We start from the raw sequence: 57320 nt of genomic DNA on the forward strand, positions 1-57320 counted from the left end.
GGCGATGCAATCCCATCAAGACGCGCTCATCGCAGAGTGGAAACGCGACCACGAAGACGAGGATGAGGATCAGGTCTGCGAGCAGGCGCCGCCGTTCCCGGATGCCGTCGATGCGTTCATGAGTGTGGTCGAGTCCGGCTGGGACACCGACGTGGCACGCCGCCCGCACGGGCAGCGCACCACCGTGGTGGTGCACGTTGATCTCGACCGAGACGGGGAGAAGCCGGTCGCCGCGCTGCATTTGGGCCCGGCACTGTCTGAGGACGAGCGGCGTTACCTGAGTTGTGATGCCACGTGTGAGGTGTGGTTCGAACGCCACGGCCAGCCGATCGGAGTGGGCCGCACCGCTCGTACGGTGAACCGGCGGTTACGCCGGGTGTTGGAGTATCGGGATCGGTGCTGCGCCGTACCGGGCTGTGGCGCGACCCGGGGGTTGCATGCCCACCACATCACCCACTGGGAGGACGGCGGCGCGACCGACCTCGACAATCTGGTGATGCTCTGCCCGTACCACCACCGGTTGCACCACAAGGGCGGGATCACCATCACCGGCCCCGCCCACCACCTCAGCGTCACCGACCCCACCGGCAATCAGCTACATCCCGGATCGCTGGCCCGACCACCCACCACGCCGCGACCCGATGTTCCGCCTTACCGAGGGCCGACCGGCGAACGCGCCGATTGGTGGTGGTACACACCCTTCCAACCGGAACCACCACCGTCGACGAATTAGCCTCGGTACACGGTCTTTCCGCCGACGACGGTCTCGACTGCTTGCAGCGTCCCGATGTCCTCGGCGGTGAAGATGTCGCGGTCGAGGATCACCAGGTCGGCCAGCATACCCGCGGCGATGCGGCCGGTCCGATCCTGACCGTTGGCGTAGGCAGACCCCGCGGTGTAAGCGTCGATCGCCGACCGCAGCGCGATCCCTTCCTGCGCTTGCAGCGGGGTGTCGAACACACCATCGCCGATGGCATGCGGATCGGCATGCGTGCCGGTGCGGTGTACCGCGGTATGGATGGCCCACAACGGATTCGGATCCGTCACCGGCCAGTCGCTCCCCATGGCCAGGGTGGCGCCGTGGCGCTGGATGGACGCGAAGGGGAAGTGCCAGGGTTCGCGCTCCGGGCCGAGCAGCGGTAGCTTGCGCTCGACGATCTCCTTGTCGCGGCGGGCCCACAAGGCCTGAATATTGGCGATGACGCCGAGCCGGCCAAACCGTGGAATATCTTGTGGATCGACCACATCGAGGTGGGCGATCTGATGCCGGGCATCGAACTGCGGGTGGCTGACGATGGCGTGCTCGAGGGCATCGAGGCATTCCCGCACTGCGCGGTCGCCGACGGCGTGCATGTGGATGCCCAACCGTTCGCCTGCCAGCAACGCTGTCACCTTCCGCAGGTCCTCGGGAGCGATGAACGACTGGCCACTGGGAATGTCGTGACCGGCCACGGCCCGGTACGGGGCCAGCATCGCGGCCGTGCAATTCTCGCAGATGCCGTCCTGCATGACCTTGACCATGCTCGCGGTGAAACGGGAATGGCCGGTGAGACTGCGCCGCGCGCACAGGCCGTCGATTTGTTCGGCACCCTGCTCGGCTTCCCACCACAAGGCGCCAACTACCCGCGCGGTCAACTCACCGGCCTCGTCGGCCTCGACATACGTCGCGAAATTGTCCTTCAGGCCAAAGAATTCGGCCCCAACGGCAGCGTCCTGCCAGCCCGTCACTCCCACGGAATGCAAGCGACGTTGCGCTTCGAGCAGTGCCTGGCGCATGAACTCCGGCGTCACTTCGGGGATCAGGGCGTTGACGGCGTCACCACCTCGATCCAGCAGCACCCCGGTCGGTGAGCCGTTGTGGTCCCGGACGATCCGTCCGCCTGCGGGTTCGGCTGTGGCTGAGGTGATTCCGGCCAGCTCCAGCGCCCGGGTGTTGACCCAGGCGCCGTGATAGTCGTGGCTCGTCAGAATGACGGGCCGATCGGAAACCACGGTATCGAGGTCGTGTCGGGTCGGGAACCCGTCGGGAAAAGCGTCGCCGTACCACCCGGCCCCGGCGATCACGGTCTCCGCGGGATGGCGTGCGGCGTATTCGGCGATGGCGGCCAGGTAGGTCTGGCGGTCGTGAGCCAGTCCGGAAAGGTCACACCGCAGCGCAGCCATGCCCGCGGCGACCGGATGTGCATGCGCGTCAACGAATCCCGGCAGCAGGCTCGCGCCCCCGAGATCGGTGACCTCCGTGTGCTTTCCGATCAGGTTGCGGTCGACGCCGCGGCCCACGCTGACAATGGTGTCGCCCTGGATCGCGACAGTGTCGGCCGGCTCCGCGCCGGCCGGCTGGAATACGGCGGCGTTGGTGAAGATGCGATCGGCGAACATGTCACGCCCGCTCTGCGGTAACAGGCTGCCGGTCGGCCAGCACCATGGCGCTGGCGTGCTCGGCCACCGCCATGATGGTGCCCACCGGGTTGACCGACGGGATCGTCGGGAACACCGACGCATCGACCACGCGCAGGCCGTCCACGCCGCGCACCCGCAGCCGGGAATCGCACACCGCCATGGGATCGTCGTCGGCGCCCATCCGGCAGGTCCCGGAGACGTGGTACACCGTCTGATGCGTGGCCCGCAGCGCTTCGGACAGTTCTTCGTCGGATTGGAGATCCGGCCCCGGGAACACCTCGCGGACAAGCCAATCTGACATCGGTGCCGTGGAAGCGATGCGACGCGCCAGCCGGATCCCGGCGACCAGGACAGCCTCATCGTGACCGTCGGGATCGGTGAAGTACCGGTAGTCGATCGAGGGACGGTCGGCCGGATCAGGCGACGTGATCCAGACCCGCCCCCGGCTGTTCGGCTTCGCGACGTTGGGTGCGATCGAGACGATGCGCTCGGGCATCTCGACGCCGTAGGCGACCGCATGGTCGGCGACCGCCTCTACGGGGAAGTGCATCAGCACCTCGGGCCGCGCCGGGCTGTCCTCCGACAACCGCACCGCCGCCCCGGCATCCCAGCCGGTGGCGCAGGTGTCGGGGACATCGGCTGCGGCCTCCCAGACGATGAGACCCTCGGCGTGGTCCATCAGATTCTCGCCGACACCCGGGGACTCGACGACAGTGGTGACACCGGCAGCGGTGAGCACCTCCGTGGGACCGATTCCCGACAGCTGCAGCAGCTTTGGCGAATCGATGGCGCCACAGCACACGATGACCTCGCGCTCGGCCCGGAATTCGCGGCGGTTGCCGCCGGCGTCACGCGTGACCACTCCGACGGCCCTACCGTCTTCGACGAGGATCCGTTCGGCACGCTGACCGTGCTCGACCACGAGGTTGTCGCGGGCGGCGATGGCGGCGTGCAGGTAGTGCACCGAGGTGGAGGACCGCAGGTGACTGGCCGGGGTGTAACCGATCTCGAAGAATCCGGCTCCGACGCCGGTGGCGGCGAAATCGGCATCGGAGTTCCAGGCTCGGCGGGCGGGCAGGTCCAGCGCCCGCCGAGCGGAGTCCACCACATCGCTGACGTACGGGTTGCGGTCCTCCTCGGCGACCGGTTGCACCGGTGCCAGGATCCGGTCGAACGCGTCGTGCACCGCCGCCGCGTCCCAGCCCGTGACCCCCATCGCGGCCCATTCGTCGAGGTCGGCGGCCAGCGGCCGCCAGGTGATCATCGTGTTCGCTGTCGAGCAGCCCCCGAGGATCTGCATCCTGGCCTGCCGGATGCCCGAGTTTCCGCGCTCCTGCGCAACACTGCGGTAGTCGAGGTCGTATTCGCTTTCCAGCATCTGCGCCCACCGCCGGATGTCTCGGGCGCGCGGCTCGTCCTCGTCCGAGGGGCCGGCTTCGAGCACTGTCACGGTGACGGCGGGATCTCCCGAGAGTCGCGATGCCACAATGCATCCGGCGGTGCCGCCGCCGACGATCAGATAGTCGCTCATACTTACGCCGCCGCCGGTTGAGTGGCCAGTGCGGACACCTTCGGCCGCATCAGCACGTAGTACAGCGGGCAGATGACGGCCAGCCCGACGATCCACGAGATGTCCACGCTACCGAGAGCTTTGGCCGCGAACCCGGTGAACAACGTCGTCGACAGGAACGGGATCTGCACGGCGATGCCGATGAAGTAGCACGCGATCGCGATCCAGTTGAACTTGCCGTAGCGGCCGCCGTCGCGTTCGAAAAGCGAGTCGATGTCGTAGACGCCATGGCGCAGCAGGTAGTAGTCGACGAGATTGACGGCGGTCCACGGGATCAGCACGCACAGCAGCAACGCCAGGAAGTTCGCGTAGTTGGCCAGGAAGTCGTCAGCGCTGACCAGAGCGGGGATGATCGCGATGACAAACAGCGCGATCGCGGTCACTGCGCGGCTGCCGGCACCGGGGCGCCACCGCGGGAACAGGTTCTGCCCCACGGTGATGGTCGACAGTGCGCCGCAGTAGAGGTTCATGGCGTTGGTTGCGGTGATTCCGATCGCGAAGATCGCGAACACGCCGGTGCTCACTCCGCGGGTCAGCGTCGAGAGCCCTTCGAGGGTTTCGTCGGTGGGCAACGCGGCACCGACGAGCACGCCGAGGAGCATGGGCAGGACCGAGCCCAGCACGCAACCGGTGTAGGTGCCCCAGAACGCGGCACGCTGGCCGGTGTCCTTGGGCATGTACCGGGTGTAATCGGAAACATATGGCGCATACGCGATTTGCCACAGCGCGGCCACCGACAAGGTGGCCATGAAGCCCGCCCAGCTGTAGCCGCTGGTATGCCACGTGTCGCCGGGCACGCCGTTGACTCCGACCATCCAGATGAACGCCACGAGCAGCGCCCCGCCGGCGACCACCGACAGGAAGGCCGTGACGCGGTGGATGAGCCGGTAGCCGACGATGGTGGCCACCACGCTGATGAGCCCGATGATGGTGATGGACCAGTTGGTGGGCAGACCGGTGACCTTGGCCAGGGCCTGGCCGCCGAGCACGGCGTTGGACGCGAAGAAGCCCAGGTACATGAAGACCACCAGGACCACTACGAGAAGGCTTCCGTACGAACCGAACTGGGCTCGGGTCTGCAGCATCTGGGGCACGCCCATCTGCGGTCCCTGGGCGGCGTGTAGCGCCATCACCACCCCGCCGATGACGTTGCCGAGGATGATCGCGCACGCGCCGGCCCACAGCGGCAGGCCGAAGACCGTGGTGGCCAGAGCACCGGTGATGATGGTCAGCAACATGATGTTGGAGCCGAACCAGACGGTGAACAGGTCACGGGCGCGGCCGTGGCGTTCGTCGACCGGGACGTGTTCGATGGTCCGCTGTTCCACGGGTGCGGACACCGGCGCTTTGTCGTTCATGGGACTCCCTATCTACAGCGCGATCCAGGTGGTTTTCAGGCCGGTGTACTTGTCGAGCGCGTGCAGGGACAGATCGCGACCGAAACCGGACTGCTTGAATCCCCCAAAGGGGGTCTGGGGGCTCAGCGCGTCGACCGTGTTCACCGAGACGGTGCCTGCGCGCAGGGCCGCGGCGACGCGGTGAGCGCGGGACAGGTCACGGGTCCACACCGAGGCTGCCAAGCCGTAGATGGTGTCGTTGGCCATCGCGATCGCCTGCGCCTCGTCGGAGAAGGTCTGGACGGCCAGCACCGGGCCGAACACCTCCTCGGTGACCAGCTCGGCCGTCGGCGCGAGATTCGCGACGATCGTCGGCACGACGAAACAACCACGGCCGTCGACGGTTTCGCGGGTCCCGCCGGCGACGATCTCGCCGTCTGCGCGGGCCCGGTCGATGAATCCCATGACGCGCTGGGTGTGCTGCTCGTCGACGAGGGCACCGAGGGTGGACGCCGGATCCAGCGGATTGCCCGGCCGCACCTCGGCCGTGCGTTTCACGAGTTCGGCGAGGAACTCGTCGGCGATCGATTCGTGCAGCAGCAGACGGGAGTTCGACGAGCACACCGCGCCCTGGTTGTAGAACGCGCCGAATATCGCCTTGTCCACGGCGGCATCCAGGTCGGCATCGGCGAAGACCACGTTGGGGCTCTTGCCGCCGCATTCCAGCCAGACCTGCTTGGCATTGGAATCCGCGGCGTAGCGCAGGAACCGCTTGCCGGTTTCGGTCGACCCGGTGAACGCGATGACATCGATGTCGGGGTGCCGGCCCAGGGCTTCCCCTGCGGTGGGGCCGAGGCCAGGGACGACGTTGAACACGCCTTCGGGCACACCGGCTTCCACAGCGAGCTCGGCGAGCCGCACCGACGAGAGCGGGGCCTGCTCGGCGGGCTTGAGCACCACCGAGTTTCCGGCCGCCAGAGCGGGGGCCACCTTCCACACCGCGAGGTCCAACGGGAAGTTCCACGGCGTGACGGCGCCGATGACGCCGAGCGGCTCGCGGGTGACCAACGCGAGGTTGCCCGGTTCGGTGGGCGCGATCTCGCCTGCCTGCTTGTCGAGCGCCTCACCGTAGAACGCGAAAAGCTCTGCAGCCGAGGGCACGTCGACGGTATGAGCTTCGGCGACCAGCTTGCCCATGTCCATCGAATCCAGCAGCGCCAGCTCGTCGCTGTGTGCTGCGATCAACTCGGAGAGCTGCCGCAGCACGCGCTTGCGGTGCGACGCCGACGTCCGTGACCAGACACCCGAGTCGAACGCGGCGCGCCCCGACGCGACGGCCGCGTCGACGTCTTCGGTGTCGCCCGACGCCACGGCCGCGATCAGCTCTCCGGTCGCGGGGTTGATCGAATCGAACGTCTCCCCGGATAGTGCGGGCCGGTACTTACCGTCGATGAAAACCTCGGTGCGCGGCGCGATCTCACCAGCGAGGCGGGTCCAGTCGTCGAGCGTGGTCATGTGGATACCTCTCAGGGGACGTAGATGGCGAACTGCTTGACCAGCGGCTCGGTGACGCGGTACTCGCCGCGCCAGCCCTTGGTCAGGGTGAAGGAGTCGCCAGGGCCGAAGGTATGGGCGACACCGTCGTCGCCGGTCAAGGTGATCGAGCCTTCCAGCACCCGGGTGTACTCGTCGCCCGGGTAGCTCTCGATGAACTCGGCGTAGGGCTCGGCGCGCCACGACCCGATGGTGAATTTCTCATCGGAGCTGGCGAGATGCACGGCCTCGGTTTCGGCCGGATTGCCCTCGCGCAGGGTTTCTTCCGTGACGTAGCTGCTGGGGGTCATGGCCGCGACGGCGTCGGGGCCGGCGGGAATCAGGGTGGGCATGGTGCTCCTTTAGGCGTTGGCCGGGACGACCGGCGTGATGGGTAGATAGATGACAGGTTCGACAGCGAGTTCAGCGGTTTCGCGGAGATACGGCACGGGGCCCAGCGACTGCGGTTCGTCGAGTTCTTCGGCGTATCGATGGCCCGACCAGACCGCAGCGGCGATGGTGGCGGGCGCCCACACGTCGCCGATGGCGCGCACACTGCGCAGATCGGCGTCGGCCCAGTCGCTTTCGCGGCTCAGCAGCTCCTGGTAGAGGCCATCGTGGGGGAGTCGGGCCGTCACCATGACCACCGAGTCAGCGCTCACGCTGCCCTCGTCGCCCGTGTAGACGCATGCCGTCTGCACACCGTCGGTTGTGACCGCGGTGACCGCGGTGTTGGTACGCACGTCGATACCGGCCCGGATCACGCGCTTGCGGATCCGCGCGACCTCCAAAGTGTTGGTGGTCCACTGCGATACGTGCGCGGCGGGGGTGATCAGGATGACGTCGAGGCCCTCTTTGGCGAGCAGCTCGGCGATCACGCCACCCATGTAGTAATGGTCGTCATCGAACACCACCACGCGGCGACCACGCGGGCGGGTACCCGCCATGATGTCGTCGGGGCTCAAAACATCTGCACCCTCGGCGATATCGAGCGGCTTGGTGTGCCAGCGGCCGACCCCGTCGCTGCGCCAGCCCGCGCCGGTGGCCACGACGACGTGGTTGAAGTCGTTGTCGATGATGTCACCAGCGGTCATCTCGCTCTGCATGAAGACATCGACGTTGTCGAGCTTGGCGATCTGGTTCTCGCGGTAGTCGACGACGCGGATCCAGGCGGACAGGCTCGGCAGCTTGGATTCTCGGGCCACGCGTCCGCCCAGGGTGCGGGTGGCTTCGGCGAGGCTCACGGTATAGCCGCGGTTGCCCAGCGAGCGGGCGGCTTCCAGCCCGGCAGGCCCTGCGCCGACCACGAGAACCGTGGCGTCGCTGGCCTTGGCCCGGATCTTCTCGGGGTGCCAGCCACGGCGGAATTCCTCACCCATGGTGGGGTTCTGGGTGCAACGGATCGGGGACATGGTGAAGTCGCCCGACACGCAGATGTTGCAGCCGATGCACTCGCGGATGTCCTCGATGTTGCCGGACTCGATCTTGCTGGGCAGGAACGGGTCGGCGATGGACGGCCGCGCCGCGCCGATCAGGTCGAGCACGCCACTGCGAACCTGGTGCACCATCATGTCCGGTGAGGTGAAACGGCCAACGCCCACAACAGGTTTGGTGGTCAGTGCCTTGAGCCCGCGGACGTAGGGCTCCTGTTCGGCCTCGGGGCCGAAGCGCGAGGTCACGGAGTCGTCCTCCCAGCTGCCCAGCACGAAGTCCCACAGATCGGGGTGCTCGCCGAGCATGCCGATGACGTCTTCGATCTCGGCGCGCGTGATGCCGTCGTCGCCGAGCAGCTCGTCGACCGAGATGCGGCACGCCACCGCGGCTTTGCCGTCGCACATCTCGCGGGTGTCCTCGAGGATCTCGCGCAGCAGGCGGGCCCGGTTCTCGATGCTGCCGCCGTATTCGTCGGAGCGGTTGTTGTAGCGCCGCGACAGGAAGTGGTGCAGGCCGCCGATGGCGTGGCCTGCGTAGACGTAGATGATGTCGTATTCGGCCTGCAGGGACCGGCGCACCGCCTCGCGATGCCAGTAGCGCATGTCGGCGATGTCAGACTTGGTCATCTCGCGGGCCTGCACCGGGTCGTAGTTCCACGACACCACGGGCAGGTTCTGCGGGCCCAGCGGGGCTTCCCGGCTGATGAGGTTCGGCGAGTTCAGACCGTTGTGAGCCAGCTCGATACCGGCCAGGGCGCCGCCCTCGTGGATCTTCTCCGCGATGCGGGCCACTGCGGGCAGATCCTGGTCGTCCCACAACCGCAGTTCGATGAACGGGCCGATGTCAGAGGTCGGGTGGATCTCGACCTGCTCGGTGCACACCACGGCCCAACCACCCTCGGCCTTGATCCGCCGCATGTACGCCTCACCCGACGGGTCGCGGTAGCCCATGCCGTTGCAGTGAGGTACCTGGTAGAAGCGGTTTTTTGCGGTGACCGGGCCGATCTGAACGGGTTCGAACAGGATGTCGTACCGGGGGTCTCGCATGGAGCTACTCCTAGAGTTCGTGTAGGCGGCGCGATGCGACGGGAGCTGAGCCGTGAGCTGGGTCACGCCGGTATTAGCCATCGTTGTGCCGCGCATAACCGAGGTCAACTAGTGGTTTCAGCGGTTTTGCATCTGTTTTTGTGATGAAGCGCGCCGCGTGCTCGGCTTCGCCGAGCTGGGTGACCACCTGGCAATGACCGCGACCCGTGGACGTAACGCAGCGGGCGGGATATCCGGCCGAACATCACCGCGGCGTTACGTGCGCGGACGTCGGACACACGTCCGCGGGCGCGGGTGTGCCATTGCCCACACCGCATCGGAATTTCCGATCCGGATTCACTGAAAACGATGTTTTACAGCTGTGACGACAAGGGGTCAGTGTGTGGACCATCACATCGACAGAAGGATGATCGTGGAAACGGAACCAAGACTTGCAGGGGGCGATCGGGAGACCGCCCAGGCTGATCGTGAGGTCAAGCACCTCAAGAAGACGCTGGGCCGGCTCGACATCGTGTTCCTGATCGTCGCCGCGGTGGTGTCGATCGAAACGCTGGGCCAGGTATCCGGATTCGGCGCGGAAACCTTCACCTGGGCGCTCGTGCTGGCGGTGTTCTTCCTGGTGCCCTACGGGCTGGTGTTCGCCGAAACCGGCGGCGCGTTCACCGGAGAGGGTGGTGTCTACATCTGGTGCCGCAAGGCCTTCGGGCGCCCGGTGGCGGCCATCGCGTCGCTGCTGACGTGGGTCACCCAGCCCGTATGGGTCGGTGGCTCGATGGCTTTCATCGCCTCGGAGACCTGGAGCACGTACGTCACGCCGTTCGACCACGGCACGTTCACCGACTATGCGTTCAAGCTGGTGTTCATCTGGCTCACCGTGCTGGCCGCGATCATCAGCCTCAAGCACGGCAAGTGGATTCCGAACATCGGCGCGATCCTCAAGATCGCCTTCCTGATCATCTTCCTGGCGACCACCGCGATCTACGCCGCGCAGCACGGCGTCGCGGGCCTGTCGGTCAGTGACTTCAGCCCGACAGTGGCAGGCATGCTCGGCGTGACGCCGCTGCTGCTGTTCTCCTACCTGGGTTTCGAGTCGGGCAACAGCGCGGCAGGGGAGATGAAGAATCCCGCCCGGGACGTACCGATCTCGATTGCCCGGTCCGCGGGCATCGCCGCGGCCGCCTACCTGCTGCCGATCTTCGCCATCCTGGTGGTGCTGCCGAAAGACGACATCACCGGCATCGGTGGGTTGATGGAGGCGGTCGCGAAGGTGTTCAGCGTGTACGGTTCGGCCGCGCCGGCGATGCTCACGGTTACCGGTGTCATCTTCGCGATGATCCTCATGACCCAGGGGTCAGCCTGGATGATCATCAGCGACCGCATGCAGGCCATGGCCGCGGCCGACGGCGCGTTCTTCGGCGGGTTCTTCGGCCGGTTCCATCCTCAGTTGGGTACGCCGGTGCGGGTGAACCTGCTCTCCGGCGTGGTGGCCACGGTGTTCTGCCTGGTCGCGATGCAGGTGACCGGATCGTCGGCGTCGATTTTCGGTGTGGTGCTGAGCATTTCGATTTCCACCTTCCTGCTCAGCTATGTCATCTCCATTCCGGCTGCCGTGCGGTTGCGCACGCGGTTCCCCGATGTGCCGCGACCGTTCCGGGTGCCGACCGGGGATACGGGGTTCCGCGTGCTGGGCGGGCTGTGCTTCGTGTGGGTTGCCCTCGGATCGTGGGTGGCCGTGTTCCCGGGCACGTTGGAGAGCCTGTTCGGGATCGACTACGACTTCGAGAAGACGTGGGGCGTCAGCCAGCTGACCTTCGAGGTGTTCACGCTCGGCACCCTGGCGGTCCTGGGCATTCTCGGTGCGGTGGGTTACCTGCGGGCCCGCGTGGTGCGCGCCGAGCGCCCCGATGGGGCGTCGCTGGAAGCGCCGGACGACGTGTTGACGTAACCGATCGCCGTGCCGGGCCGGCCGCCTATTTACTAGACAGATCTACCTAGTAAATGAGAGCATATCGCCATGACGAAACGTGGCCGCCCCGGCGGGCAAGCGCGGCGGCGGCTGCTGGACGCGGCGGCGCGCCGGTTCTACGCCGACGGCATCGCCGCAACCGGCATCGACGTGGTCACCGCCGACGCGGGTGTGGCAAAAATGAGCCTGTACAACAACTTCGCGTCCAAGGCGGAGTTGGTGGCGAGCTATCTCGAAGAGCGACACGCAGAATGGCTCGGGCTGTACGCGCGACGGCGCGCCCACGCCGTGACCGCCGAGGATCGGGTGCTTGCGGTGTTCGATGCCTACACCGACCACGCCGAAATGGCCTATGAGCATGGCTTCCGGGGTTGCGGGCTCCTCAACGCCGCCGCCGAACTGCCGGTCGGCGATCCTGGACGGGAGGCCGTGCGGAGCCACAAGGAAGAAGTGGAACAGATCCTGCGCACGGAGCTCGTCGCCATCTGCGGCGAACATGCCGCAGATGGCGTCGCCGAGCACATGTCGTTCCTGTTGGAGGGATCGATCGCGCGTGCCGGACTGGAAGGCCGATCGGACCGCATCGCCCACGCCCGGACCCTGGCCGCCGCATTGATGGCTGCGCTGTGACAGCGCGGACCACGGGGATGGTGGGCATCGTCATCGCATCGTTGCTCTGGGGAACCACCGGTACGGCCTCGGCGCTCGCGCCGTCGGTCAGCGCCATCACGGTCGGGGCCGGGGCGATGGGCATCGGCGGACTGCTGCAGATCGCGTTCAGCCGGCGCGCGCTGTATCGGGACCGCGCAATGCTTTTGGCTCGGTACCGGCTGGTGATCTTCGGCGGCGTGTGTGTCGCCGCGTATCCGTTGGCGTTCTACAGCTCGATGCGCATCGGTGGCGTCGCGTTGGGCTGTGTGGTGTCGCTGGCGTCTGCGCCGTTGGCGTCGGCGGTGATAGAGCGAGTCTGTGACGGGCGGGCGCTCACGCGACGGTGGGCACTGGCCTGTGGGTTCGGCATCGTCGGCAGCGTACTGCTGAGCCTGTCTCGCCATTCCGGCGACGCCAGCGGCGCGCACTCGGCGGTCCTGGGCGTCGTGCTCGGACTGGCCGCGGGCGGCTCGTACGCCGGCTACTCCTGGGCCATGCGTCGGCTCATGGACGACGGAACGAGCCGCGGGGCTTCTGCCGCAGCGGTTTTGGGTCTCGGCGGAATTCTTCTCATGCCGGTGTTCGCGGCGACCGCGGGCCACTCGGTGGTGACGTACCCGGGCATCCTTATCATCGCGTGTCTGGCGGTGCTGCCGATGTTCTTGGGGTACGTCCTCTTCAGCCACGGGCTGGCACGGGTCGGCGCAACCACGGCCACCACCATCACTCTCGTCGAACCCGCGGCAGCGACCGTGCTTTCGGTGGTGATCCTGCATGAAACCGTCGGCAGCCTCGGCTGGGTCGGTGTCGCGCTCATCGCAGCGGCGCTCGTCGTGCTGACCGCGCCCGGCGTCCCGGCGCCGCCCGGGCGCGCCGCGAATAGACTCGGCAGACAACCCCACGACGCTGTAGGGAGTCCCCGATGCGCCGACGTCCCGACGTCACGCTGACCCAGCTGCGGTACTTCGTCAAGGCGGCCACGTATTCGTCGATGACCAAGGCCGCCGACGAACTGCACATCGCACAGTCGGCGGTATCGGCCGCGATCAGCCAACTTGAGCAGCAGATCGGCACGCAGTTGTTCATCCGGCACCGGGCCCGCGGCCTGGCGCTGACCGCTGCCGGGGAGGAGATGCTGCGCGACACCCGCGCGCTGCTGGCGCATCTCGACGAGGTGCTGGACAACGCCAGCGGGCGCGTCGACCAGGTGCATGGCACGGTGCGGCTGGCGTGTTTCGTGACCCTGACGCCGTTCGTGCTACCCCGGCTGTTGTCCGATCTCGGTGCCCGTCATCCCGAGCTGGAGGTCGAGGTCGTCGAGACGTCGGCCGATGCGATCCGCACCGTGCTGCGCAACGGCACCGCAGAGCTCGCGCTGACCTACGATCTTGCACTCGGAACCGGCGTGGACATCGAATCTCTCGGTGTCGCAGCGCCGTACGTGGCGCTGCCGGCCGAGCACCGGCTGGCCAAACGCAAATCGATCCGATTGACGGAATTGGCCGACGAGCCGATGGTCCTGCTCGATCTCCCGGACAGCCGCGACTATTTCGAGTCGATACTCGCCAAAGCCGGTGTGACGCCGAGGATTCGGTACCGTTCGGCCAGCTACGAGGCGGTCCGCGGTTTGGTCGCACGCGGACACGGGTTTTCGATCCTCAACCAGATCCCCGCCCACCGCGGAACCTATGACGGCGGTGCGGTGAGTACCGTCGCCATCCGGGACGACCTGCCCGGGCTGCCCATTGTGCTCGCACGGCTGCAGTCGGTACGCAGCACAGCACGCGCACGTGCCGTGGCCGAGGCCGCGCGTGCGATCTTCGCCGATCGCCGTGCCGCCGGTGACGCGGAGAGCGGCTAGCGGTCACGCGTGACACTGATGTGAGATTGCGGGCCATCCGCCGGCCGGGTGGTTCCGAACCACACAGAGAACCGTCTCTGGGGAGGTGTCGTGGGAATCGTGCACAGCAGCGTGGTGGACTCGCCTCGCGAAGAGGTGTTCGCCTGGCATGAGCGCCCCGGCGCGATACACAGGCTGATGCCGCCGTGGCAGCCGTTGAACGTCGTGTCAGAGGCCGCGTCGCTGGCCGACGGCCGGGCAGTGCTCGGATTGCCCGGAGGCCTGCGCTGGACTGCACAGCATCAACCCGGGTCCTACGACCCGCCGGCCCGGTTCGTCGATGCACGCGTCGGTGACGGTTGGCGGTCGCTTCCGGCGTCGGTGATCGGAGCGTGGCGCCACGAGCACCGCTTCGAGGCCGTCGACGCCGGGCGCACCCGCGTCACCGACCATGTCGCCACCGCAATTCCGGGGAGCCTGCTGCGGCCGACATTTCTGTACCGGCACAGCCAGCTCGCGGAGGACCTGGCCGCCCATCGGTGGGCCCATGAACATGGTCGACGGCCGGGCACCGTCGCGGTGACCGGGTCGAGCGGCTTGGTGGGGACGGCGCTGACGGCGTTTCTGTCGACCGGTGGCCATCGCGTGATCCGCCTGGTCCGCGGCCAACCCACTGGCGACGGCGAACGCCACTGGCAGCCCGACTCACCCGACGCACATCTGCTCGACGATGTCGATGCCGTTGTGCACCTGGCGGGCAGCTCGATCGCCGGCCGATTCACCGACGCACACAAACGCTCGGTGCGGGAGAGCCGAATCGATCCGACGCGGCAGCTGGCACAGTGCGCCGCGGCCGCGACCAACGGTCCTTCGACTTTCGTGTGCGCATCGGCGATCGGCTTCTACGGATACGACCGCGGTGATGCCGAGCTGGACGAAGCCACGACACAGGGCGGCGGGTTTCTCTCCGATGTGGTCGCCGACTGGGAAGCCGCCACGGCACCGGCGTCGGCGGCTGGGCTGCGGGTGGTCAACGTGCGTACCGGCATCGTGCAGACCCCGCGTGGCGGGACGCTGCGCTTGATGCGGCCGTTGTTCGCAGCAGGTCTGGGTGGTCGGTTGGGCAGTGGCAGGCAGTGGTTGTCGTGGATCGACGTCGATGATCTCGTCGACGTCTATCACCGGGCACTGGTCGATCCCGCGCTGTCGGGTCCGGTGAATGCCGTGGCGCCACAACCGGTTTGCAACGCCGAGTACACCGCCGCCCTGGCGCATGCTCTACACCGGCCGGCGGTGTTGCCGGTGCCCGACCTGGGGCCGGCCCTGCTGCTCGGGGAGCAGGGCGCCCGTGAGCTGGCCGCGGCAAGTCAACGAGTGGTGCCGCGCCGGTTGCTCGAAGCCGGTCACCACTTTCGCAGACCTGCCGTCGAGCAGTGCCTGCGCTATCAACTCGGGAGCCCCGCACAACGTGAGGAGCGCGCGTGATCAGGATGCAGCGACACGTGACCGCCGGCTGCCCACCGGAGGCCGCCTTCGCCTACCTTGCCGATTTCACCACGACCGAACAGTGGGACCCCGGCACGGTCCGTACTGAACGCGTCTCCGGTGACGGCGGCGCAGGAACCCGCTACGCCAACACTTCCCGCTTCGCAGGGCGCACCAGTGATCTCAGCTATGTGGTGACCGCTCTCACGCCGGGCGAGCGCATCGAACTGCGAGGTGAGAACGCCTCAGTGGTCGCGCATGACACCGTCACCGTCGCTGCGCAGCCTGACGGGTGCCTGGTGACGTACCAGGTGGCGTTCGCCTTCAAGGGCTGGCTGCGCTGGTTCGAACCACTGCTGCGCATCGCGGTCGCCAACCTGCTCGACAAGGGTGCGCAAGGTCTCGATCGAGAGCTGGCGCGGTTGCACGCCGGCGGGTGATCACCGAAAGTGCTTGGCTGCCTGCGCCTCCGCCCTCATGTTTCAACGGCAATCGCGATCTCGTTGCGCCGGCGACAGGCCAGCGTCCACGGCGGATCATAGAACCAGGCACTGGGCTCGCCGACTGGCGCGAAGCCATAGTCGCGCAGGGTTTCTCGGAGCTGACGAGTTTTCTCGGCCATTCTCGACGGTCCGCGATCGCCGCTGAAGCGCAGCACCGCAACGGTTTCCGGCGCCAGCTCGACAAGCGCAACGCGCTCATCGTCAGGAGTCGGCAACGATTGCAGTGTCGACCCGGTCGGCAGGTAGAACCGGATCACCCAGCTCTGCTGCTCACCGCCCTGCTGCCCGACGGGCATGGTCATGGCGATCGGTTCGCGGTGCTGGTTGGCGCCGAAGATGTAACGCGCCAGACGCCGGAAACCGGTGCTGCGGGCCGCTTCCTCGTTCGCGAGTACTTGTGTCTGGGCCGCGATGCGGGGCCCATATCGGCGGATCTCGACGTCGCGACCCAACGAGCGCGCGGTGTGCGGCGGCTCCTCGACACCGCTCCGGATGCCTACCGTCGACCCGGCGACCTCCAGGACGCGGGTCGCAGCCGTTTGTAACCGAGTCAACATGGCGAGTCCTTTCCGATTCCGTTGTTCACGAGAGTCCGATCGCCCCGGCGCAGTACCGCCACACCTGCTCGAGTTCGGTCTCGGTGTAGCGCGTCGTCGGCAGATAGTGGGTGGGCCGGCTGCGGCGGTCATGCCAGAACTGTCCCGAGGGCGGCGTCGGCGTCGTCGCGGTGAGCCATACCGCGGTGTCAGCGGCCTGCTCCGGGCTGCGCAGGATGGGGCGGAACAGGCGGCGAAACCCGGGCAACGCCTCCGCGATACCTGGGGTGTCGGCCCAGCCGGGATGCATGGCGGCCACCATCACCGACTGGCGAGCCCAGCGTTGGGCCAGCAGCGGCACCAGGGCGACCTGGATGCGCTTGCTGCGGGCGTAGGCGGTGGCCCCGTGGTAGCGGCCGGTTCGGTATTCGATGTCATCGGCGTCCAGCGACTGGGTGTACATCCCGCCGGACGAGACGAACACAACCCTCGGGTCGGGCGCGGCAGCCAGCAGAGGCAGCAGAAGTTCGGTCAGCAGCACAGGCCCGAGCACGTGGGTGGCGAGGCACAGTTCGTGTCCGTCGACGCTGTCGGTCCGCTGCGCGGGCAGTACTCCGGCGTTGTGGATCACCGCGTCGATCCGGTGGTGGCGCCGGCCCACGTCAGCGGCGAACGCCCGTATGTCAGCGAATGCGGACACATCGCACCGTTCGACGACCAGATCCGCGGCGGGATCGGCTGCCAAGAGTTCGTGTCGGGCGGCCTCGCCGCGGGAGCGGTCACGAACAGTCATGAGCACGGTGGCGCCATGCGCGGCGAGAGCCGCGGCAACTGCCCGACCGATGCCCGAATTCGCACCGGTGACCAGAACAGTGGCGCCGGCCAGGCTCTCGCGCGGGCAATCGGGCCCGCGCCAGAACCGTTCTCGAATCGCGATGCCGACCCGCGAATAGCCAAGGGCGATCGTCCGGTCGAGCACTTCGTCAATGAGGGCAGCGGTGGTCATCGACAGTGATTCGCTGCGCGCACCGACCCGGATGGGTCGTGCCGCGCGAAATCAGGTCAGCGGAATGGTGACGACCGGGCTTGATGTGGGCTGGGTCGAACCGGTGCCGGGTTCGACGGTAACCGCAACCGCGGTCGCCGGGTTCAGCGCCGGGATGACCTCGCCGCCAGGGGGCGGCATGGTGTCGGCGCTCATGGTGCCTGCCGATCTCGTGGGGCCAGACGCGGGGATGAACCACATTTGGTAGACGTGGCCCTGCGGGGGTGGCGGCACGTTCGACATCGCCACCACGACGGCGTTGGCCTGGGCCGACGCGCTCAGGGTGATGGTGCCGCCTGCCACCGCGGCCGTGGTGGTGCGGGTGTCGGGGTACGCCAGCACCTGAGCGACCGAGGGCACGCTGGGGGGCTGGTGCATGGACCGCAGCACGACGGTGCTTGCGACAGCGATCACGACGGCGGCGGCCGCGGCCACCAGTACGCGCGTGACCAACCGGCGCCTGCGGGCACGGTGTAGAGCCAGCTCGTCGCCTGCGTCACGCCCCGGTTGTTGCCCGATCGCGTGCAGCAACGACTCGCGCACGCGAGCGGGTGGGGCAAGCGTGTCGCCGGCGGTGACGAGCGCCATCGTGTCCTGAATGTCGGCGACGATCCGGGCAAACGCGTCGGCCGTGGGTGCTCCCGCGGCAGCCAGCCGGTGGTCGATCTCGGCGCGTTCGGCCTCGGACACGGCACCCAGCGCGTACGGGTAGGCGAGGTCGAGGAGTTCGTCGTCGATGTGATTGTCAGTCATCCGAACCCACCCCCAGACAGTTCTTCAGCCGGATCAGTCCGTCACGGATACGGGTCTTGATGGCCGGGAGTCCGGAGCCGAGGAGTTCGGCGACCTCACGGTAGGTGTGGCCGCCGTAGTACGCCAGCGCGATGGCTTCCCGCTGGGTGTCTGTCAAGGTGTCGAGACAGTCGACGACTTGCTGCTCGTCCAACCGCTGGCCGACCTCGTCGGCGACCACGTCGTGTTCCCGACCCAGATTGCCTGCACCATATGCGTGGTTGCGATCGCTGGCCGACTGTTCGGAACGCACCCGGTCGACGCTGCGGCGCTGGGTCAAGGTCAGCAGCCAGCCGATCGGGCTGGCCAGAGCCGGGTTGTAATCGCGTGCCGCCGACGTCCACACCTGCAGGTAGACCTCTTGGGTGACCTCCTCGGCAAGTGCCGGGTTGCGGACGATTCGGGACGACAGGCCGAACACCCGCGCGCAGGTCATGTCGTAGAACTCGGTGAAGGCGTCGCGGTCGCCGGACGCGATCGCACCGAGGCGGCGAGCCAGCTCGGTGGCGTCGGCGGCCCGCGCGGCGGAGGTGGATTCGGCCGCGTGGTCACCCGTGCCGCGGTCATGACCGCGGGGTAGGTCCATGTCGGGATCTTTGCACAGACCGGGCCGCGGAGGTGCACCGTGTCACCGTCGAGTGGCACCGTGATCACTACTCCAGGAGCGATCGAGGACAAACTGGTGGACGTCGAGGTACCCGGATGCGAAGCCGGCCTGCGAGTACGCCAGGTAAAACCTCCACATGCGTTGAAACGTCTCGTCGAAGCCCAGGGCCTCGGCGCCGGGCGCGTGGGCGGTAAACCGTTGCAGCCAGAGTCGCAACGTATGTGCGTAATGCGGACCGAACGAATATCGATCGACCATGCGAAGGCTGGTTCGGCGTGCGACGGTCTGCTCGAGCAGATCCACCGATGGCAGGAACCCGCCGGGAAAGATGTACTTGTGCACCCACGTGTAGGTGTTGCGGGTCGCGCGCATCCGATGATCCGGCATCGTGATGGCTTGCAACGCGATTCGGCCGTTCTCGGCGAGTAGCCGGTCGAGGGTGCGTAGGTAAGTGGTCAGGTAGCGGTGACCGACCGCCTCGATCATTTCGACCGAGACGATCGCGTCGTACCGGCCCTGCACGTCACGGTAGTCGCACAACTCGACGGTGGCCCGGCTCGACAACCCGGCGGCCGCGATGCGACGGCGAGCCAGGAGTTGTTGTTCCCGGGACAGCGTGATCGTGTGTACCTGGGCACCCCGTTGCGCGGCCCGGATCGTCAATTCTCCCCAGCCCGTTCCGATTTCGAGCACACGGGAGCCCGGCGTCACGCCGGCGACGTCGAGAAGGCGGTCGATCTTGCGGTGCTGCGCGTCGACAATATCCGGCCATATCGGTGCGGTCCCGAGGTCGGCGAACAACGCTGACGAGTACGTCATGGATTCGTCGAGGAACAGGCTGAAGAACTCGTTCGACAGGTCGTAGTGATGGGCGATGTTCGCCCGGGCGTCGGCGCGCGTGCCGTAGTGACTGCGAGGCACCCGCGGCAGGCACAGATGGCGCAACCGGTGCAAAGGCGCAGGCACGAGAGTGTCGATGCCGGCGGCCAGTACCGTCAGCACCGCCGCGAGATCCGGTGATGACCAGTCGCCCGCCATGTAGGACTCCCCGAAGCCGATCAGGCCGGCCGCGGCCAGACGGGCGAAGAAATGATCGGGGCGGTGCACGACCAGCCGCGGGGAAGCGGCGTCTGCGGCAGACTCGGCAAGTGGCGTGTCCGAATAGTCCACGCGCAACGGCAGATCGCGTGTCGCGCGTCGAAACAAACTCTCCGCGATGGGCGCTCCGAGCCGCACGCGCGGGCCCCGAGGGACCCGGTCGATATCGCGCCAGCGCGTCGGGCCCTGTTGGGCCGGGGTGATGTCGGTCTCGAGGGTCATCAAATCCTCTCCTGGGGTCGAGGGACGAGGGGCAGGCCGCGCGCCCAGAGACGCATGCCCTGCCATCGGATCCGCAGTGCCACCAACAGGGGAGCCAACGGAACGGCCGCCAGGGCCCGCAGCACGGTGGCGGTGTCGGCCGCATGAACCCGACCGGTCATGGTGGCGCTGAACACGGTGGAACCGGCCGGGTCGCACAAGTGGACGGCGACATGGAGCTGCCGGCCCGGTTCGGGAACACGCAGGCGGTATTCGCCCGTCACTGCGTTGAACGGGGAAACGTAGAAATCCTTGGCCACGGCGGCATTACCGTGTAGATCCGGGCGGACCAGGTATCGGTAGCGGCCGCCGTAGGTGTTGTGCACCTCGGCCACGACGCAGACCAGTGAACCGTCGCGGTCGTAGCACCAGTACACCGTGAGCGGATTGAACACATAGCCGAGAACGCGCGCGTTGGTGAGCATCAGCACCCGGCCCCCTCGCACGGTAATCCCGTGCTCTGCCAGGTAGGTATCGATGTTGGCTCGGAGCCCGCCCTGCGGTGGCCCGGCGTGGTCAGCAGACCTGAACTGGGCGAACGGCCGCAGCGGGAGCGGCAGCTGCGGCAACGCATCGAGGTCGACCAGCCAGCTGTAACTGCGGTAGCTGAATTCGTGATGGATGGGCGACCGGCGGACGTGCCGGATGCGAGTTCGGACTATCCGCGACGACCTCACACCGTACTCCCGAGTGGCCTGCGCAGCGGTGGCACCGGACCGGACCAACTGCCGTGGAGTCGTTGCGCGGCAACGACACCCGAGTGGGCGCCATCCTCGTGGAAGCCCCATCCGTGATATGCGCCTGCGAACGCGATCCGATGATCGCCCAACTCGGGCAGACGTCGTTGTGCCGCCACGAAATTCGGCGTGTACTGCGGGTGTTCGTACACCATGGCCGCGTGCACCGTGTCGGGATCGACGCAGCCGCCATCGCCGAGGGTCACCAGGAACCGTCGATCAGCCGCTGCAGCGAGGCGCTGCAGGCGGGTGAGGTCGTAGCTCACCAGGACCCGGTCCGGTGCGGAATCGCATGCCGGTAGCCGGTAGTTCCACGATGCCCGCGCCCTGTGGCGCGTCGGTAACACCGACGTATCGGTATGCAGCACAGTGTGATTCACGGAGTAGGTCAACGCACCGAGAATCTCCGTCTCGGCTCGGGTGGGCTGGTCGAGCAGGGCCAGGGCCTGGTCGGGATGGGTGGCGATGACGGCGGCATCGAACTCGTCGACCCGGTCCGCGTCGTCGCGCACCACCACTCCCGACGCGGTGCGATAGACCGCGCGCACCGGGACACCACTGCGCATGGCGGGCAACCGGGCGGTGATTGCGTCGACATACTGGGCCGAGCCGCCGGTCACGGTGCGCCACGTGGGTGATCCGAACACCGTGAGCATCCCGTGGTGATCGAGAAACCGCAACAGGTATCGGAGCGGGTAGTCGAGTGCGACGTTCGGGGGACACGACCACACCGCCGCGACCAGCGGCACCATGAAATGCGCGGTGAAATAACGGGAAAACCGAGCAGCGGACAGGAAAGCGCCGAGGGTGCCGCCGTGGTCGTCGTCCAGTGCGAGTTCGGCACGGGCCAGTCGGTGAAAGCGCGTCACCTCCGTGAGCATCCGCAGATAGCGAAACCGAACCACGGCGGAGGGTTGCGCGAACAGCCCGAGCGGACCCCGGGCACCCGCGTACTGCAGGCCGCACCCGTCACATCGGACCGACATCGACATGTCCGATTCCTGGGATCGCACGCCGAGTTCGTCGAACAGCTTGAGCAGCGTCGGGTAGGTGCGGTCATTGAAGACGATGAATCCCGAGTCGACGGCGACTGTGGACAGGTCGTCGCGGCCGGTCGGCAACCGGTGAGTGTGGGCGTGCCCACCGCAGCGCGGCTGCGCTTCGAACAGCGTGACCTCGGCGTCTCGGGCCAGAACCCACGCTGCGGTCAACCCGGATACGCCACTGCCGATGACAGCAATCCGCCGAACGAGCGATGTCTCCTCTTGTCGATTCACACCAGAGGTTCGTCGCTGTCAGGCACCTGGATGGGTGCGCTGACGCGGAGAGCGGCTAGAGCGCTTCGGTTGCCTTGGGATCGTTTGGCCGGCAGAGGTTCTCGGGGCTGAGGATGCGGGCCAGGGTCTCCTCGTCGAGCAGCGCCGAGCGCCGTACCAGCTCTGGGATGGACGCGCCGGTGGCGATGGCCTCGGCGACGAGCGCGGTGGCCGCCTCATAGCCGAGCACAGGATTGAGCGCCGTGGCGATGCTGGCCGACCGCAGCACGGTGTCACGCATGTGCTCGACGTTGGCGGTGATGCCCTGGATGCAGCGTTCGCCGAGCACGTCGACAGAGGCGGTGAGGTGGTTGAGCGACGACAGCAGGGCTCGGGCGATGATGGGTTCGAAGGCGTTGAGTTGCAACTGCCCGGCCTCGGCGGCCATGGTGACGGTGAGGTCGTTGCCGATGACCTCGAACGCCACCTGGTTGACGACTTCCGGGATCACCGGGTTGACCTTGCCCGGCATGATGCTCGAACCGGCTTGCACGGCAGGCAGGTTGATCTCGCCCAGCCCGGCCCGTGGCCCCGAGGACAGCAGCCGCAGATCGTTGCAGATCTTCGACAGCTTCACCGCGGCCCGCTTGGTGACGCCGGAGAGTTGCACGAAGGCCCCGACATCTGAGGTCGCTTCGACGAGGTTTCCCGCGGTGCTCAGCGGCAGACCGGTGAGCGCACGCAGCCGTTCACACACCAGGGCCGCGTACTGGGGATGGGTATTGAGGCCGGTACCGATGGCCGTGCCGCCCAGGTTGATCTCGGCGATCAGCGCCAAGGCCTCTTCGAGCCGGTCTGCGTCCTCAGCGATGGTGATGGCGTACGCACCGAACTCCTGGCCGAGCGTCATCGGCACGGCGTCCTGCAACTGGGTGCGACCGAGCTTGAGCATGTCGGCGAACTCGATCGATTTGGCGGTGCAACGCTCGGCGAGCTCGCGCAGTGCCCGCTCCAGGGACCGCGCGGCCATCCCGACCGCGACCTTGACGGCGGTGGGGTAGACGTCGTTGGTGCTCTGCCCGAGGTTGACGTGCTCGAGCGGATGAAGGTAGCGGTACTCGCCGCGCTGGTGTCCGAGGATCTCCAACGCGCGGTTGGCGATCACCTCGTTGGCGTTCATGTTGGTCGACGTTCCGGCACCGCCCTGGATCTGGTCCACCACGAACTGGTCGTGCAGGGCGCCGTCGCGGATCTCGACGGCTGCCGCGATGATGGCTTCGGCGATTTCGTCGTCGAGCTGCCCGAGCTGTCGATTGGCCTCGGCCGCAGCCTGTTTCACCGCAGCCAGAGCCACCACCAGATCAGGGTTGCGCGAGATGGGCACCCCGCTGATGGGGAAGTTCTCCAGCGCGCGGGCGGTGTGCACGCCGTAGTAGACGTCGGCGGGAACGTCCTTGTCGCCGAGTAGGTCGTGCTCAGTGCGGGTCGGGGTGTGCATGGTTCATCTTCCATCGAGCAGCCGGTCACGGATGGCGGTTTGGCCTGCGGCGTCGACGACGGTGCCTGCCAAGGCGAGCGCGCCCTGCGCGATGGCGGTTTCGGCTGCGGGGGTGATGGTGGCCGCGGCGAACTCGGGCTGATGGTTGACCGCGGGCAGTGAGTCGATGCCGATGTAGGGGTGGATGGCTGGCAGGGTCTGCGAGACGTTGCCCATATCGGTCGACGCGCGCGCCATCATCGTGTCCGGGCCCGTGGCGAAGTGCCTGCCCGCCGCGGTCGCGCGGCGCTCGTAGCACGCGAGCAGATCGTCGTCGGTCCGGAACTCCGCATACGGCTTGGATTCCGGCGCCACCGTGAGTTCGGCACCCGAGGCCAGCGCGCCGGCTTCGAAGCAGCGCATCACCTTGGGTTCGACCTCGGCCAACTGGGCGAGGGTCTCGGCCCGCACATACCAGCGGCCCTCGGTGTGTTCGGCGATGGCGTTCGGAGCCTCCCCGCCGCGGGTCATCATGCCGTGTACCCGCACCGACGACGGCAACTGCTGGCGCAGCAGGCCGATCGCCACCTGGGCGATGGTGAACGCGTCGGCCGCGTTGATGCCACGTTCGGGGTAGGCGGCGGCGTGCGATGACTTGCCGTGGTAGGAGATGTGGCTGTGCGACACGGCAAATGGCCGGGCCCGCGCCACGTCGACGGGACCGGGGTGGACCATGGCGGCGGCGTGCAGCCCGTCGAATCCGTTGCGTTCCAGCAGCTCGATCTTCCCGCCGCCGCCCTCTTCGGCCGGGGTGCCGATCACCGACAGGGTCAGGCCCAGATCGTCGACGACGGGCGCCAGGGCCAGTGCCGCGCCGACCGTGATCGCGGAGATGAGGTTGTGCCCGCACGCATGACCGAGCCCGGGCAGCGCGTCGTATTCGGCGCACAGGGCAATGTGCAGGTCGCCGGTGCCGATCCGCGCTGCGAACGCGGTATCCAGGCCGCAGTACTTCTCGGTGACATCAAACCCGTTGTCCGCCAACGGCCCGGCGACACGTCCGACGGAGCGGACCTCTTCCCAGGCGATTTCGGGATGGTCATAGAGGTCACGGGACAGCTCGATCAGCCCGGGGTGGGCTGCCGCGACACCCGTGGCGACGGTGGCGTCGACGGTGGTCACTGATCCCCCGGGACTCCGTAGGACGGTGCCTGCGTCGGGTCGACGCCGCGAACCCGATAATCGTTCTTCTGCGGCTGCCACAGCGTCCACAACGCGGCAAGATCACCGATGGGGTCATCGGAATGGTCGACCCGAAGGTCGGTCACGGGCCACGGAACATCTTCCACCACAAGCATTCCGGCGGAGTGCACGGGGCCGGCCTCGCCGCCGGCCGCGACTGCCGCGCGCAGCCCGTCGAGCAGTCTGTCCTCGAAGGCCGCGGCGGTGCTGCCGCAATAGCCGTTGAGCAGTTCGGCGATCACCTTCTCATCGGCGAGCAGATTGCCCGCCGCCACCGCCTGATCGCCCTGGAGGTGGGTGTGCACGCCGAGGCTGTTGGGTCCCGAATGCACCGCGGTGTTGCCCTGGGTGTCCACGACGGTCAGCTGCCGGTAATCGGGGAATTTCTCCTGTGCCAGTGCGGCTTTGAGCGCCCCGTCGGCGTCGAGGCCACCGGCGAGCGATCCGAGCACGTGTGGGCCGAGCGCGGGGTTGGTGACGTTCTGCGATGCGACCACCCCGACGCCGGCCCGGGCGTGCGCGCAGCGCGACGCGACCGCGGGGCTCGACGACGCGATCACGATGCCGAAGGCTCCGGTGCCCGGATCGCGGGCGACAAGGGAGAAGGTCATTTCGCCTCCCCACCAGTGTTCGAGCTGATCACCGCGGTGGCGTCGATCTCGACGAGCCACTCGGGCCGGGCGAGGGCCTCGACCACCAGGCCCGTCGACACCGGAAACACGCCCTTGAGCCAGCGGCCCATGACCCGGTACACGGTTTCGCGGTAGCGGATATCGGTGAGGTACACGGTGACCTTGACGATGTCGCGCAGCGAGCTGCCTGCCTCGTCGAGCAGCATCGCGATGTTGCTCATCGCTTTCTCGGTCTGTGCTTCGACGTCGCCGATGCCCACCGATTCCCGGGTCTCGAGATCCTGGCCGATCTGCCCGCGCAGGTAGACCACCCCGCCTGCGACGACGGCCTGGCACAGGTCGTTGTCGAGGTTCTGCTCGGGATAGGTGTCCTTGGTGTTGAAGGGCCGGATCCGGGTGTGGGTCGGTGTTGCGATGTCGGTCATGACCACTGTCCTTTGTCCTCGGAGGTCTGGTTGGCGGCTTTGTAGGCGAGGTAGCTGCGCTGAATCGCGATCTGGTCGGCGAGGTACTTGGCGTCGTGCCAGACGCCCCAGATGAAGCTCGAACCGCGGCGGGACTGCCACGGAAGTCCCAGGAAGTACACGCCGGGCTCCGCGGAGACGCCGCGCTGGTGTTTGGGTTTGCCGTTCTCGTCGAACGCGTCGACCTGCAGCCAGCCGTAGTCGAACGCGAAGCCGACGGCCCAGATGATCGAGGTGATCCCGGCGGCGGCGAAATCCAGCTCGAGGATGGGATGGGTCATGCAGTCCGGGTCGGGGCCGAGAACCCGGGCCTGCGGCTCCTCGGGCAGGTCGAGACCGTTGCGGGCGACGTAGGCGTCGGCCTCGTCGAGCATCGACACGTAGTTCGCGTCGCCGGCTTCGATGTTGTCCCGCAGATCGGGTGCGAAGCGCATGACGCCGTTGTCGAACCCGCCAGCCATCCCGAGCAGCGTGATCCCACTGGCGGCCAATGACCGGAAATCCACGGTGTGCCCGCCGTGCGCGCCACTGACCGCGATGGTCACATGCTCGGCGCCCCGCGGCGGGGCGGCCATGTCCCATTTGCCGAGAACGCCGAGCCACCAGCAGAAGTCGCGGTCGCGGTAGCTGCGGGGCGGCCTGTCGTGCGGCCCGACAGCGAGATACACCTGCCGGCCCGACTGCTGGAGCTCGTCGGCGATCTGCACACCTGAGGATCCGGCTCCGACGACCAGCACGGCGCCGTCCTGCAACTGCTGGGGATTGTGGTACGCGCTCGAATGAATCTGGTGAATGCCGGCATTGTCGGGCACGACCGGCGGGATGACCGGTTTCTGGAACGCGCCGGTGGCGGCCACGACGTAGCGGGCCTCGATGGTGCCCTCGGAGGTCTGGACGGTGAAGCCGGGCCGGCCCTCGTTCTTGCGGACCGATGTCACCTCGACGCCGGTACGGATCGGGGCGTCTATCTTCTCGGCGTAGGAGACCAGGTAGTCGGCCACCTGCTCCTTGCCCGCGAACCCGTCGGGGTCGATGTTGAACTCCTGGCCGGGAAAACGGTCATGCCAGGCGGGCCCGTTGGCCACCAGGGAATCCCACCGCCACGACCGCCAGCGTTCGGCGACCCGGTCACGCTCGACGACGAGGTGCCCGACGCCATGCAAACTGAGGTGCTCGCTCATCGCGATACCGGCTTGACCCGCGCCGACGACGAGAACCTCGGTCTCTTGGCTCGACATCCCAACCTCCACTGCTCGGACAGAATCGCTCGTTGGAAACCATGATTCAGCCGCACGCTGTATCTGTACAGCGCATATATTCGATCTAATTCATCTGAAAAATCGATCCGCGGTGGTGCGGCGCGGTCGCTGCGCAGGTAACGGTTCACCGGCTCGTCACCACGCGTTCGACGTGGCGCACAGCGCCGGGGCACGGTTTGCACCACCATCTTCAGATGTGGGCACGAGACGTTTGACAGCACCCGGCGAGACTCCCGATACCGGGATCCCGACGGCGGATGCCGCCAGCATGACGATGGCCGAGCAGTACGACTGGCATCAGGACTATCTTCGCAGGCACCGGGTGTCGCGACGGAACTTTCTGCGAGGGTCGGCAGCATTGGCGGCCGTCGCCGGCCTCGGCGTCTCTCCGTTCGGTCACCGCGCCTACGCCGCCGACGCCCCGCTGACGGTGGCCAACCGCCGGGTGGGCTACGGCTCGGACGCCGTGAGCCAACTACGGTTCGCCGCGCAGCTCTCCCGCAGTCCGGGCGGCGTGAAGATCTTCGTGGATCACGGGCCCACCCCGGCGCTGGGTGCGACGACAGAGGCCGAGGTCCGCAATCTCGTGACACAGATACCGGACAGTCGCGGTGGTGTGCTCGCCGCCGAGCAGTTCTACGCCCATGTGCCGGTGGACGGGCTGCCGGGACGGGCACCGCATTTCTACCAGTGGCGCACCGAAGACGGCTTCGTCAGCGATGTTCTGTCCGCGTCGACGGCGATGCCCAGCGCCCGCGACGCGCAGGTGCCGTTCAGATTCACCATGCTCGGCGACCAGGGGACCGACGACACCCCGGCGTTGCCGCCGGGGCTCAAGCCCGGCGACTACGACGACCAGTACTACAAGCCCGACAACGACCCGGCCGTGGGACACACCACCAACGTGCTGAATCAGATCGTCGCGTCGCGGCCGGATTTCCATGTGCTGGCAGGGGATATCGCCTACGCCGACCCCTCCGGCGCGGGTAAGCCCGGAACGTTCGTGCCATCGGGCGGAGGCAACCCGCCGTCGGGGTTCGACAAGTTCAACCCCTTCGTGTGGGACGTCTACTTCGGGTCGATCGAACGCAGCGCCGCGACGACACCATGGATGTTCGCCACCGGCAACCACGACATGGAAGCCAGCTACCCCGTGCACGGGTACGCCGGGCACCTGGCCCGGCTCGACTTTCCGGGCAACGGCCCCAAGGCCTGTCCTTCGGTGTACTCGTTCGTTTACGGCAACGTCGCTGTGCTTTCCCTGGACGCCAACGACGTCAGCTACGAGATCAAGGCGAACACCGGCTATTCGGGCGGGGCCCAGAACAGCTGGGTGGAACGGACATTGGCCGCCCACCGCGCTGATCCCAACATCGACTTCATCGTCTGTTTCTTCCATCACTGCGCCTATTCGACGACGGATTCGCACGCCAGCGACGGCGGAGTCCGCGCCGCCTGGGTCGGATTGTTCGACCGCTACCGCGTGGATCTGGTGCTGCAGGGCCACAACCACGTGTTCGAGCGGACCGATCCGATTCGCGGCGGCCGCCCGACCCGGGCCGCCGAGGACAACGCCGTCGTCTACCCCGACACCGACGGGACGGTGTACTACACGGTGGGTTCGGGCGGGCGGCCGCGTTACAACTTCCAGCCCGGCGAGTCGGAGAGCTATCGCGGGCACACGATAGCCGACACCTTCGTCCCCAACAGCTACGTCTGGGATGCCCACGGAGACAAGCAGTCTGAGGGCGTCGCGTGGTCACGCGTACGGTTCCGCAACTACGCGTTCATCCGCGTCGACGTCCGTCCCGGGACGTTCGTCAGCGAGATGGACGTGGTCGCGGTCGACGAATACGGCAACGAACTCGACAAACTGACCTACCGTAGGCAGCCGTCGTAGCCTCGGACTTATGACGAAACTGACCCCACCCTCGGCAAGCGGCATCGCGAGATTCGGTCGGGCAGCCTGGTTCTTCGGCAATACCTACGAGGCCGTCGTCGGTGTGCCCCAGCTCATCGCCGGGGCGAGCCACCGCCGCCCCGGCATCATCGGGTCCGGGAGCCCGGCACCGTATTACGCCCCGATCACCCCGGCAGCCATGGGCGGAACCTCGGTGGTGCTGCGCCGCGGATGGCAGGGCGGCGCCGACCACCGAACCGTCGTGGCCGCGGCCGCATCCCTGGCGGGCGCACTCGGCTTGAGCACCTACCTCATCCGGGGCATCAACATCCCGCTGCTCAAAGGAGAAATCGCGCCGGAGGTGCAATCGCATCTCATCGCCCGCTGGCATCGGCTCAACCTGGTGCGCCTCGGATTGCTCATCGTCACCGAGGTGCTGGTCCGCCGGATCGAGCCTGCGGCCACCGCGCGTTAGAGACCGGCCAACTGCGGCAGCGTCAGGTGCGCGATCAGGAAGTAGATGAGCAGGCCGGTGCCGTCGACGATGGTGGCGATCATCGGTGCCGAGACCACCGCGGGATCCACCCGCAGCTTCTTGAGCAGTGGTGGTAGCACGGTCGCCACCAGTGCCGACCACATCACGATGGCCGCGACGGTGACCGACACTGTGACGGTGACCTGCGGGCCGACGCCGAGGGTCCACGCGCGGACGACAGCCGCGGCGGCCATCGTCACCGCTACCAGTGCGCCGGTGGACATCTCTTTGAGCAGGGCACGCGGCAAGTCGCGGAACCGCATCTGGCCGGTGGCCATGGCCCGGACCAGGGTCGTGGTGATCTGAGTGCCAGTGTTGCCGCCCGTTCCGATCAGCAGCGGTATGAAGAAGGCGAGCGCGACGACCGCCTCCAGCTCGTCCTCGAACGCCCGAAGCACCGTGCCGGTGTATGCCTCGGCGACGAAGAGCACCAGCAGCCAGACAATACGCTTGCGCCACAGGCGAATCGGCGACGCACGTAGATACGGGACCTCCAGTGGGGCCGAGCCACCCTGGCGTTCGGCGTCCTCGGTGGCCTCGCGCTCGAGGATGTCGGCGGCGGCGTCGGCCGTCAGGACACCGAGCAGCTTCCGACGCTCGTCGACGACGGGCAGCGCGGTCAGATCGTGGTCGACGAGTAGTTGTGCAGCGTTCTCCGCATTGTGACTCGACCGCACCGACACGGGATGGTCGTCGATCAACTCGTGCACCGGCTGCTCGGGCTCGGCCAACACCAGATCCCGGAAACCGACCACTCCGATCAGTCGTCGGTCGGCGTCGGTGACATAAATGTATCCGCCGGCCCGGACCTTGCCGCGCATCTGGTTGGCCTGCTCGCGGACCGCGTCCTCGGCTGCCGCCGCGGAAAGCGCGCCGTCGATCGTGAACAATTCCGGAAGCATATGGGCTGCAACAGAGTTCGGTGCATAGCGCAACAGATTTCGCAACGTCTCCGCGGTCGCGGGGTCGGTCTGCGCCAGCAACTCGGTGCGTTTGGCATCACCCAGCTTGCGCAAGATCTCCGCACCCTCGTCGGAGTCCATGGCGGCGATGAATGCGCCGGCCTGCACGAGATCCGCCGACCGGATGACGCGCGCCGCCAAGTCGACATCGATCGATCGCAGTAGTTCGGGCCCGGTCGTCGCGTCGAGCAGTGCGGCGAAGCGCGCGACCTGTGTCTTCGACATCGCACCGACCTGCCTGCTGCGTTCGGCAGGGCCCGCCGAATGCAGCCACTCCTGTATCGCCTCGGGCGAGTCCAACGCACTCGCACGCAGCGGCAGGATGCTCAGGACACCCAGATCGACACCGGATCGCGTCATGGCACTCCTCCGCTGAGCATCGGTCGTGATCCCGCTAATGCACGGCGCCGTCACTATAAGCTGCGGTGGTCGGCGCAATCAGCTCAAACGGGATGAGCGCGCGTCCGCAAACCACTTTCACAGTGCGGCGGCACGTTGGAGGGAGCATTCATGAAGATCGGTATCGTCATCGGGTCGATCCGCGAGGGCCGTAACGGCAAGGCCGTCGGCGACTGGGTCGCCAAAAGCGCCGCCCAGCGCGCGGATGCGGATTTCGAGGTCCTGGATCTCAAGGAGTTCGACGTCCCCTTGCTGACCTCGGCGACCGTACCGGCAACGGCACAGAAGCAATACGATTCGCCGAACGTCACGCGTTGGAGCGAGGCGGTCGACTCGTGTGACGGATTCATCTTCGTCACCCCTGAGTACAACCACGGAGTCCCCGGTGCACTGAAGAACGCGGTCGACAGCCTCGGCTCCGAATGGTTCCAGAAGACCATCGCGTTCGTGTCTTACGGTGCCGACGGCGGAGTCCGCGCCGTCGAGCATTGGCGGCAGATCGTCGCGAACTTTCAGATGCTCGATGTCCGCGCCCAGGTGGCGCTCTCCCTGTTCCAGGATTTCGGTGCTGACGGGTTCGCGCCGCTGGAGCGCCGTGACGGCGAGTTGGGTGTCCTGTTCGACCAACTGATCACGTTGACCGGCAAGGTGTTTGCGTAACCGACCCTTCTCACAAGGGCGTGCAGACGACGGCCAGCGCGTCGTTGACCGCGTCGACGCCGTGGGGACCGATCCGCTCGGCGAGGCGGCCGCGCAACTCATCTCGTGCCGATGTGGGCAGCGTCAGGTGGTTGGAGTAGGTGAACACCAGATTGAGCCAGTCCTCGGTGGTGTAGTGCAACTGCTCGACGACGTTGCGGTGCTCCACCGTGAAGCCACCGTCCTCGATGAGCGCGGTGACCTCGGCCAAGCGGGTGGCATCGACGATCGAGCTGCGTTCGTCACCGAGATAGTCGGAGTAGATGTCATCCAGGTCGGCCCACGTCGGTGACTTCGGCACGATCCGGTTGGACAACAGCACAAGCCGCCCACCGGCATTGAGAATGCTCCGCACCTTGGCCAGCGCAGGCCGGGGCTGCACCCAGTGAAATGACTGAGCGAACACCACGAGATCGAATGTGCGTGCAGCGGGCTGCCAGTCCTCGAACGTCGCGATCTCGGCCGTGACGCCCTTGCCCGCGGCGACACCGGCCATGCGGGAGTCGGGCTCGACGGCGAGAACCGTTGCGCCGGCATTGATCAACTGAACCGAAGCGATGCCCGTGCCCGCCCCGACATCGAGTGTCGCAAGGCCCGCAGTGGTCACCAGATCAGCGATCAGCGCCTGGGGATAACGTGGCCGGTACCGGTCGTAGTCATCGGACGCCGCGCCGAACGATTCGGCCCGCCTACGGTCAGCGTGGAGTTCTTCCATGTCCTCACTGTAAAAGGTGGGTCAGGTTGCCCACGCCGTACGCCGACCAGTTGCTCAGCGCCTGTACTGCGGATCGGCGGTCAGATTCTCGGGCACGGCTGCCGCGGCGTGCAGTACCTTCAAACGATCGGCTAGAGCCGGCGGATACCCGCTGAAACGCCACAACGAGCTGGAAGACAGTTCGGCAGAGAAATCGCCAGGGCTCCAAGGATATCCGGCTACGTTGCGACGAAGACGATGTCGAGCGCTGGCCTCTTGTCACCGGGGTCGGCGCCGCGGCTGAAGGGGCGTGGTCCTAGGACCGACGATGACTTACTTGGTGGTGTCTGGAAGACCCTCTGCATCCGGGGCATCCTCGTCATGGTCTCGTGCACTCCGTTGGCTGCCGGTCAGGGCTATGCGGATTGCGTCACTCAGTTCTCGAAAAAGCCCCGTGTACTGCTCACGAAGAGCCGTGAAGGTGACCCGCATAATCGCGATCATCGGACCTGCCAGGACCGCGCTCAGAAGAAAGCCCACACCATAAGACACAAGAACAGCTGTCTGGGCATCGGCCCGCTGGTGCAGGAGCGCATTGAGAGCGACAAGTTCGCTGATACCCGCGAGGAGAATGATCGCGAAGGCGGCTACCTGGGCGATGAGGCCGGCGACTGAAGCCAGGAACCGCAGACCCACGTTACGGTCGGTATCGCCCGCCGTTTTCATCAAATCGCCATACGTCTTCACAAGGCTGCTATAGCTGGTGCCTTCCACGGCCAGTGCCACAAAGAGAACCGGGACAACCGTTGCGACAGCCACGTAGAAGTCGCCAGGGAATTCCTCGGTGCTCTTCGCCAGAACGACCTCGATCACGCATGCAATCATGACCTTCCACAGCGCTCCTAGAGCTTCTTCGCGGCAATTTGAAGTCCGATTCATGCCGCGGCCCAGCCTGTTGAAGTCGAGTAAGCCAGTCCACATGCGCTTGCTGACGCAAGCAGCTGTCCCCGCACCCGGAACACAGTGGGTTTTCGTTCCTGGGACCTGCAGCGGGACCCGCCACGTTCGGAGCAACGGCCAGCCATCCACAAATCACGGCAAAAGCAGGAATGGTCAAGGTCAAGGTCGAACTTGACCTCACCGCGTTCGCCGCAGCCCTCAGTCAGCACCTCGGCCTCGCTGACTCACTGACCAAGGCGATCTTGCCAACACGCCCGAAGGTCCAAGTCTTATCGCACAAGTCGGAGACCAGACGCTCAAACTCCGCTCAAAAGTGTTGTGGAACTGTGGGTGTCATAACCCGGTCATTCGGCGTCCTGGGCGCCATGCGCGATGGTGAGCCGGTCCTTGGGTGGAGTCTGTCCGACCCATCTGCCGGCATGGGGCATGTCGAGGCCGAACTGATCGAGCACCCGCGCCACGATGTAGTCCACGACGTCGTCGATGGTTCGGGGGTTGTTGTAGAACGCCGGCACGGGCGGAAAGATGGTGGCGCCCATGCGCGTTAGCTCCAGCATGTTCTCCAGGTGTACCGCCGAGAGCGGCGCCTCCCGGGCGATCAGCACCAGCCGGCGGCGCTCTTTGAGCGTGACGTCCCCGGCGCGCCCGATGAGCCCGTCGCCGTACCCGGTGCGCAGCGCCGCGAGGGTTTTCATGCTGCACGGGGCGACGACCATGCCGTCGACCCGATAGGACCCGCTCGCTATGGCTGCGCCCTGATCGTCGGGCTTGTAGACCGTGTCGGCCAGCGCCTCGACCGCTTTGACCGACAGACCGGTTTCCTGGGCGAGTGTGGTGCGGGCCCACCTGCTGATCACGAGGTGGGTTTCGACCTGCAGGTCACGTAGCGCCTCGAGGAGCCGGACGCCGATCGGTGCCCCGGTCGCTCCGGTCATGGCGACGACGAGTCTCACCGCGTCGTGTTCAGACGCGAGAGTGCGGCGATGGTGAGGGCCTCGACTCCCGTGGACAGCGTGGGTTCGAGCACCGGTGCGAACAGCGGGGAATGGTTGGTCGGTACCGGCCGGCCGCTACGTGCCGACTCGTCGTAGATCTCCTGCGGATATCCGCCCCAGAACCAGAACGCCGTCGGCACACCCGCGGTGGTCCCGAATTGGCCGACATCCTCGCTTCCGGCGAGCGGCTGGGGATTCTCGATGACCCGCTGCGCGCCGAAGTGGTCCCGGAACACCGCGGCGAGTTGCTGCATGACGGGATCGTCGACAACCGTCACCGGGAAGCTGTGCGTGGTGGTCACCGCCGGCTCCTTGCTCGCACCGGACGCGGTGGCCTCGGCCTGGGCGATGCGGCTGATCGAGGCCAGCGTCTTGCTGCGCACGTTCTCGTCGAAGGTGCGGACGTTGATCCCGAGTTCGGCGTCATCGGGAATGATGTTGTCCTTGGCGCCGGCGTGCAGGTAGCCCACCGTGACCACGGCTGGGTCGAACGGCGAGAGTTCCCGCGACACGATGGTTTGCAGCCGCTGCACGACGTTGGCCGCCATCACCACCGGATCCACGGTCGATTCCGGCTGCGAGCCGTGGCCGCCATGGCCGAACAGTTGCAGCTTGAGAGAGTCGGCGGCCGCCATGGCCACCCCGGTCTTGTAGGCGATGACGCCCGCGGGGATCGGGCCGACGTGCTGGCCGAGGACCACATCGGGGCTGGGGAAGCGGTCCAGGATGCCGTCGGCGATCATGGCCGCCGCTCCGCTACCGATCTCCTCGGCCGGTTGAAATACCGCGACCACTGTGCCTGACCAGCGCTTTTTGGTCTCGGTCAGCAAGTGCAGCGTGCCGATGAGCGCAGTGGTGTGCATATCGTGCCCGCACGCGTGCATGACCGGGACGTCCTTGCCGTCCGGGTTGGTGGCCCGTGCCGTGCTCGCGTACGGCAGGCCGGTCTGTTCCTGCACCGGCAGGGCGTCGAAGTCCGCCCGTAGCCAGACGACCGGGCCGGGTCCGTTGCGCAGGACGGCCACGACGCCGGTGCCGCCGACGCCCGAGGTCACCTCGAGGCCGAGTGGGGCGAGCGCCTCCTGGACCTTCTGCGCCGTGCGGTGCTCCTGGAACGACAACTCGGGGTGCGTGTGCAGGTCGCGATAGAAATCGGCTAGCCCTGCGCCCAGTCTGGCGGCCCAGTCTTTCGGCAAATCGATCGTCATGTCGTCCCTCCCGGTCGGTGCCGGATCATCGTAGGCCCAGAACCTGTGCGCCGATAGCGTGAATCGAGCCAATCACCTATCGAAATACCGTGCACGGTAACCAGTTTCAGTGCCGCGCCGGTGTCAGTCCTTCACGTCGCAGATCACGACGGGAATGTCTCGAGTCGTCCGCTTCTGATAGTTCGCGTAACCCTGGTACGACGCGACGATCTGCGGCCACAGCTCGGCCTTCTCCTCGGGATTCGCGGTGCGGGCGTGCACCTTTCGACGCTCCCCGTCGATCACCAACTCGGCGTCCGGGTGCGCCTGCAGGTTCCGGTACCAGTCAGGGTGGCGGTCGTCTCCGCCCTTCGACGCCACCAGTACCACCCGCTTACTGTCGTGCACCGGCGTCGTCAGAAAGCAGGACCTGGGCTGGCCGGACTTGCGCCCGACGGTGTGAAGCTCGACCAATGGCATTCCAAAAGGATGGGCCAGCAACCGTTTCCCGCTGACCGTGAGGACAAACCGGTGTGCGAGATTCATCAGTTTGGCGCCGCTGTCCTTGAGCGTATTGGTGTTCATCGCATGTTCTCATTCTGATGTAGGGCGTCCACAGCCGTCTGAAGCGAGCCTAGGTCGTCAGCCGTGCGGGCGCTTGAAATATCGATGTCTCCAGCTCCCTCGTGGGGGGCTGCCTTCGGACCCTAAATGAAAACGATTATCATTAAGGCGTGTGGATCGCCTCGCTGCTCACGGGTTCCGCTTACGCGCCTGCCCGACGCGCTGCGCTGGTATGGTCCGTTCGAGCCAGTCGTGCCCAACCCGGTTGGGTCAGGGAATCCGGTGAGAATCTGGAACTGACGCGCAGCGGTATGGAGGACAGGCGGAGCAACGGCCACTGGTCCCGGCGGACTGGGAAGGCGCTCTGTCTGGATGATTCCGAGTCCGAAGACCTGCTGGCTCGGGCCTCGCCGCCGCACTTCGACGGGAGACCCGCCCATCGGACGGACTCCGCGATCGGGTCCAGGATCGGAAGGCTTTGTGTTGCCTGAACGCACGCGCGTCATATCCGTTGTCTTGCTTGCCATGTCGTTGTTGGCTGGCTGCAGCTCTTCAGTAGGTGGGACCACTGCCGCACCCCGCGGCGAAACCGCGGGCTATCCCGTCACCGTGCAGAACTGTGGGCGTACGGTCACCGTGAAAACACCGCCACGACGCGCCGTCTCGATCAATCAGCCGGCCACCGAGCTGCTGCTGACCCTGGGACTGGCCGACCGCATGGCCGGCAGCGCATCGTGGAGCGACGAGGTCCGTCCCGAACTTGCCGCCGAGAACGCCAAAGTGCCGGTTCTGAGCCGGGATTTCCCGTCGCTGGAACGCGTGCTGAAGGAGACGCCCGACTTCGTCTATGCCACATTCGACTGGTCTTTCACCGACGAGGGGGTGGCCCCGCGGGACCGATTCGAGAGCTTCGGTGTGCCGACCTACCAATCCTCGAGCGAATGCGGTGGGCAGGACGCCCCACAACAGCGGGCGCTCACGCTCGACGACATGTACGCAGAGATCACCGACATCGCAAAGATATTCGGTGTCGAGGAGCGGGGTGATCAGCTGATCGCGTCACTGCGAAAACGAAAGGCTGCCGCGGCCGACAGCCTCAATGCCGACGGCGTAACGATGATGTGGTGGTACGCGGGTACCAAGACTCCCTACATCGCAGGGTGCTGCGGAGCTCCGGGCATCATCACCGCTGAACTCGGGGCTCGCAACGTATTCGACGACAATCGGCAACTATGGCCTGAGATCTCGTGGGAGGCCATCCTGGAACGCGATCCAGACGTGCTCGTCCTCGCCGATTTGACCCGTGGTGATGACGGGGACAGCGCGGCCGCCAAGATCCGATTCCTGGAAACGGACCCGGCCGCCAAGCGGTTGTCAGCGGTGCGGGAACACCGGTGGATCACGTTGCCAGGAACCGCGATGGACCCCTCGCTGCGCAACGTCGACGCGATCGAGACCGTCGCGTCAGGGCTGCGCTCCCTCGGGGTGGTGGGCAAATGAGCGGGGTGGAGTCCGCGGATGTTCTTCTGGCATCGTGGGACGAGCAGCAGGCGGCGTATATCGCCGACCGGGAGAGCAGATTCCGCATCATGGTGGAGTTGTTGGAGCTGGCCTGCGGTGATCGCCCGGTCGTCGTCGATTTGGCGTGCGGGCCAGGGTCATTGACCAAACGGGTGCTCGATGCGCTGCCCAACGCCAGAGTTGTCGCAGTCGACCACGACCCGGCGGCAGCATTCCCAATGCCTTCGTGTCGACGACGGCCTTGCACTGGCTCATGCCCGACGCCCTGTTGCGGGTTTACTCGGCCGCAGCCACGTTGCTCGCGGCGGTTCGCGACGAGCGGTTCGCCGAACGTCCCGCGCCGCCGTCGACCGCCGTCGACTTCCACGTGTCGGCGCTGGCACAAGCCGGTTTCACGGAGGTGGGAACGGTGTGGCAACTGCTCGACGACTATGTCGTGCTCGGCGTGAAGTGAGCGCTCGGTCGGCGTTGCGCAGCCGCGAGATGTTGTTGCTCGTGCCGATCGCTGTCGGCGGTCTGCTGTTGTCCATCTTGGCCGCGATCCTGATCGGACCCGCTGACATCGGTGTGCGCAACGTGTATGCGGTTATTGCACAACACCTTTGGAACGACAGTGCGGAGATGACGCTGATCGACGACGGCATCGTGTGGGAGCTCCGGCTGCCACGCGCGCTACTGGCCTCGATATGCGGTGCCGGCCTGGCCATCTGTGGAGCGGTTCTGCAGTCGATGATGCGCAATCCGCTTGCCGACCCCTTCATGATGGGTATCTCCTCGGGCGCGTCGACGGGGGCCGCACTGGTGTTGGTCACCGGTGTCGGCGGCGCGCTCAGCTTGTCTGCCGGCGCATTCGCCGGAGCGCTGACAGCGTTCGTCCTCGTGCTGATCCTCGCCGCCGCTGCCGGCGGTGGGGAGGACCGCGTCGTGCTGGCCGGAGTCGCAGGCACTCAACTATTTTCGGCTATCACTTCGTTCATCGTGTTCTCGTCCGCCGATGCCCAGAAGACCAGGGGAGTGCTGTTCTGGCTGCTCGGCTCACTCGGTGGTGCCACCTGGGATCAGGTTGCGCTGTGCGCTGCGGCGTGCGCGGTGGGCATCGCCTTGTGCTGGACGCAGTCCGACGCGTTGGACGCGTTCGCGTTCGGGCATGACGCGGCGGCCTCACTCGGGGTGTCTGTCACACGGGTGCGCATTCTGCTGTTGGCCACCACAGCGTTGCTTACCGCGGTCCTGGTCAGCGCGGCGGGCGCGATTGGGTTCGTCGGCCTCGTGTTGCCGCACGCGGCGCGGATCATTGTCGGTCCTGCTCACCGCAGGCTGCTCGTCGTCACGGCACTGGCCGGTGCGATCTTCCTGGTCTGGATCGACACGGTGGCACGCACCGTGTTCGCCCCTCAGGAGCTGCCGGTGGGCGTGGTGACTGCACTTGTCGGAGTGCCGATATTCGTGCTTCTCCTCGCGCGCAGGAAGTGGTCCTGATGGCGCCGGTCGACTCGATCGTGGCCGACTCCGTCAGCTGGTCGGCGGGCGGGCGACTGGTGATTGACGGGGTGTCGCTGGTACTGGGAGAAGGGGAGATGCTCGGCCTGCTCGGGCCGAACGGTTCGGGCAAGTCGTCATTGCTGCGCCTGCTCGCCGGGCTGCGGCGCCCCACCGGCGGTGCGGTGCTACTCGACGGCCAATCGCTCGGCGGTCACCGCCGCCGGACACTCGCGCAGCGCATCGCCGTCGTCGAGCAGCAGGCCACCACCGGTGTCAGCCTGACTGTCGAGCAAATCGTGCGGCTGGGCAGGATTCCGCACCACAGCGTGTGGTCCGGTGCCGCCGAAGCAAACGACAGTGCGGTCGAGCGGGCCCTCGCTCAGACCGCTACGGCGGACATGCGGAACCGGGATTGGCACACGCTGTCGGGCGGCGAACAGCAGCGCGTGCAGATCGCACGGGCACTCGCCCAGGAGCCGCGGGAACTGCTGCTCGACGAGCCGACCAATCACCTGGATGTTCGGCATCAGCTCGAACTACTCGCGCTGATTCGGGATCTGCCTGTGACCGCGGTCGTAACACTTCACGATCTCACCCTTGCCGCCTTGTTCTGTGACCGGCTCGTCGTACTCACCGACGGTCGCGTAGCCGCGGCCGGGACGCCCGCCGCGGTTCTGACACCTGCGCTGATCTCTTCTGTTTACGGCGTTGATGTCAATGTCATCGCCGACGGGGCGGGCGCTGGACGACCGGCTGTCCACCTCCTGCCGCCGCGCCGCTGAGATGGACGCCGGGCAAACGTTGTGTCGTCGGCCCACAGAGCTCCGCGACGGCTGAGCCAAGCCGTTCATTCAGATTGTGCACAGCCGATTGGCAGATATGACAGGCTGTTTCGATATCTGACCAATGGCCGAGGTGCGCGTACGGTCACGGCCGGTGAGGTAGTTCGCGTCGGCAGTGGTGTGTCGGTCGAACCTGGGCACACGCAGTTCACGTTGATGCGGTGGCGCACCGTCGGTGAAGGCGATCAGCCCGCCCCCGCCGACCCACACGAGACGGAGATGACATGAACCTCGACGACTACCGGCAACTGACACTGAACCGCCGGGACAACGGGGTCTTGCTCATCACCATCGACCGACCGGAGAAATACAACGCGGCCGATGAAGAGATGCACGCCGAACTGGCCCGCATCTGGCGCGACGTCTCCACTGACCACGACACCCGCGTCGCCGTGATCACCGGTGCGGGCAAGGCTTTCAGCGCGGGCGGTGACCTGGCCATGGTGGAGCGGATGGCCGGTGACTACGAACGGGTTTCGCACATGCTCGGTGAGATGAGCGATCTGGTCTACAACATGATCAACTGCGACAAGCCGATCGTGTCGGCCGTCAACGGTGTCGCGGTCGGGGCAGGTGCGGTAGCGGCGTTGCTCGCCGACGTCGCGATCGTCGCCGAGGACGCCCGGATCGGCGATGGCCACGTCAAACTCGGTGTGGCCGCAGGCGATCACGCCGCCATCATCTGGCCCCTGCTGGCGGGGATGGCCAAGGCCAAGTACTACCTGATGACGGGGGAGATGATCACCGGCGTCGAAGCCGAACGCATCGGTCTGGTCGCCAAAGCCCTTCCCCGCGAGGAAGTTCTGGATGAGGCGTTGCGGATCGCCGACGGGCTCGCAGCGGGCGCGCAGCAAGCCATCCGACTGACCAAGCGGTCGCTGAACAATTGGCTGCGGCAAGCCGGACCGGTCTTCGATCAATCGGCGGCCTACGAGATGCTCACCTTCCTCGGGCCCGACGTCGTCGAGGGGTACACCGCGCTGCGCGAGAAGCGGGCCCCGCGGTTTCCCTCCGCCGAGTCCGAAAGCCCTCGGCCAGCTGCGCGGCCATGAGAACACCGCCTGCCTGAGTACCTCCGCACGTGCGGCCAGGCGGTGCAGACGGCCGACTCAGACCTCGAGACGGCTTGCCTGGCTCAGCGGTGCGTGGCCTGGTCGGCGGTCGCGGAACCCGCTCCGAGGTGGTCGGCAGCGTACTGGGCCGCCTGATCGGTCATCCCGTTGTCGGCGTACAGGTTGTGGGCGCCGTTGTCGCCGCCGGTCGGCGAGCACACCGGATCCTCGGGGATACACAGGTCGAGGGTCTTGGGTGCGTACTGGGCGCCGACCTTGATCGGTGGGGCGCCGGTGTAGATCATCTGCAGGAAGCCGCTGGACGGCTTGCCGAAGAGCGCGACCGTGGCGACGTGATCGACGACCGATGCCGGCATCGGCCCGGTGAGGCCGGGCGGCAGGGCGAAGCCTGCGGGGACGGCGTCGGCAGTGATGTACGCCGCGACCGCGGCGCCCTGCGAGTAGCCGCCGAGCACCATCTTGGTGTTCGGGCACGCGTTGGCGGTATCGCGGACCTTGTTGCTGGCGTCGACGACACCGTCGGCGGCCGTCGCGAAGTCAAGGGACGCCGGGTAGTTGACGGCGTAGACATCGACAGACTTGCCGGGGACCTTCGCGCGCAGGGAGTCGACGAACGCCTCACCGACGCGGCCCACACCGGGAGGTTCGAACGTGCCCCTGGCGAACACCACCTGCACGTCAGGACATGACTCCGCGGAGGCCTGCGCGGCCACGGCGAGCGACCCCGCCGCCACGAACGGTGCAACCGCAGCGGCAACCAACCAACGATGAATTCGGTTCATGCGACTACCCCCAACCTTCAACACGCAAACTCGCAGAAGCGCCGTTGGCTCCACAATTCACGCCAAGCAGATACCCAGCATTCTCCCACTCGAATCCGATCGCCGGTGTGATGTGGAACACGGACTGCTCAGTCCATTCGGCCGGCGTCCACCAGGCGCAGGACCGCGGTTCCTGCTTCGTCGGATTCTTCGAGGTCCACCTCGACGTCGAATCCCCAGTCCCGGTCTCCCGCCGGGTCGTCGAAGATCTGCCGTACCCGCCACATGCCGGGCTGCCGGTCGAAGATCAGCATCGCGGGGCCGCGCGCATCGGGGCCGGTGCCGAGATCGGAATGCTCGGCGAAGTACTCCAGACCGACCTCTTCCCACCGCTGCGCGGACCAGCCCGCGTCGCCGTCGAGCTCGCCGAGTTCGTCCCAGCGTCGCCTGGCGAACAACTCGACCCGACGGAACAACGCGTTGCGGACCATCGCGGTGAAGGCACGTTCGTTGCCGGTCAGCGGGCGCGGCCGGGTTGGCGTCGCGACGGGCGCGTCATGGGGTTGGTCGGGATCAGTGAGCTGCTCCCACTCATCGAGCAGGCTCGAATCGACCTGGCGGACAAGCTCGCCGATCCACTCGACGATATCGACGACCTCGTCGGTGCGCGCGGCGGCGGGGACGCCGGACCGCAGGGCTTTGAACGCGTCGGACAGGTACCGCAGCACGGCACCCTCCGAACGTGTCAGCCCGTAGCCGCTGACGAACTCCCGGAACGTCATGGCGCGCTCCCACATCTCCCGCACGATCGACTTGGGAGACAGCCGGCCGTCCGCCGCCCACGGGTTCGTACGCAGATAGACGTCGAAGGCGTGGTTGAGCAGTTCTTCGAGCGGCTTGGGATAGGTCACGTCATCGAGCAGCTCGATGCGCTCCTCGTACTCGATGCCGTCGGCCTTCATCTGCGCGACGGCCTCGCCCCTGGCCTTGTTCAACTGCGCGGCCAGGATCTGGCGCGGATCCTCCAGCGTCGCCTCAATCACCGAAACCACGTCCAGCGCATAGGTTTCCGATTCGGGATCGAGCAGGTCGATCGCGGCAAGCGCGAACGTCGACAACGGCTGGTTCAGTGCGAAGTCCGGCGGTAGGTCGACGGTCAGCCGGTACCGCCTGCCGTCGGGCTCGGGTTCGTCGAGGCGCTCCAACACGCCGGCCTGCAACAGTGAGCGGGCGATGCCGACGGCTTCGCGGATGTGCCGGAGCTGACGTTTGCGGGGCTCGTGGTTGTCGGTGAGCAGCCGGCGCATCGCCACGAAGGGATCGCCGGGCCGATCCACGACATCGAGAATCATCGCCGTCGACACCCGCATGTTGCTCGTCAACGCCTCCGGCGCAGCGGAGACCAACCGGTTCATGGTGGCCTCGCTCCACGGCACCATGCCCTCGGGCACCTTGCGGCGCACCAGCTTTCGGCGCTTCTTCGGATCGTCGGCGACCTTCGCGAACTGCTTGAGGTTCTCCACCTCGTGGTCGGGCGCCTGAACGACGACGGTGCCGACGGTGTCGTAGCCCGCCCGTCCTGCCCGGCCCGCGATCTGGTGGAACTCACGGGCACTGAGCAACCGGGTGCGGGTGCCGTCGTATTTGGACAACGCCGAGAACACCACGGTCCGGATCGGCACGTTGATGCCGACGCCGAGGGTGTCGGTGCCGCAGATGACCTTGAGCAGACCGGCCTGGGCAAGCTGCTCCACCAGCCGCCGGTATTTCGGCAGCATCCCCGCATGGTGCACGCCGATGCCGTGGCGCACCAGCCGCGACAGGGTCGATCCGAATGCCGACGTGAAGCGGAACCCGCCGATGGCCTCGGCGATCGCGGCCTTTTCCTCCTTGGTGCTCACGTTGACGCTCATCAGGGCCTGCGCGCGTTCCAGCGCCGAGGCCTGGGTGAAGTGCACGACGTAGACCGGAGCCTGCTTGGTGTCCAGCAGATCCTGGATGGTCTCGTGCATCGGCGTCGTCGCATACGAGTAGAACAGCGGCACCGGGCGTTCGGCACCCGCGACGAGCGCCGTCGGACGCCCGGTGCGCCGGGTGAGATCCTCGCGCAGGAACGTGACATCGCCGAGCGTGGCCGACATCAACAAGAACTGGGCATGGGGCAGTTCCAGCAGCGGCACCTGCCATGCCCAGCCGCGGTCGGGGTCGCCGTAAAAGTGGAACTCGTCCATCACCACCAGGCCGATGTCGGCCTGCGCGCCTTCCCGCAGCGCGATGTTGGCGAGCACCTCCGCCGTGCACGCGATGATCGGCGCCTCCGAGTTGACCGCCGCGTCGCCCGTGAGCATGCCGACGTTGACCGCGCCGAACACGTCGCACAGGGCGAAGAACTTCTCACTGACCAGGGCCTTGATCGGTGCGGTGTAGTAGCTGCGGCGGATGCCTGCCGCCAACGTCGAGTACAGCGCCCCGGTGGCCACCAGCGACTTGCCCGACCCGGTCGGGGTGGCCAGCACCACGTTGGCCCCGCTGACCAGCTCGATCAGCGCCTCTTCCTGGGCCGGGTACAGCGCAGTGCCGTTGGCCTCGGCCCAGGCGGCGAAGTCGGTGAACAGCGTGTCAGGATCAGCGCTTTTGGCGCGCAGTCCAGACAGGTCACCGGGATCGTCGAGCAGCGCTGTGGTCATGGCGTCGGTGCGGTGGGTGCGGGCATCGTAGTGACAAGCGTGCCTGACCCATGCTCAACGATGTGCGGCAGGTCCGACGGCGGCCGCTCAGATTGTCAGCTCGTGCCGGGTTTCCTCACGCTTACGGGACCCGTTACGTGAGCCACGACCCGTTGCACGAGGAGTGCCGATCGTCGCCGACAGCACCGCCGGTTCTTCCGGCCGGGCTTCGAGAACCCGGTGTACCACCGGTTCGGGGACCGAATCCCCGGACTCGGTCTGCGGCCCCACATAGACAACGGCGTCGGGCGCGTTCGCGATCACGGCAATGTCGGTGCATACCGTCAAGGGGGCCGACCATGCGACCTCGACGACGAAAGTCACCCCGTGGTTGGGATCGAAGGGCGGCCCGTGCGGCGTGACGTTTGAGACGGTGATGTCCGCGGCACCGACGAAGCGTTGATCGGTGGTGTCGGGAAGTTGCTGCGAAAACTGGTTGTACTCGCTGGCGGAGACCATGACAACCGAGTCGGCGTTGATCGCATCCCAATTGAGATTGACGACGTTGCGACCCGGATTCATCTGCCAGAACACGCGAGCTGACACGGGAACCTCCGGTTTGTATTGGTTGAGGGGGTAGGGATTATCCGGATTCGGTCCGGGGAGAACGATATTGATCGGTGTGCCATCCGGCCGCTTGCGCGGGTAGGCATTGTCGAGCATCTGTTTGAACTGGGGGAACGGGTCACCGGTGTCCCCCGACAGGTTGCGGTACACGCCGCGCAGTGTCGGTGCGGCCGCCGCCACGATCCTGTCCACGCTGTACCCGAGCTGGTAGCTCAGGTAATAAATGAACAGTGTTGCGCAGCCGATCTTTTCGTCGGGTGCGTGGTCGTGATCGTCGTTGGTGTTGATGTAGTCGAGGCGATCGCTGTTCAGCCAGAGCCCAGCGGTGTCGAAACGCGGCATCGACCAGCCCAGATTGCTCTGATGCAGAAACTCGGCCGAGAGGAACCTGGACAAGCCTTCGCCTGCCTCGCCCTCGTTGGATCCGTCGCTGGCGAACCAGCCCTTGTTCTGCGACAGCATGAACATCTCTACGACTTCGGCAACCAACAGATAGCGGACCACATCGAGGCTCGAACCGTTGCCGGGGCGCAGCGATATCGGCGGCCCCCAACTGGCTCCGGCGTAGCTGCCCGGGATGATGTTGACTGCTACCGGCAGCGAGTACGGCAGCTCAAGGCCTGGGAACCACCGCGCCATCATCGAGTAATCCTGTTCGCAAACCTGCGCGAGGCTGTTCGCCCGATTCTTGCCGTCCGCGTCAGAAAGACTGTTGTCGTAGCTGATTGAGTAATGAGTCGTCGAGGCAGCAAAGACAAGTGTCATGATCTCTTACCTCCTGTCCAAGGCTTCGCCGCCCCTGGTTGGTGCGTTGTACGAGCCCGAACCGAACGCTACGGCGGCAACTCTGGCGTGGATTGAGTAGTTCACTACTCGAATCGGATTCGGTCGTTGCCGACGCACAGATACGCTGAATCATTGCTGCAGAAACGATTTCACTGTCGTCCGCGTGCTTCGAGTGGCCGACTACTCGTGACCGCGGCATCTGCCGTTGTCAGCGTCGGCGATATTCACGTCGGCCTTGGCGGTCGCCGTCCGCGAGACGCGCGTTGCCATACATCCAGATCTTCCACCAATTCCGGTGTGGGGATATGGAATTGGCGACGCCCGCAGAGCCTGGCAGCAGCGCCGATCGGCTGGTGATGGTGCTCCCGATGGACGACGGCGGTGGTATGCAGATGTGACGCTGAGAAGACGGCCGAGGTTCCGTCAGGCGTCGTCGAGCATGTCGTGGAGGAACTGGCCGTGAACCGCCGCCAGCAGTGATCCCTCCGCGGCGCGGTTGGCGATGAACAGCATTTCGTCGCCGGCCTCGAGCACGTCCTCGGGCTGCGGCAGGATGACCTGCGAACTGCGGACCAAGCTCACCAAGGCGGTGTTCGACGGGAGATCCAACTGGTCGACGCGCCGGCCGACGAGCGGGTTGGCTGCGGGCAGAGTCAGTTTGGTCAGCTCGGCCCGACCGCCGCGCAGGCCCATCAGCCGCACCAGGTGGCCGACATCGATGGCGCCCTCGATGCCGGCTACCAGTGCGCCCGGTGTCGACACGGCAACGTCGATGCCCCAACTCGGGCCGAACAGCCACTGGTTGCTGACGTCGTTGATGCGGGCGACGACCCGCGGCACGGCGAATTCGGTTTTGGCGAGCAGTCCGATGACGAGATTGGCCTTGTCGTCGCCCGTCGCGGCGATCACTACGTCGCAGGTCTGGATTCCGGCTTCCTCGAGCGCGCTGATCTCGCACGCGTCGGCCAGCAACCAATCCGCGTCGGCCGCCGTCTCCGGCTCGAACTTGCGGCGCTCCCGATCGATGAGCAAGACCTTGTGGCCGTAACCGAGCAACTCTCTGGCAACGGATCGCCCGACGTTGCCCGCGCCTGCGATCGCGATTCGCATCTTCCGTTCCGCCACCCGGCTATTTTCGCCTATACACCGGGCCTCACCGCAGGCTTCGGTACTGATTTACTTTCACGTTGATGAGCTTGCAACAGTTGTACCTGGCCTTGTTGATCGGAGGCCTTGTGCTGCTCGCAAGCATCATCGGTACGCGCGTCGCGACGCGCGTGGGGTTTCCCAGTCTGCTGCTGTTCTTGTTGGTCGGCGTCGTTCTCGGTGAGGACGGCATCGGGCTGCACTTCGACAACGTCGAACTCGCACGGAATGTCTGCACGGCCGCCCTCGCGGTGATCCTCGTCGAAGGCGGTTTGACCACGCGCTACGCCGACATCCGCAAGGTGTTGGCCCCGGCGGCGTCACTGGCGACCGTCGGTGTGCTGATCAGCACGGTCGTCACCGCGGTCGGTGCCCACGTGCTGCTGCGCATGGATTGGCAGCTGTCCCTTCTGCTCGGGGCGATCGTCGCCTCCACCGATGCGGCCGCGGTGTTCTCGGTTCTGCGCGTGTTGCCGCTACCACGGCGTCTCGCGGGCCTGCTCGAGGCCGAATCCGGGTTCAACGACGCACCCGCGGTCATCCTCGTGCTGATGTTCAGCGTGGTGCCCTTCGTGCTCGAACCCGAGGGTGCGCTCACCGAAATCGCCTACGAGCTGGTGGTGGGTGTCGCGCTCGGCCTGACGGTCGGACTTCTCGGGGCGATCGCGTTGCGTCGCATTGCCCTACCGGCGTCCGGGCTGTACCCGATCGCGACGTTCGGGTTGGGGCTCGTCGCGTTCGCGGCAGGCGGCAGCGCGCATGCGAGCGGGTTCATCGCGGCGTACCTGGCGGCCGTCGTGCTCGCCAATTCCGGGTTGCCGCACCGGTCGGCGACGCGGTCGTTCGCCGAGGGGCTCGGCTGGCTGGCGCAGATCGGCCTGTTCGTCCTGCTCGGGCTCTTGGTCAACCCGCATGAACTGGCCGACGACGTGATCCCGGCGGTCGTCATCGGCTTGGTGCTGCTGTTGGTCGCCCGCCCGCTGTCGGTGTTGGGAGCGCTGGTCGGCTTCCGTATTCCAGTGCGTGAGCAGTTGTTCCTGTCGTGGGCCGGGCTGCGTGGTGCGGTGCCGATCGTGCTGGCCACCTTCCCGATTGTGGTCGGCGTGACAGACAGCCACCGCCTGCTCAACATCGTGTTCGTGCTGGTGGTGATCTTCACCCTGGTTCAGGCCCCGAGCCTGCACTTCGTTGCCCAGCGGCTGGGGCTGGTGACCGCCGAGTCCACCCGGGAGATCCAGGTCGAAGCGGCGCCACTGGATGTTCTCGACGCGGAACTGCTCACCATGACGGTGCAGCCGTCGTCGCGTCTGCACAATGTCACGATCCTCGAACTGCGCCTGCCGTACCCCGCGGTGATCACGCTGATCGTGCGGGACGGGCACACATTCGTCCCGTTGCCCGATACGCGCATCGAGGTCGGCGACGAGCTCCTCATCGTCACGACCAGCAAAGTGCGGCCCGCCACCGAAGCGCGGCTGCGCGCGGTCAGCCGCCGCGGCAAGCTGGCCCACTGGTTCGACGAATACGGTCTTCTGGAGTGAGGTCAGGTGCGCACGTTGATATGCCGTGCGGCCCACTGCGCGCCGAGCTGAATCAGCCCGGATTGTTGGTAGCGGACGTGCGCGTCGAAGTCCCGGCCGAGCGAACATATGGGGTCGTTGGTGTTGCACAGGTCGGCGGTTCTTGCACCGAAGTCGGGGCTCATGCGCGTCAGGGGCTGGCCGAGCCGCGCCGACGGATTGCCGAAGACGACGATCGACGCGATCCGCGGGACGACGGCCGCGGGTAACGGCGCGTTGTAACCGAGGCCGGCCACCGGTGAGGTGGCGACGACATCGACAACGGCCGCGCCCTGCGAGTAGCCCCCGAGCACGATTTTCGTCTTCGGGCATTGCGACGCCGTGGCCTGGGCATGCTTGCTCATGTCGGTGGCCCCGGCCGCGGCCTTGAGAAAATCCCACGACGCGGGGTACTGGACGGCGTAGGTACTGACGCTCGAGCCCTTGACCATCGGACGCAGCGTGTCCACGAATGCCTGGCCGACCGCGCCGATACCCGAGGGCTCATCGGTGCCGCGCGCGAAGATCACCTCGACGTCCGAGCACTTCGGCGCGGCAGATGCGACCGCGGACGTGGCCGCGCACCCAGAGGTGACCAGCATCGCGGCGGCGATGGCTACGTGGATGCCCGGGCTGAGGCACCGTCGAGAGGTCGTGCCGACAGGCATGATTCTCCTCGACGTATGCCGGATCGGCCCTGTGCAGATCCCTTCCCAATAACCACTTTTACCACTCTGTCAACAGCCCGAGGTCAGCGTGGCTTCTTCTCGCCGGCCTCCACCGCGACGGTGAGCCGGTTCTCGGCGGGCGCCACGGGGCACGTCGCGTAGTCGGTGAATGAGCACGGCAGGTTGGCGGCCCGGTTGAAGTCGAGGGTCACGGTTCCGTCGTCATCAGGCGCGGCGACAGCCAGGGATCGGGCGGCAGGGTAGGTGGTCACGCCGCTGGTGGCATCGGTGAACAACACCTGCAAGCCGCCGTCGCGGCCCGCGAAGGCGACGAGCTGATGGGCGGTCCCTGCCAACTCGAAGTCGAGGACACCGACGGCCGCGTGGTGGTGCTCGAGGCCTTCCACGACGGCGCCCGTCGTGACCGTGACCCGTTCCGGATACGGCGCGAACGTGCCGGTGACGCGCCACCGCTCGTCCGGCGGGTAGGCGGGGATGCCGTGGTAGCTCAGCAGATGGGGTGACTTGGGATCGTGCACCCGAAGCGCGACCGACCCGGTCCGCCGGATCACCTCGATGCGTCGGTCTCCGTCGGCGACGAGTAGCCCGGGCGCGCCTTCGGCAGGTTCGAGCCGCTCGGTGCCGTCGATCCCCTCGACGTACACCGCGGCCTCGTCAGCCCGCCAACGGCCCGGAAGGTCTGCGACGGTATCGAATTCGTCGGTGAGCCAGTACAAGCCCGTCAGGCTCACCCAGCCCAGTGGATCGCCGTAGTAACGTTCGCGCTCGCGGTGCCAGTCGTCCCACTCGGCTTCGAATGTGGTTTCGGACGTGTCGGCGGTGGTCATGACGTCACCTCTTTCTGAAGGGATTGCGCGGCAAGGGGTCTGCTGGGAATGAGGGCTCGGAGGGTCGGCGCCACCTCGCTCTGGAACAACTCAAGGCTGCGCCGCTTCTGCACTGCCGATACACCGTCGGCGTCGGCGCTGAGGTGGATCACCTCGTGGCCGAGCTGTTCGTGGTAGCGGCCGACCTTGTCGAGCACCTGCTGCGGGCTGCCGACCAATGCCGAGCTGCGGGCGACGAAATCCTCGATGGTCTCGAACGCCACCGGCAGGCCGGCGCGACGAGCAAACGTCAGCCGGGTTTCGAAGATCGGCCGGTATTCGGCGATCGCCTGCTGCGTCGTCGGCGCGACCTGGAATCCCGCTGTGCCCGCGCCGACGAGCGCATCCTCGGGGCGGTGCCCGTAGAACTCCCAGCGCTGCCGGTAGTACCGCACCAACTCGGCGTACGGCTCGATCGGATGGGTCACGTTGGCGGAGAAGAGCGGATCACCGTGGCGGGCGGCGAGGTCCACCGAATCGCGACTTGTCGCGCTGCCGTGCCAGATTCGGATGCGCTCCTGCAGAGGGCGGGGCAGTGCCTTGGCATGGGACAGTGGCGGGCGAAACCGCCCCGACCACGTCACGTCCTCGCTGTCCCACAACAAGCGGAACAGTTCGTAGCCTTCGCGATTGCGGTCCCATTGGTCGGCGGCGGTCACGTGGAACAACTCGGCCTGGGCAGCCCCGTTGCCCTTGCCGATGATCAGCTCGAGCCTGCCGTCGGACAGGTTGTCCAGTGTCGAGTAATCCTCGAACGCCCGCACCGGGTCGAGCAGGCTCAGGGTGGTCACCGCGGTGAACAGCCCGATGCGAGACGTACGGGCGGCAATGTTGCTCAGCACCACCGGCGGTGACGACGAGATGAACGGGTCCTCGTGGCGTTCCCCGACCGCGAACCCGTCGAACCCCAGTTCCTCGGCGAGTGCCGCGGTATCGACGACCTCGCGCAGCCGCGCGGCAGGGCTCTTCTTCTCGCCGGTGACCGGGTCGGGTTGATGCGTGATGAGCGTGAGCAGCAGGAATTTCATCGGTACCCGGCTACGGAATGACGGGCCATACCTCGCCTCCTCCATCGTTTGCCGGCAACAGCATGGTTGCGGCGACGGTTCGACGCCAAGGTTTTCCGTCGCGCTGAGTCAGTTGCGACGATCTATACGAACCGAGGTGTTCGCGGTTTCATTCCAGCCGCGCGGCCAGCAGTTCGGCGAGGTGCAGTCCGCGGGTATGGGCCAGATCGTTCAGCTGCGTGCGGCACGAATATCCGTCGGCCAGCACCACCGTGCCGGGTGCCGCCTCCCGCACGGCGGGCAGCAACTGCTGCTCGGCGATGGCCACAGACACTTCGTAGTGGCCTTTCTCCACGCCGAAATTGCCTGCCAGGCCACAACATCCACCCAACTTCCGGACGGTTGCGCCGGCACGGCCCAGCAGTGCGGCGTCGGCATCCCACGTCATCACCGCGTGATGGTGGCAGTGCGGTTGCGCCACCACCGCCGCGCCGTCGAGTTGTGGTGGCCGCCAAGATCTTTCGGTGAGCAGCTCGGCGAGCGTGCGGGTGGCGGTCGCCACGGGCGTGGCTTTCTCGCCGAGCAGTTCGGCGGCGTCCGAGCGCAGCACGGCCGTGCAGGACGGTTCGAGGCCGACGATGGGGACACCGGCGTTCGCGCTCTCGGTCAGCTCGTCGACCGTGCGACCCAAGATGCGTTTTGCGGCGTCGAGCTGCCCGGTGCTGATCCACGTCAACGCGCAGCACTGCTGGCGCCCCGTCAACCGCACCCGCAGGCCCGCGGCCTCCAGGACGGCCACGGCGGCCTGGCCGACCTCCGGGCTGAAGTAGTTGGTGAACGTGTCGACGAACAGCAGCACCGGATCACCGCTCACCGGTTGGGTGTGTGTGCGGTCGAACCAGTCGCGGAAGGTGTGGCGCGCAAACGGCGGTATGGCACGACGGTGGTCGATGCCAGCGCCGCGCAGTGCTAGCCGGTCGACACCGGGTAACTGCGCCGCGGCGTTGACCAGACCGGGAGTCCTACTGGCCAACCGTGCCCACCTCGGCAACCAGCCGAGCGAGTAGTGCGCGGGTGGGCGCAGTCGTCGTCGGTAACTCTGGTGCAGCACTTCGGATTTGAACATCGGCATGTCCACCCCGGTCGGGCAGTCCGAGGTGCAGCCCTTGCAGGACAAGCACAGATCGAGGGCCTCGTGCACCTCCCGCGCCCGCCAGCCGCCGGTCACGGCGGTGCCGTTGATCATCTCCTGCAGCGCCCGGGCGCGGCCCCGGGTCGAATCCTTCTCATCGCGCGTCGCGAGATACGACGGGCACATCACCCCGCCCGAGGTCCGGTTGTCGGCACGGCACTTGCCCACCCCGGTGCAGCGGTGCACGGCCTGGCTGAAGTCTCCGCCATCGTGCCGGTAGGCGAATGCGAGGCCGCGCCGCATGGCAGGTGCCGCGGGGACCCGCAGGTCCGCGTCGAGCGGGCGAGGGTCGACGATCACCCCGGGGTTCAGCACGTTGTCCGGGTCGAAGACGTGTTTGACCGCCGCGAACGCCGCGAGAGCGGCGGGCGAGTACATCATGGCCAGCAGTTCGCTGCGGGCCCGGCCGTCGCCATGTTCCCCGGACAGTGAACCGTGGTAGCCGACGACGAGACGCGTTGCGGCCATGAGGAATTCGTGGAACCCCGCGACACCGCCGGGACGCTCGAGCGGCCAGTCGATCCGGATGTGCAGGCAGCCGTCTCCGAAATGCCCGTACGGCAGCCCGGTGACACCGAAATCGCTCATCAGGGAATCGAATTCGCGCAGATAGGAGCCCAGCTGCAGCGGCGGCACGGCGGCGTCCTCCCAGCCCGCATGGGCGGGCTTACCGGCTGGACTCCGCGACGACAGCCCCGCACCGTCGGCTCGGATGCGCCACAGCGCCGCCTTGTCTGCGGCATCGGTGACGACGCGGGCCGCCACAGCACCACACCGGGTGGAGACCTGTTCGGCCCGGCCGAGCACCTCCGCGAGATCGTCACCGGCGATCTCGACGAACAGCCACGCGTTGCCGCGCGGCAGCGGCGGGACGGCGCCCGGTCCGCGCCGCTCGGTCACCACGTTCACGATCCGGGAGTCGATGCCCTCACAGGCCGTGGGGGAGAAGGCCAGCACGCCGGGCGCCGCGTCCCCGGCCGTGGCGATGTCGTCGTAGCCGAGCACCACGAGCACCGCGTGGACCGGATCGATCACCAGACTGACGGTGGCCTCGGTGAGAACCGCGAGGGTGCCCTCCGACCCGGCCATCATGCGGGTGACGTCGAAACCGCGTTCGGGAGCGAGATGTTCGAGCGCATACCCGGATACCTGACGCCCAAATGTCCCAAGCTCGGTGCGGATGGTGCCCAGATGTGCGGCGGTGACATCGCGCAGCGCCGCCATTGTCGGGCCCTCGCCGGTGACAGCGGTGTCCAGCCGGGCGCCGGACCCGGTATAGCCGCGGACGCGCAGCAGGTTGTCGGAGGTTCGGCCGTAGCCAAGTGCGCGCGATCCGCAGGCATTGTTGCCGATCATGCCGCCGATCGTGGCGCGCGTGAACGACGACGGGTCCGGGCCGTACCGCAGCCCGAGCGCGGCGGCGCGGCGTTGTAGGTCCGCTTGGATGACCCCGGGCTGTACCACCGCGCTGCGGGATTCGGCGTCGATGTCGAGCACCCGGTTCATGTGCCTGCTGAAGTCCAGCACCACTCCGGTGCCGATCGCATTGCCTGCGATCGAGGTTCCGCCGCCCCGCGAGGTCAGCGGAACCCCCTCGCCGCGGCAGACGGTCAACACCGCCTCGACCTCGGCCTCGTCGTGCGGTCGCACCACGACGAGAGGAAGCACCCGGTACAGCGACGCATCCGACGTGTACAGCGCCCGCGTGGTGTTGTCGGCGGCGACATCACGCACGCCGGCATGGCCCAAAAGGGAGGCCAGGCCCGCCGCGTCGATCACGGTTCGCACGCTACCGAACCCCGCAACCTGTGCTTTGATCGGCGGATGAGGCACCGGGGGCTGACGCAGCTGGCGATGGCGCTGGCGGGCGTGCTGATCGCGACGCCTGTGGTCGTCTCGGCCCACCCGGCAGCCGCCGATCCATGCGCCGACGTCGACGTGACGTTCGCGCGCGGCACAGGTGAACCACCGGGTATCGGTCGGGTCGGGCAGGCGTTCGTCGACGCACTGACGCCGCAACTGGGCGACCGTTCGGTGAGTACCTATGGCGTCAACTATCCGGCCGGCATCAACTTCCTCACCACAGCCGACGGCGCCAACGACGCCGCCGCGCACATCGCATGGATGACAGAGCAGTGCCCCGGCGCGCAGCTGGTGTTGGGCGGGTTCTCCCAGGGCGCGGCGGTGGTCTCGATGCTGGCGGGCGTGCCGCCGCTGGGCAGCACCATCGGTACGTTCGGATCGGCGCCGGCGCTGCCCCAGCCGAGCTCCGACGCGATCCGCGCGGTGGCGGTGTTCGGCAATCCCGGTCAGCGTTTCGGCACTCCGCTGTCGAGCACGGGGCTGTTCGCAGGCCGGGCCATCGACCAGTGCAGCCTGGGCGACCCGATCTGTGTCCAGGGCGGCCGGGACCGTGCGGCACACAGCAATTACGAACTGCCGCCGTACAACCAGCGGGCGGCGAATTTCGTCGCAGGCCGCCTCTGACGTTTCGGGGAGCTAACGATCGGGTCCTAACTCGGACTCGGCCCTCCCAGATCACGCCCGCGCGTGGTGTCGTGGACGGTGATGGTGCGTTCCCTGTTGTCAGTGCGCCGGTTGCCTCAGCTGGCAGCCGCCGGCGCGGTGTGTTCGGCACTGCTGGCGGTGGCGCCCGTGCCCGCTTCCGCAGGGCCTGCCACCGACGCGCAAGGGTTCGTCGACTCCACCGCGCGGTGCGGCACCGTCGACGCGACGGTCCTCTACGGCAGCACCGACGCGTCGCGCGTCGCGATCTGCAAGACCGGCAACACCTTCGAATACCGCGGTGTGCGGGTGCGCGACGGCGCCAAACTGGTCGCGCCCGCCACGGCGTCCGGCGATGGCTTCCGCGCGGAGTCCAGCGGTTTCACCTACACGGTGACGGCGAAGTCGTTGGTGGTCAGTCAGGGAAACACGACCATCCGCGAGGAGACCATGGTCGATTTCCACCGGCCGGGTACCTCGGCGCCGCAAGGGGCGGCCCAGGGCACTCCGGTGCCGCAGAACGCACCGACAGCGCAGAACGTTCCACAACCACTCGAGTCGGCGACGCCGTCGACACCGCTGCCGCCGCCGCTGCCCGCCGAGGTGGGCGCCAAGCGGTAACGGGCACCGGCGTTCGGTACCCACCACGCGGGCATAATCCAGCGCATGCCTGCCGGAACGCTCACCGCCGATGAACAGCAGATGGTCGAACTGGTTTCGGAGTTCGTCGATCAGCGCGTCCGGCCGCGGGTCCGCGACTACGAGCAGGACGATATCTACCCCGAAGAGTTCATCGAGGAGATGAAGCAGCTCGGCTTCTTCGGGCTGCTCGTACCGGCCGAGTTCGGCGGCGTCGACGTCAGCACCGCCTGTTTCGCCCGCATCACCGAGGAACTCGCGCGCGGCTGGATGAGCCTGGCCGGTGCTATCGGCGGCCATTCGGTGATCAGCTATCTGATCAAGACCTTCGGCACCGACGCGCAGAAACAGAAGTACCTACCGGCGATGGCCGACGGGTCGATCCGGGCGACCATGGCGCTCACCGAACCCGGCGGCGGCAGCGACCTGCAGGCCATGCGCACCACGGCCACCGCCGACGGTGACGAGTGGATCATCAACGGCTCCAAGACCTGGATTTCCAATGCGGCGCACTCGGGGCTGTTCGGTCTGTTGTGCATCACCGACCGCGACGCCACCCCGGCGCACCGGGGCATGAGCGTCATACTCACCGAACCCGGTGAGGGACTGGTGATTTCGAAGAAACTGCCCAAACTGGGCTACCGCGGTGTCGAGGCGTGCGAGGTGGTTTTCGACGGGCGCCGGGTCGGCACCGACGCGATCTTGGGCGAGGTGCCCAACAAGGGCTGGGCGCACATGATGCGCGGCCTGGAAGTCGGGCGCATCCAGGTCGCCGCACGCGCCCTCGGCGTCGGCCAGGCCGCGCTCGACGACGCCGTCCGGTACGCGCAGGAACGGGAGTCTTTCGGCAAACCCATCTGGAAACACCAGTCGGTCGGAAACCTGTTGGCCGACATGGCAACCAAGCAGCGCGCCGCCCGGCTGCTGACTCTCGATGCCGCCGAGAAACTCGATGCGGGCGAACGCGCGGACATGGAAGCCGGGATGGCCAAGCTGTTCGCATCGGAGACCGCCATGCAGATCGCGCTCGACGCGATCCGGGTGCACGGCGGCTACGGCTACTCCAAGGAGTACGACGTCGAGCGCTACTTCCGTGATGCCCCGCTGATGATCGTCGGGGAGGGCACCAACGAGATCCAGCGCAACGTGATCGCGGCACAACTCATCGCCCGCAACCCGATCTGAGCCGGCTCAGTCCGCAGAGGCTGCGTAGAGCTGCAGGTAGGCGGTCAGCGCGCGGGCGCCCTCGGCCAGCACCGCACGATCGCTGTCCGGTCCGGCCCGGTGGGCGACTTCGAGCAGACGGTTACCCATTTCCACTGCCACCGCAGTGACCAGCGGATCGGTCCCCGGGCGCAGCAACCGCCACGCCAGTAGCGATGTGTGCACGGCGTTGGCGAACTCTGCGCGGCGCAGACGCGGATCGGCAAGCAGGCCGCGGGCCAGGCTGTTGTAGTGCAGCGTCACCAGTTGCGGGTGGCTGCGCATGTGTTCGTAGTGGAAATCGAAGAGCGCGTGGACGACCTCGCCGAGGCTGCTCGGGGTCAGCGCCCTCAGGATGGCTGTGCCGTCGGCATCGCGGCGGTCGAGATGCTCCAGCAGGATCTCCGAGAGGATGGCATCGCGGTTCGGGAAGAACTGGTACACCGTCGCGACGGGTACGTCAGCGCGCTCGGCGATGGCGCGGGTGGTCACCGCGTCGGCCCCGTCGGCCTCCAGCAGATCCATGGCCGCGGCCATGATGCGCTCGACGCGCCGTTTGCTGCGCTCCTGTACCGGTTGTCGGCGACGTAACCCGTTTTGGGTGACCACCTACGCATGGTCCCACACCAATAACGTGAATTAGATTCATGTTAGGGTTGATCGGCGGTCGGCCGACCAACCGGTTTCGAG

The 57320-nt window shown here is 66.8% G+C and carries 52 protein-coding genes and 1 riboswitch; of the genes, 19 read left to right on the forward strand and 33 right to left on the reverse strand.

What is annotated here, in order from left to right:
* Positions 1-733: HNH endonuclease signature motif containing protein (locus A5784_RS26325; protein WP_156750779.1), on the forward strand; the 733-nt coding region annotated here is incomplete at its 5' end.
* On the opposite strand, the gene A5784_RS26330 is transcribed toward A5784_RS26325, so the two are convergent.
* The 6 genes from A5784_RS26330 to A5784_RS26355 are packed head-to-tail and all read right to left on the reverse strand — an operon-like array spanning position 730 to position 9320.
* Positions 730-2379, reverse strand: a complete 1650-nt coding sequence (locus tag A5784_RS26330) for an amidohydrolase (RefSeq protein ID WP_064947819.1) — start codon at positions 2377-2379, stop codon at positions 730-732. The genes A5784_RS26325 and A5784_RS26330 overlap by 4 nt on opposite strands.
* 1 nt (position 2380) lies before the next feature.
* Positions 2381-3931 carry a GMC family oxidoreductase gene (locus tag A5784_RS26335; protein WP_064947820.1) on the reverse strand — a complete coding sequence of 517 codons (1551 nt, stop codon included), beginning with the start codon at positions 3929-3931 and terminating at the stop codon, positions 2381-2383.
* A 2-nt stretch (positions 3932-3933) separates the two neighbouring features.
* A complete protein-coding gene (locus tag A5784_RS26340) occupies positions 3934-5328 on the reverse strand; it encodes a purine-cytosine permease family protein (RefSeq protein WP_064947821.1) in 1395 nt (464 codons plus the stop codon).
* A gap of 12 nt (positions 5329-5340) precedes the next feature.
* Positions 5341-6822, reverse strand: coding sequence for an aldehyde dehydrogenase (locus A5784_RS26345; protein WP_064947822.1), 1482 nt, complete (start codon positions 6820-6822; stop codon positions 5341-5343).
* An 11-nt stretch (positions 6823-6833) separates the two neighbouring features.
* Complete coding sequence (locus A5784_RS26350; RefSeq protein ID WP_064947823.1) at positions 6834-7193, reverse strand: cupin domain-containing protein; 360 nt, start codon at positions 7191-7193, stop codon at positions 6834-6836.
* A 9-nt stretch (positions 7194-7202) separates the two neighbouring features.
* Positions 7203-9320, reverse strand: a complete 2118-nt coding sequence (locus A5784_RS26355; protein WP_064947824.1) for an oxidoreductase — start codon at positions 9318-9320, stop codon at positions 7203-7205.
* A gap of 412 nt (positions 9321-9732) precedes the next feature.
* On the opposite strand from A5784_RS26355, the gene A5784_RS26360 reads away from it, so the two are divergent.
* The 6 genes from A5784_RS26360 to A5784_RS26385 all read left to right on the forward strand — a co-directional run bounded on the left by A5784_RS26360 (position 9733) and on the right by A5784_RS26385 (position 15702).
* Positions 9733-11265: an APC family permease gene (locus A5784_RS26360; protein ID WP_232006249.1), complete on the forward strand. Its 1533-nt coding sequence runs from the start codon at positions 9733-9735 to the stop codon at positions 11263-11265.
* Positions 11266-11334: 69 nt separating this feature from the next.
* Positions 11335-11916, forward strand: a complete 582-nt coding sequence (locus tag A5784_RS26365; RefSeq protein ID WP_064947826.1) for a TetR/AcrR family transcriptional regulator — start codon at positions 11335-11337, stop codon at positions 11914-11916.
* Positions 11913-12887, forward strand: coding sequence for a DMT family transporter (locus A5784_RS26370; RefSeq protein WP_156750780.1), 975 nt, complete (start codon positions 11913-11915; stop codon positions 12885-12887). Before A5784_RS26365 ends, A5784_RS26370 begins: the two co-directional genes overlap by 4 nt.
* Positions 12860-13798: a LysR family transcriptional regulator gene (locus A5784_RS26375; RefSeq protein ID WP_064947828.1), complete on the forward strand. Its 939-nt coding sequence runs from the start codon at positions 12860-12862 to the stop codon at positions 13796-13798. Before A5784_RS26370 ends, A5784_RS26375 begins: the two co-directional genes overlap by 28 nt.
* 90 nt (positions 13799-13888) lie before the next feature.
* Positions 13889-15262: a TIGR01777 family oxidoreductase gene (locus A5784_RS26380; RefSeq protein ID WP_064947829.1), complete on the forward strand. Its 1374-nt coding sequence runs from the start codon at positions 13889-13891 to the stop codon at positions 15260-15262.
* 5 nt (positions 15263-15267) lie between these two features.
* A complete protein-coding gene (locus A5784_RS26385; protein ID WP_353651922.1) occupies positions 15268-15702 on the forward strand; it encodes an SRPBCC family protein in 435 nt (144 codons plus the stop codon).
* Between the two features lie 35 nt (positions 15703-15737).
* Here the strand turns inward: A5784_RS26385 and A5784_RS26390 are convergent, their stop codons facing one another.
* The 12 genes from A5784_RS26390 to A5784_RS26445 are packed head-to-tail and all read right to left on the reverse strand — an operon-like array spanning position 15738 to position 27150.
* A complete protein-coding gene (locus tag A5784_RS26390; RefSeq protein ID WP_064947831.1) occupies positions 15738-16322 on the reverse strand; it encodes an SOUL family heme-binding protein in 585 nt (194 codons plus the stop codon).
* Positions 16323-16347: 25 nt separating this feature from the next.
* Positions 16348-17307 (reverse strand): SDR family NAD(P)-dependent oxidoreductase, encoded by a 960-nt coding sequence (locus tag A5784_RS26395; protein WP_064947832.1) that lies wholly within the window; start codon positions 17305-17307, stop codon positions 16348-16350.
* A gap of 51 nt (positions 17308-17358) precedes the next feature.
* Entirely contained in the window at positions 17359-18099 is a 741-nt protein-coding gene (locus A5784_RS26400) for an anti-sigma factor (RefSeq protein ID WP_064947833.1), read from the reverse strand.
* Positions 18092-18724: an ECF RNA polymerase sigma factor SigK gene (gene sigK, locus A5784_RS26405; RefSeq protein WP_064947834.1), complete on the reverse strand. Its 633-nt coding sequence runs from the start codon at positions 18722-18724 to the stop codon at positions 18092-18094. The genes A5784_RS26400 and sigK overlap by 8 nt, the downstream gene beginning before the upstream one ends.
* Before the next feature lie 42 nt (positions 18725-18766).
* Positions 18767-20065, reverse strand: a complete 1299-nt coding sequence (locus A5784_RS26410; RefSeq protein ID WP_064947835.1) for an SAM-dependent methyltransferase — start codon at positions 20063-20065, stop codon at positions 18767-18769.
* Complete coding sequence (locus tag A5784_RS26415) at positions 20065-20781, reverse strand: DUF1365 domain-containing protein (RefSeq protein ID WP_064947885.1); 717 nt, start codon at positions 20779-20781, stop codon at positions 20065-20067. The genes A5784_RS26410 and A5784_RS26415 overlap by 1 nt, the downstream gene beginning before the upstream one ends.
* Positions 20778-22118, reverse strand: a complete 1341-nt coding sequence (locus A5784_RS26420; protein ID WP_232006250.1) for an NAD(P)/FAD-dependent oxidoreductase — start codon at positions 22116-22118, stop codon at positions 20778-20780. Before A5784_RS26420 ends, A5784_RS26415 begins: the two co-directional genes overlap by 4 nt.
* Before the next feature lie 55 nt (positions 22119-22173).
* Complete coding sequence (locus A5784_RS26425; protein WP_064947836.1) at positions 22174-23595, reverse strand: aspartate ammonia-lyase; 1422 nt, start codon at positions 23593-23595, stop codon at positions 22174-22176.
* A 3-nt stretch (positions 23596-23598) separates the two neighbouring features.
* A complete protein-coding gene (locus A5784_RS26430) occupies positions 23599-24756 on the reverse strand; it encodes a M20 family metallopeptidase (protein ID WP_064947837.1) in 1158 nt (385 codons plus the stop codon).
* Positions 24753-25427, reverse strand: coding sequence for a DUF1028 domain-containing protein (locus A5784_RS26435; RefSeq protein WP_064947838.1), 675 nt, complete (start codon positions 25425-25427; stop codon positions 24753-24755). The genes A5784_RS26430 and A5784_RS26435 overlap by 4 nt, the downstream gene beginning before the upstream one ends.
* On the reverse strand, positions 25424-25873 hold the full coding sequence (locus A5784_RS26440; RefSeq protein ID WP_064947839.1) for a RidA family protein: 450 nt from the start codon (positions 25871-25873) through the stop codon (positions 25424-25426). Before A5784_RS26440 ends, A5784_RS26435 begins: the two co-directional genes overlap by 4 nt.
* Entirely contained in the window at positions 25870-27150 is a 1281-nt protein-coding gene (locus tag A5784_RS26445) for a flavin-containing monooxygenase (RefSeq protein WP_064947840.1), read from the reverse strand. Before A5784_RS26445 ends, A5784_RS26440 begins: the two co-directional genes overlap by 4 nt.
* A gap of 289 nt (positions 27151-27439) precedes the next feature.
* Here A5784_RS26445 and A5784_RS26450 point away from each other — a divergent pair, with 289 nt between their 5' ends.
* Positions 27440-29071: a metallophosphoesterase gene (locus tag A5784_RS26450; RefSeq protein WP_232006252.1), complete on the forward strand. Its 1632-nt coding sequence runs from the start codon at positions 27440-27442 to the stop codon at positions 29069-29071.
* A 10-nt stretch (positions 29072-29081) separates the two neighbouring features.
* Positions 29082-29546 (forward strand): hypothetical protein, encoded by a 465-nt coding sequence (locus A5784_RS26455; protein WP_064947842.1) that lies wholly within the window; start codon positions 29082-29084, stop codon positions 29544-29546.
* On the opposite strand, the gene mgtE is transcribed toward A5784_RS26455, so the two are convergent.
* Positions 29543-30898, reverse strand: coding sequence for a magnesium transporter (gene mgtE, locus A5784_RS26460; RefSeq protein WP_502687545.1), 1356 nt, complete (start codon positions 30896-30898; stop codon positions 29543-29545). The genes A5784_RS26455 and mgtE overlap by 4 nt on opposite strands.
* A gap of 180 nt (positions 30899-31078) precedes the next feature.
* Between mgtE and A5784_RS26465 the strand changes: the two genes are divergently transcribed.
* The gene (locus tag A5784_RS26465) at positions 31079-31627 is read left to right on the forward strand and encodes an NADPH-dependent FMN reductase (RefSeq protein WP_064947844.1); all 549 of its coding nucleotides are present in this window, start codon (positions 31079-31081) and stop codon (positions 31625-31627) included.
* 10 nt (positions 31628-31637) lie between these two features.
* On the opposite strand, the gene A5784_RS26470 is transcribed toward A5784_RS26465, so the two are convergent.
* The 5 genes from A5784_RS26470 to A5784_RS26490 form a co-directional block, all read right to left on the reverse strand.
* Positions 31638-32381: a class I SAM-dependent methyltransferase gene (locus A5784_RS26470; RefSeq protein WP_064947845.1), complete on the reverse strand. Its 744-nt coding sequence runs from the start codon at positions 32379-32381 to the stop codon at positions 31638-31640.
* A gap of 312 nt (positions 32382-32693) precedes the next feature.
* Positions 32694-33233 carry a hypothetical protein gene (locus tag A5784_RS26475; protein ID WP_156750783.1) on the reverse strand — a complete coding sequence of 180 codons (540 nt, stop codon included), beginning with the start codon at positions 33231-33233 and terminating at the stop codon, positions 32694-32696.
* Between the two features lie 431 nt (positions 33234-33664).
* On the reverse strand, positions 33665-34273 hold the full coding sequence (locus A5784_RS26480) for a UbiX family flavin prenyltransferase (RefSeq protein ID WP_232006251.1): 609 nt from the start codon (positions 34271-34273) through the stop codon (positions 33665-33667).
* Complete coding sequence (locus tag A5784_RS26485; RefSeq protein ID WP_064947847.1) at positions 34270-35523, reverse strand: amidohydrolase; 1254 nt, start codon at positions 35521-35523, stop codon at positions 34270-34272. Before A5784_RS26485 ends, A5784_RS26480 begins: the two co-directional genes overlap by 4 nt.
* Positions 35524-35646: 123 nt before the next feature.
* The gene (locus A5784_RS26490; protein ID WP_064947848.1) at positions 35647-36087 is read right to left on the reverse strand and encodes a nitroreductase family deazaflavin-dependent oxidoreductase; all 441 of its coding nucleotides are present in this window, start codon (positions 36085-36087) and stop codon (positions 35647-35649) included.
* A 209-nt stretch (positions 36088-36296) separates the two neighbouring features.
* A riboswitch (cobalamin riboswitch) is annotated at positions 36297-36480 on the forward strand.
* 111 nt (positions 36481-36591) lie between these two features.
* Here A5784_RS26490 and A5784_RS26495 point away from each other — a divergent pair.
* From A5784_RS26495 to A5784_RS26520, 5 genes are all read left to right on the forward strand, one after another.
* A complete protein-coding gene (locus A5784_RS26495; protein ID WP_064947849.1) occupies positions 36592-37566 on the forward strand; it encodes an ABC transporter substrate-binding protein in 975 nt (324 codons plus the stop codon).
* Positions 37567-37813: 247 nt separating this feature from the next.
* Complete coding sequence (locus tag A5784_RS39355) at positions 37814-38041, forward strand: hypothetical protein (protein ID WP_064947850.1); 228 nt, start codon at positions 37814-37816, stop codon at positions 38039-38041.
* Between the two features lie 29 nt (positions 38042-38070).
* Positions 38071-39066 (forward strand): FecCD family ABC transporter permease, encoded by a 996-nt coding sequence (locus A5784_RS26505; RefSeq protein WP_064947887.1) that lies wholly within the window; start codon positions 38071-38073, stop codon positions 39064-39066.
* Positions 39066-39851: an ABC transporter ATP-binding protein gene (locus A5784_RS26510; protein ID WP_064947888.1), complete on the forward strand. Its 786-nt coding sequence runs from the start codon at positions 39066-39068 to the stop codon at positions 39849-39851. Before A5784_RS26505 ends, A5784_RS26510 begins: the two co-directional genes overlap by 1 nt.
* Before the next feature lie 284 nt (positions 39852-40135).
* Positions 40136-40963, forward strand: a complete 828-nt coding sequence (locus A5784_RS26520; protein WP_064947852.1) for an enoyl-CoA hydratase/isomerase family protein — start codon at positions 40136-40138, stop codon at positions 40961-40963.
* Between the two features lie 83 nt (positions 40964-41046).
* Here A5784_RS26520 and A5784_RS26525 read toward each other — a convergent pair whose 3' ends face one another.
* From A5784_RS26525 to A5784_RS26540, 4 genes are all read right to left on the reverse strand, one after another.
* Positions 41047-41766 carry a cutinase family protein gene (locus A5784_RS26525; protein ID WP_064947853.1) on the reverse strand — a complete coding sequence of 240 codons (720 nt, stop codon included), beginning with the start codon at positions 41764-41766 and terminating at the stop codon, positions 41047-41049.
* A 128-nt stretch (positions 41767-41894) separates the two neighbouring features.
* Complete coding sequence (locus tag A5784_RS26530; RefSeq protein WP_064947854.1) at positions 41895-44432, reverse strand: DEAD/DEAH box helicase; 2538 nt, start codon at positions 44430-44432, stop codon at positions 41895-41897.
* Positions 44433-44519: 87 nt separating this feature from the next.
* Positions 44520-45803: a hypothetical protein gene (locus tag A5784_RS38855; RefSeq protein WP_064947855.1), complete on the reverse strand. Its 1284-nt coding sequence runs from the start codon at positions 45801-45803 to the stop codon at positions 44520-44522.
* 444 nt (positions 45804-46247) lie between these two features.
* Entirely contained in the window at positions 46248-46934 is a 687-nt protein-coding gene (locus tag A5784_RS26540) for a potassium channel family protein (protein ID WP_064947889.1), read from the reverse strand.
* Positions 46935-47014: 80 nt separating this feature from the next.
* On the opposite strand from A5784_RS26540, the gene A5784_RS26545 reads away from it, so the two are divergent.
* Positions 47015-48511, forward strand: coding sequence for a potassium/proton antiporter (locus A5784_RS26545; protein WP_064947856.1), 1497 nt, complete (start codon positions 47015-47017; stop codon positions 48509-48511).
* A gap of 2 nt (positions 48512-48513) precedes the next feature.
* On the opposite strand, the gene A5784_RS26550 is transcribed toward A5784_RS26545, so the two are convergent.
* The 4 genes from A5784_RS26550 to A5784_RS26565 form a co-directional block, all read right to left on the reverse strand.
* Entirely contained in the window at positions 48514-49197 is a 684-nt protein-coding gene (locus A5784_RS26550; RefSeq protein WP_064947857.1) for a cutinase family protein, read from the reverse strand.
* Positions 49198-49280: 83 nt separating this feature from the next.
* Positions 49281-50045, reverse strand: coding sequence for a DUF1684 domain-containing protein (locus A5784_RS26555; RefSeq protein WP_064947858.1), 765 nt, complete (start codon positions 50043-50045; stop codon positions 49281-49283).
* On the reverse strand, positions 50042-51112 hold the full coding sequence (locus A5784_RS26560; RefSeq protein ID WP_064947859.1) for an LLM class flavin-dependent oxidoreductase: 1071 nt from the start codon (positions 51110-51112) through the stop codon (positions 50042-50044). The genes A5784_RS26555 and A5784_RS26560 overlap by 4 nt, the downstream gene beginning before the upstream one ends.
* Positions 51113-51260: 148 nt before the next feature.
* Positions 51261-54062, reverse strand: a complete 2802-nt coding sequence (locus tag A5784_RS26565) for an FAD-binding and (Fe-S)-binding domain-containing protein (RefSeq protein ID WP_064947891.1) — start codon at positions 54060-54062, stop codon at positions 51261-51263.
* Positions 54063-54137: 75 nt separating this feature from the next.
* Here A5784_RS26565 and A5784_RS26570 point away from each other — a divergent pair, with 75 nt between their 5' ends.
* The 3 genes from A5784_RS26570 (at position 54138) to A5784_RS26580 (ending at position 56612) form a co-directional block, all read left to right on the forward strand.
* Complete coding sequence (locus A5784_RS26570) at positions 54138-54770, forward strand: cutinase family protein (protein WP_064947890.1); 633 nt, start codon at positions 54138-54140, stop codon at positions 54768-54770.
* Positions 54771-54851: 81 nt separating this feature from the next.
* Entirely contained in the window at positions 54852-55409 is a 558-nt protein-coding gene (locus A5784_RS26575; RefSeq protein WP_064947892.1) for a hypothetical protein, read from the forward strand.
* 45 nt (positions 55410-55454) lie between these two features.
* Positions 55455-56612 (forward strand): acyl-CoA dehydrogenase family protein, encoded by a 1158-nt coding sequence (locus tag A5784_RS26580; RefSeq protein WP_064947860.1) that lies wholly within the window; start codon positions 55455-55457, stop codon positions 56610-56612.
* A gap of 6 nt (positions 56613-56618) precedes the next feature.
* On the opposite strand, the gene A5784_RS26585 is transcribed toward A5784_RS26580, so the two are convergent.
* Positions 56619-57239 carry a TetR/AcrR family transcriptional regulator gene (locus A5784_RS26585; protein ID WP_064947861.1) on the reverse strand — a complete coding sequence of 207 codons (621 nt, stop codon included), beginning with the start codon at positions 57237-57239 and terminating at the stop codon, positions 56619-56621.
* Positions 57240-57320 lie beyond the last annotated feature (81 nt).

Source organism: Mycobacterium sp. 852013-50091_SCH5140682, assembly GCF_001665685.1.
GTDB lineage: Bacteria > Actinomycetota > Actinomycetes > Mycobacteriales > Mycobacteriaceae > Mycobacterium.

What these genes read in the sequence shown, in the direction of transcription:
- A5784_RS26330 (WP_064947819.1), bottom strand. Translation starts at nt 2,379, where the DNA reads ATGTTCGCCGATCGCATCTTCACCAACGCCGCCGTATTCCAGCCGGCC.
- A5784_RS26335 (WP_064947820.1), bottom strand. Translation starts at nt 3,931, where the DNA reads ATGAGCGACTATCTGATCGTCGGCGGCGGCACCGCCGGATGCATTGTG.
- A5784_RS26340 (WP_064947821.1), bottom strand. Translation starts at nt 5,328, where the DNA reads ATGAACGACAAAGCGCCGGTGTCCGCACCCGTGGAACAGCGGACCATC.
- A5784_RS26345 (WP_064947822.1), bottom strand. Translation starts at nt 6,822, where the DNA reads ATGACCACGCTCGACGACTGGACCCGCCTCGCTGGTGAGATCGCGCCG.
- A5784_RS26350 (WP_064947823.1), bottom strand. Translation starts at nt 7,193, where the DNA reads ATGCCCACCCTGATTCCCGCCGGCCCCGACGCCGTCGCGGCCATGACC.
- A5784_RS26355 (WP_064947824.1), bottom strand. Translation starts at nt 9,320, where the DNA reads ATGCGAGACCCCCGGTACGACATCCTGTTCGAACCCGTTCAGATCGGC.
- A5784_RS26365 (WP_064947826.1), top strand. Translation starts at nt 11,335, where the DNA reads ATGACGAAACGTGGCCGCCCCGGCGGGCAAGCGCGGCGGCGGCTGCTG.
- A5784_RS26375 (WP_064947828.1), top strand. Translation starts at nt 12,860, where the DNA reads ATGCGCCGACGTCCCGACGTCACGCTGACCCAGCTGCGGTACTTCGTC.
- A5784_RS26385 (WP_353651922.1), top strand. Translation starts at nt 15,268, where the DNA reads ATGCAGCGACACGTGACCGCCGGCTGCCCACCGGAGGCCGCCTTCGCC.
- A5784_RS26390 (WP_064947831.1), bottom strand. Translation starts at nt 16,322, where the DNA reads ATGTTGACTCGGTTACAAACGGCTGCGACCCGCGTCCTGGAGGTCGCC.
- A5784_RS26395 (WP_064947832.1), bottom strand. Translation starts at nt 17,307, where the DNA reads ATGACCACCGCTGCCCTCATTGACGAAGTGCTCGACCGGACGATCGCC.
- A5784_RS26400 (WP_064947833.1), bottom strand. Translation starts at nt 18,099, where the DNA reads ATGACTGACAATCACATCGACGACGAACTCCTCGACCTCGCCTACCCG.
- sigK (WP_064947834.1), bottom strand. Translation starts at nt 18,724, where the DNA reads ATGGACCTACCCCGCGGTCATGACCGCGGCACGGGTGACCACGCGGCC.
- A5784_RS26410 (WP_064947835.1), bottom strand. Translation starts at nt 20,065, where the DNA reads ATGACCCTCGAGACCGACATCACCCCGGCCCAACAGGGCCCGACGCGC.
- A5784_RS26425 (WP_064947836.1), bottom strand. Translation starts at nt 23,595, where the DNA reads ATGCACACCCCGACCCGCACTGAGCACGACCTACTCGGCGACAAGGAC.
- A5784_RS26435 (WP_064947838.1), bottom strand. Translation starts at nt 25,427, where the DNA reads ATGACCTTCTCCCTTGTCGCCCGCGATCCGGGCACCGGAGCCTTCGGC.
- A5784_RS26440 (WP_064947839.1), bottom strand. Translation starts at nt 25,873, where the DNA reads ATGACCGACATCGCAACACCGACCCACACCCGGATCCGGCCCTTCAAC.
- A5784_RS26445 (WP_064947840.1), bottom strand. Translation starts at nt 27,150, where the DNA reads ATGTCGAGCCAAGAGACCGAGGTTCTCGTCGTCGGCGCGGGTCAAGCC.
- A5784_RS26450 (WP_232006252.1), top strand. Translation starts at nt 27,440, where the DNA reads ATGACGATGGCCGAGCAGTACGACTGGCATCAGGACTATCTTCGCAGG.
- A5784_RS26455 (WP_064947842.1), top strand. Translation starts at nt 29,082, where the DNA reads ATGACGAAACTGACCCCACCCTCGGCAAGCGGCATCGCGAGATTCGGT.
- A5784_RS26465 (WP_064947844.1), top strand. Translation starts at nt 31,079, where the DNA reads ATGAAGATCGGTATCGTCATCGGGTCGATCCGCGAGGGCCGTAACGGC.
- A5784_RS26470 (WP_064947845.1), bottom strand. Translation starts at nt 32,381, where the DNA reads ATGGAAGAACTCCACGCTGACCGTAGGCGGGCCGAATCGTTCGGCGCG.
- A5784_RS26485 (WP_064947847.1), bottom strand. Translation starts at nt 35,523, where the DNA reads ATGACGATCGATTTGCCGAAAGACTGGGCCGCCAGACTGGGCGCAGGG.
- A5784_RS26490 (WP_064947848.1), bottom strand. Translation starts at nt 36,087, where the DNA reads ATGAACACCAATACGCTCAAGGACAGCGGCGCCAAACTGATGAATCTC.
- A5784_RS26495 (WP_064947849.1), top strand. Translation starts at nt 36,592, where the DNA reads ATGTCGTTGTTGGCTGGCTGCAGCTCTTCAGTAGGTGGGACCACTGCC.
- A5784_RS26505 (WP_064947887.1), top strand. Translation starts at nt 38,071, where the DNA reads ATGTTGTTGCTCGTGCCGATCGCTGTCGGCGGTCTGCTGTTGTCCATC.
- A5784_RS26510 (WP_064947888.1), top strand. Translation starts at nt 39,066, where the DNA reads ATGGCGCCGGTCGACTCGATCGTGGCCGACTCCGTCAGCTGGTCGGCG.
- A5784_RS26520 (WP_064947852.1), top strand. Translation starts at nt 40,136, where the DNA reads ATGAACCTCGACGACTACCGGCAACTGACACTGAACCGCCGGGACAAC.
- A5784_RS26525 (WP_064947853.1), bottom strand. Translation starts at nt 41,766, where the DNA reads ATGAACCGAATTCATCGTTGGTTGGTTGCCGCTGCGGTTGCACCGTTC.
- A5784_RS26530 (WP_064947854.1), bottom strand. Translation starts at nt 44,432, where the DNA reads ATGACCACAGCGCTGCTCGACGATCCCGGTGACCTGTCTGGACTGCGC.
- A5784_RS38855 (WP_064947855.1), bottom strand. Translation starts at nt 45,803, where the DNA reads ATGACACTTGTCTTTGCTGCCTCGACGACTCATTACTCAATCAGCTAC.
- A5784_RS26540 (WP_064947889.1), bottom strand. Translation starts at nt 46,934, where the DNA reads ATGCGAATCGCGATCGCAGGCGCGGGCAACGTCGGGCGATCCGTTGCC.
- A5784_RS26545 (WP_064947856.1), top strand. Translation starts at nt 47,015, where the DNA reads ATGAGCTTGCAACAGTTGTACCTGGCCTTGTTGATCGGAGGCCTTGTG.
- A5784_RS26550 (WP_064947857.1), bottom strand. Translation starts at nt 49,197, where the DNA reads ATGCCTGTCGGCACGACCTCTCGACGGTGCCTCAGCCCGGGCATCCAC.
- A5784_RS26555 (WP_064947858.1), bottom strand. Translation starts at nt 50,045, where the DNA reads ATGACCACCGCCGACACGTCCGAAACCACATTCGAAGCCGAGTGGGAC.
- A5784_RS26560 (WP_064947859.1), bottom strand. Translation starts at nt 51,112, where the DNA reads ATGAAATTCCTGCTGCTCACGCTCATCACGCATCAACCCGACCCGGTC.
- A5784_RS26570 (WP_064947890.1), top strand. Translation starts at nt 54,138, where the DNA reads ATGGCGCTGGCGGGCGTGCTGATCGCGACGCCTGTGGTCGTCTCGGCC.
- A5784_RS26575 (WP_064947892.1), top strand. Translation starts at nt 54,852, where the DNA reads ATGGTGCGTTCCCTGTTGTCAGTGCGCCGGTTGCCTCAGCTGGCAGCC.
- A5784_RS26580 (WP_064947860.1), top strand. Translation starts at nt 55,455, where the DNA reads ATGCCTGCCGGAACGCTCACCGCCGATGAACAGCAGATGGTCGAACTG.